Genomic DNA, 57,671 nt, shown 5'->3' with positions numbered 1-57,671 from the left:
GGTCGAACACTTGCGATCCTTGGCGACGATCATCACCGCCTGGTCATAAAGCGCATCGTCCCCGCCGTCGCCGCCCAGGCCCAGCACCGCGTCGATATCCGAGGCCACCTCGTCCTCGGGGCCCTCGACCACGCCCGACTTGTAGGACGGCGGGCCGAAGGATTTCAGGTGCGTCACGACCTCCTCGACCTCTTCGTCGGACACGAACGGCCCGTGGATGCGGGTGATGCGGGCGCCGTTGCCCATATACAGCATGTCGCCCTGGCCCAGCAGCTGCTCGGCCCCCTGTTCGCCCAGGATGGTGCGCGAGTCGATCTTGGACGTGACCTGGAAGGAAATCCGGGTCGGGAAGTTCGCCTTGATCGTGCCGGTGATAACGTCCACGGACGGGCGCTGCGTCGCCATGATGAGGTGGATGCCCGAGGCGCGGGCCATCTGCGCCAGACGCTGGATGCAGGCCTCGATCTCCTTCCCCGCGACCATCATCAGGTCGGCCATCTCATCGACGATGACGACGATATAGGGGAAGGTCTCGGGCTTGAACTCCTCGGTCTCGAAGATCGGCTCGCCGGTGTCCTCATCGAAGCCGGTCTGGACGGTGCGCTTGAACATCTCGTTCCGGGACAGCGCCTCGCGGACGCGGCCGTTATAGCCCTCGATGTTCCTGACGCCCATCTTGGACATCTTGCGGTAACGCTCCTCCATCTCGCTGACGACCCATTTCAGCGCGACGACGGCCTTTTTCGGATCGGTCACGACCGGGGACAGCAGATGCGGGATGCCGTCATAGACCGACAGTTCCAGCATCTTGGGGTCGATCATGATCAGCCGGCATTCGTCCGGTGTCAGTTTATACAGCAGCGACAGGATCATGGTGTTGATCGCCACCGACTTGCCCGACCCCGTGGTCCCGGCGATCAGCAGGTGGGGCATCTTGGCCAGGTTCGCCACGACCGGATCGCCGCCGATGTCCTTGCCAAGCGCCAAGGGCAGCGGCTGCGTGCCGTCGCCAAAGGCGCGGGAGGCCAGGATCTCGCGCAGCAGCACCTTTTCGCGGCGGGCATTGGGCAGTTCGATGCCGATGACGGTGCGGCCCGGCACGGTGCTGACGCGCGCCGACAGGGCAGACATGGACCGGGCGATGTCGTCGGACAATCCGATCACGCGGGATGCCTTCAGGCCCGGCGCGGGTTCCAGTTCATAAAGCGTCACGACAGGGCCAGGGCGGACCTCGGTGATCTGGCCCTTGACGCCGTAATCGTCCAGCACCGCCTCAAGCATCCGGGCGTTGTCCATCAACACCTCCTCGGACACGGTCTGCTGATCGCTAGCCGACGGCATGGTCAGCAGCGCCAGCGGCGGGCGTTCATAGGTGTTCAGCACCTCCTCGAACGGCAGGTCCGGTTCGGCCAAAGGCGCCGCGGGCCGCCGCGGGGCCGGCTTCTTCAGCGACGGCACGGTGGCGGGGACTGTCTCGGCAGCGGGCTCCTCGGGAAGCTCGCGGGCATTTTCGCGCGACAGGCGGGCGGCCACGGCTGCCAGGACCGAAGGCTTGCCCGACCGGGTGCGGATCGCGTCGCTGATGCGGCCCTGGACCTCCTCGGCGGAAGGGGCGTCGCCGTCATAGTCGGCGTCACGCTCGATCAGTTCGGGTTCGGGCAGGTCTTCCTCAAGCTCGAAGACGGGGGCTGCCGGCTTGCGCCGGGCCACGACGGGCGCGCGCGGGGCCGGTTCGCCGGCCCTGGCCTCGCGCCGTGCGGCCAGGCGGCCCTTCAGCCCCGCCGATGCGGCGGCACCCCGCCCGATGCCGCGCATCGCCAGATCAAAGGCCGTCAGCAGCCCGACCACGAAGCGGTGCCAGAAGACGCGCAGTTCCCTCCGCTCGAAGCCCAGGACGAAGGCCGCCATCGCCAGCGTTCCCAGCGCGACGACCAGCCCCGCCAGACGGATCCCGATCTGCGCCTTGACCGGCAGAAGGTTCAGCATCGCGCCCATGATCATGTCGCCGAAATGCCCGCCCAGGCCATAGGTCTGTTCCCAGGACTCGCCCGGCACCAGCGTGCTGCAATAGACCGAGGCAAGCGCCGCAGCGATGGGGGTGAACAGCGCACGCATGAAGCGTTCTTCGCCCCGGTGCAGCATGAAGCGCAGCCCCCAGACCAGCGCCGCGATGACAAGCATCCAGGACCCATGGCCCGCGATCATCATCAGAGGCGAGGCGACATAGGCGCCAAAGCTGCCCAGCATGTTCTGCGCAGGTTCGTCGGTGGCCGACAGGAAGCTGGGATCCTCGGGCGACCAGCTTGCCAGCATCACGGCGATCAGGATGCCGACGGTGACCAGGCCCGCGCCCAGCAGTTCCTTGCCGCGCCGTTCAAGCGCCGCCTGCGTGGACTGATCGAACAGCGGATCGCGGTGTTTTGCCTGCCAGCTTGCCATGGTCCCTAGCCTTCCCCGTCCGTCATTCCATCATACAGCACCGCACGCAGCCGTTGCAGCGCCGGTTCCGTTTGTTCCGCATCCGCGACCAGGGCCACCCGGATGAAGCCCTTGCCGGGATTGTGCCCGTCAACCTCGCGCGACAGATAGGCGCCTGGCAGCACCTGGATCCCCGCCTGCGCCCACAGGGTCTTGGCCGCGTCCTCGCCGTCCGCGACCGGCAGCCACAGGAAGAACCCGCCCTGGATGGGGCGGTATCCCGGCACGTTGCCCAGCACCCGGTCGGCGATCTCGTATTTCTGCCGGTAAAGGTCGCGGCTGACCGCGACATGCGCCTCGTCCCGCCAGGCGGCCTCGCTGACGGCCTGGGTGGGCAGCGACAGGGGCGCGCCCGCATAGGCGCGAAGGCGGCGGATCTGGGTGATATTGGCCGTGCTTCCGGCGACAAAGCCCGACCGCAGCCCCGGCAGGTTCGACCGTTTGGACAGCGAATTGAAGATCACCACCCGGTCGGCCAGACCCATGTCGGTCGCCACGGCCAGGGCACCGGGAGGCGGGGCGTCGCGCCAGATCTCGGAATAGCATTCGTCGGCGAAGACCAGGAAATCGTGCCGGTCGGCAAGCGCGATCAGTTGTTCCAGGTAATCCCGGTCGGCAATCGCCCCCTGCGGATTGGCGGGCGAGCACAGATAGGCGATGGCCGTGCGGTCCAGCACTTCAGGCGCAAGCGCGGCATAGTCGGGCAGGTTTCCGGTCTCGGGCGTGGCGGGGACGAAGACGGGTTCGGCCTGAACGGCGGCGGCTGCGACCGCATAGACCTGATAGAAGGGATTCGGGATCAGGATCGCCGGCCGCTGGCCGTTCTTTCGTTCCGGGCACAATGCCAGGGCCGCGTTGAACAGCCCTTCGCGCGTGCCGTTCAGCGCCATGATCCGGTCGGGCGCCACGTCCAGGCCGTAACGGCCGCCCAGCCAGTCGCCGATGGCCGACAACAGGCCGGGCACGCCCTCGTTTGGCGGATATTTCGCGAATCCCTCGATATTCGCGGCCATTATCCCGGCCACGAAATCGGGCATGGCATGGCGCGGCTCTCCGATGGTCAGGACCGTCGGGGATTCGCCGTGCTTCAAACCCGGCTCGATGCCGGACAACAGCGCCCGCAAACGCGGAAACGCATAGTCCGGCAGGTTCGAGAACCGCTCGGGTATCGCCATTCTGCCTCGCTTCCAGGGTCTTCGGCCCCGTTTATCACCGGAAAACATTAGCGTGATCGCGCCCTTGCGTCCAGCGAAAGCCGGCCCCCTCGCCGTGGCAAAATATCCTTGGGGTTGAACTGGCCCCGGGCCGGGAAAGGGGTGCAGGCGGCCCCTGCCCGCCCGGGTCAGGCCACGGCCAAGGCGGCCTCGACCCCCGCTGCCACATGCAGCAGATGTCCATCCCGGCCCGCATGGCCCATGACCGATATCCCGCAGGCGGGATGACCGGTCGGCAGGGTGCAGACCGGCAGGCCCAAAAGGTTGCCGATGCGGGTGTTGCGCAGGGTCAGAAGGTTGGCGCGCACGAACTCGGCCTCGTCTTCCATAAGCCGTGCCGTGTTCGGCGGCAGGATCGGCACGGTGGGCAGCAGGATCGCGTCATGGGCCGACGCCACTTCCTTGATCCACTTGCGGCGGATGCGGACCAGGCTTTCCCAGGCCGCGACGTAATCCGAGGCGCTGACGCCCGCACCGCTGCGGAACCGGTCCAGGATCGGCTTCCACATCAGTTCCGGCGCATCCTCGATCTGCGCGCGCCAGATGCCATAGGCTTCGGGCGCAAACAACGCCGCCGACAGGGGCATGGCCTTGGCGACCCAATCGCTCGACACGCGCTGGATCTGCGCGCCCGCGCGGGCCAGACGGTCCACCGCATCCTCGAAGGCGGCGACGGGGCCTTCCTCGGCATCGGCGAAGGGCACACCGTCCAGAACCATCAGCCGCCGCCCCGCGACATCGGCGCCCCGCAGGTCGGCCGCCCTGGTCCCGCACATCAGCGCGAACAGTTCGGCGCAATCCTCGACCGTGCGGGCGATGGGGCCGACGATGTCGAACTTGCGGCACAGAGGCACGACGCCCTTTTCGGGCAGCGAATCATGGCTGGGCTTGAAGCCCACCAGATTGTTCCAAGCCGCCGGCACGCGCAGCGATCCACCGGTATCGGACCCGATCGCCGCCGCCGCCAGCCCCAGCGCCACGGACACCGCAGCCCCGGACGACGATCCCCCCGGCGCAAGGTCGGGATCCAGCGCATTGGGCGGCGTCGCGGTGTTCGGGTTCAGCCCCAGGCCGGAAAAGGCCAGTTCCGTCATATGGGTCTTGCCCAGGCAGATCGTGCCCTGCCGCGATGCGCGGGCCAGCACGATGGCGTCCTTGCGGGGCACGCGGCCCTCCAGCAGCTTCGACCCGGCCTCGGTCACGGTGCCGCCGCTGTCGATATTGTCCTTCCAGCTGATCGCCACGCCGTCCAGAAGCCCGCGCCGCAATTCCAGCTTGGCGCGGTCATGGGCGGCGACCGATTCGGACCGGGCGCGCACATCCGTCACGCGGGCATAGATGCGCCGGGCGTCGGGATGGGCCTTGATCGCGGCCAGATAGGCTTCGGACTGGTCGATGGGATCCAGAAGACCCGCCATGATCGCACGGCCCTGCTGGGCGGCGGGCGCGCGCAGCCAGTCCATTCAGAAATCCACCGCGAGGCCGTTCTTTTCGTAATCGCCATAGCGCACGGGTTCGGGACCGTCGCGGCCGCCGTATTCCTTGGGCAGGGGCTGGGCCTCTGCGGCGGCCTTGCGGCGCTCGGCGGCCTCGGCCAAGGCGCGTTGCGCGGCGGGCGGCAGGTCGGCGCGGTCCATCGGAGGCTGTTCGCTCATGGAAAGATCTCCCATCCGGGGGTAAGGGGTCGGGGTCAGTCTTCCAACAAGATTTAGGTGAAGGAAAGCGATTTGGCAAAGCGGGGCATGGATATGGCACGGTCGGGCGCATTGCGCCTGCTGGCCGGGGTGCGGGACGGGCTGTCCCTGTCGGATCAGGCGGGCGCGCTGAAGGCCCTGGCGCCGCCCGACCAAGCCCGCGCCGCGTGCCTCGCGACCGAGGTGCTGCGCCACCAGTCCCGCGCCGATGCGGTCATTGCAGCTTATGTCAGCCGCAAGCCCAGCCCGCAGGTCGCCGACATCCTGCGCCTGGCCACGGTCGAACTGCTGGAGCTGGAGGGTGCGGCCCACGGGGTCGTCGACGCGGCCGTCACCCTGACGCGCGGGCTGGGCCAGAAGGGCCAGGCCGCGGCAGGCATGGTCAACGCCGTGCTGCGCAAGGTAGCGGCGCATGGGGGCTGGGCGGACCTGCCGCCGCAGCCGATGCCCGGCTGGCTGCGCGATCCCGTCGCCGCCGCCTATGGAGAGGAAGCCGCGCGCGCCATCGAGGCCGCCCACCAGGCCGGCGCGCCGCTGGATCTGACGCCAAAGCCCGGCGTCGCGGTCGAGGGGGCCGAACCGCTGCCCACCGGATCCCTGCGCATTCACGGACCGGCGCAGGTCTCTGCCCTGCCGGGTTTTGCCACGGGCGACTGGTGGGTGCAGGATGCCGCCGCCGCCCTGCCGGTGCGCCTGCTGGACCCGCAACCGGGCGAACGCATCGCGGATCTGTGCGCCGCGCCAGGCGGCAAGACGCTGCAACTGGCCGCAGCGGGGGCGCAAGTGACGGCGGTGGACATCAGCCCCGCCCGCCTGAAGCGCGTGGCCGAGAACCTGAACCGCTGCGCGCTGTCGGCCGATCTTGTCGCGGCGGATGCGCTTGACTGGCGGCCCGATGCGCCCCTGGACGCGGTCCTGCTGGATGCGCCCTGTTCCGCCACCGGCACCATTCGTCGCCACCCTGACCTGCCCTTCCTGCGCGACGGATCGGGAATTCCCGCCCTTGTCGATCTTCAGGCGCGGCTGATCGACCACGCGCTGTCGCTGATCGCGCCGGGCGGACGGCTGGTCTATGCCGTCTGCTCGCTGCTGCCGGACGAGGGCGAGGCGCAGGTCGCCGCCACCCTGGCCCGGCATCCGGGGCTGGCGGTCGAGACGCCCGATCTGCCTGGAACCGAACCGGACTGGATTACCCCGGAAGGCGGGTTGCGTACGCGGCCCGACCACTGGCCGAACCGGGGCGGGATGGACGGCTTCTTCATGGCCCGGCTGCGCAAGGCGGGGTAGGACAAGGGGCGCTGCCCCTCTTGGCCTGCGGCCAATTCACCCCGGGATACTTGGGCCAGAATGAAGACATTCCTTCACCCTGGTGCAAATATCCTCGGGGGGACCGGGGGGCGAAGCGCCCCCGGCAGCGACACTGGACCTTTGGCCCGCATGGGGCTAATGCACCGCAAACCAGATGCGAGGCCCCCATGTCCCGTCCCGTGCCGATCCGACGCGCGCTGATTTCCGTTTCCGACAAGACCGGGCTGATCGACTTCGCCCGCAAGCTGGACGCGCGGGGGATCGAAATCTTGTCCACCGGCGGCAGCGCAAAGTCGCTGCGCGAGGCGGGGCTGACGGTGATCGACGTGGCGGACGTGACCGGCTTCCCCGAGATGATGGACGGCCGCGTCAAGACGCTGCATCCCGCGGTCCATGGTGGGTTGCTGGCGCTGCGCGACAATGCCGAACATCTGGCCGCGATGGAGGCCCACGGCATCGGCCCCATCGACCTGCTGGTCGTGAACCTTTATCCCTTCGAGGAAACGGTGGCAAAGGGCGCAGGCTACGACGACTGCATCGAGAACATCGACATCGGCGGTCCGGCGATGATCCGCGCCGCGGCCAAGAACCACGGCTTTGTCACCGTGATCGTGGACGTGCAGGATTATGACGCACTGCTGGCGGAACTGGACGCCAACGACGACCGCACCACGCTGGCCTTCCGCCAGCGGCAGGCGCAGATTGCCTATGCCCGCACCGCCGCCTATGACGCCGCTGTTTCCACATGGCTGGCCAGCGCCATCGGTGAGGAAACGCCCCGCCGCCGCGCCTTTGCGGGCACCTTGGCCCAGCCGCTTCGCTATGGCGAGAACCCGCACCAGTCCGCGGCCTTCTATGTCACCGGGGAAAACCGCCCCGGCGTCGCCACCGCGAAGCAGTGGCAGGGCAAGGAACTGTCCTACAACAACATCAACGACACCGACGCGGCCTTCGAACTGGTCGCCGAATTCGACCCGGCCGAAGGCCCGGCCTGCGCGATCATCAAGCACGCCAACCCTTGCGGCGTGGCACGGGGCGCGACCGCCCTTGAGGCCTACAAGCGGGCCTTCGACTGCGACCGCACCTCGGCCTTTGGCGGCATCATCGCGCTGAACCAGGTACTCGACGGCCCCACCGCCGAGGAGATCGCCAGGATCTTCACCGAGGTCGTGATCGCCCCGGCTGCGGACGAGGACGCGAAACGCATCTTCGCCGCCAAGAAGAACCTCCGCCTGCTGACCACCGGCGGGTTGCCCGATCCGCAAGCGGGCGGGCTGTCCTTCCGCCAGGTCGCGGGCGGCTTTCTGGTACAGGGCCGCGACAACGGCCATGTAGGCCTGCCGGACCTGAAGGTCGTCAGCGACCGCCAGCCGGATGACGCCGAACTGCGCGACATGCTGTTCGCGTGGACCGTCGCCAAGCACGTGAAATCGAACGCCATCGTCTATGCGAAGGATATGGCGACCGTCGGCATCGGCGCGGGCCAGATGAGCCGCGTGGACAGCACCCGCATCGGTCGCCGCAAGTCCGAGGACATGGCCGAGGCGCTTGGCCTTGCCCAACCCCTGACCATCGGCGCGGTGGTGGCATCCGACGCCTTCTTCCCCTTCGCCGACGGGATCGAGGCCCTGGCGGAAGCCGGCGCCTGCGCCGTCATCCAGCCCGGCGGGTCCATGCGCGACGACGAGGTGATCGCGGCCGCTAACCGCCTTGGCCTGGCCATGGTCTTCACCAGCCAGCGGCATTTCCGGCACTGATGCAGCAGGAACTGCCCCTCGATCCGCCGGCCCCCGGGGCCGCACCGGCGCCCAAGGCGCGGCGTCCGCGCGCGCCCAAAAAGCCTGCGCCCCCTGCCCGCACGGACATGCGTCTGGTGGCCTGGGTGGCCGCGTTCATCTTCGTGATGGACCAGGCGCTGAAGTACTGGGTGGTCCATGTGATGCAACTGGACCGCGTGCGCGAAATCGACGTGATGCCGCCTTGGCTGAACCTGCGCATGGCCTGGAACCAAGGCATCAATTTCGGGCTGATGGCCTCGGACACGGATGTCACGAAATGGCTCCTGATCGCGGTTGCGCTGGCCATCGTGGCCTGGGTCTGGATCTGGATCTGGCGCGCCGATGCCGGGCGCTTTGCCCGCGTTGCGGCGGGGCTGCTGATCGGCGGCGCGGTGGGCAACGTGATCGATCGCCTGCTATACGGTGCAGTGGCGGATTTCCTGAACATGTCGCTGCCCGGATGGCAGAACCCCTACAGCTTCAACGTGGCCGACATCGCCATCTTCGCGGGTGCCATCGGGCTGGTCCTGGTGCCGCAGAAGAAGGAACCGGAAAAACCCGTTCGCAAGCCGCGTGCCAGAACTGCCGACAATCCCCGTGACGGGACGGGCAAATCCGGCTAGAACGGGGCGCAAGAAACGAAGGGACAGGTTTATGCAGGCTTTCGTCAGGGGCATCGCGGCAGCGGCCGTCATGGGGCTTTCGGCCTGCGGCAGCAACCAGCTGATGAATATCGAAACCGGCCAGAACAGCCCGGACGAATTCGCCATCCTGCCCACGCGTCCCCTGTCCATGCCGCCCGACCTGGCGCTGCTGCCCGCCCCCACGCCGGGCGGGGCCAACATCACCGATCCGAACCCCAACGCGGATGCGGTCGCGGCCTTGGGCGGCAATCCGGCGCGCCTGTCCGACCAAGGCATCGCCGCGGCGGACGGCGCCCTTGTCGCCCATGCCACGCGCCGCGGCACCGATCCCGCGATTCGCGAAAAGCTGGCGGAAGCGGACGCCGAATGGCGGTCCCGCAACAAGCGCCGCCCGCTGGAGGCGCTGTTCGGCACCACCGTCTATCAGCGCGCCTATCGTCCGCTGGCGCTTGATTCGCAGGCCGAACAGCAGCGCTGGCAGCGGGCTGGCGCCATCACCCAGACATCCCCCGCGCCTGCCGAGGAATGACGGCGGATTTCGATCCGGCGCAGCCGGGTTTCGGCGAAGATCCCTGGCCGCAGTATGCCCGCCTGCGTGCGACGCCTGGCCTGCCCGACTGGCAGGGCTTTCGCCTGGCGTCCCGTTTCGAGGACGTGCGCGCCATCGCATCGGACCGCCGGATGGTGCGGGGCACCGCCTTTCTTCCGCCCGAGGCAAGGCGGCAGATGCAGGTGGCCGAGAATTTCCACGACATGCCGTTCCACGAACGCTTCGTGCAGACCTCGATGCTGGAACTGGACGGGCCGGATCATGACCGGCTGCGGCGTGCGGTGTTTCCGTTCTTCACCAGGACGCGGCTGGACAGCTTGCGTCCCTTCGTCGCGCAATGGGTGGACAAGGCGCTTGATCGCCTGATCCCGCGGGGCCGCTTCGACTTCATCGCGGATCTGGCCGCCCATCTGCCCGGCCAGGTGATCGGCCATCTGATCGGCACCGATCCCGCACTTGCCCCGCAGATGACGCAGTGGTCCGAGGAAACCGTCAGCTATTTCGACGTGAGCCGCCGCACCCCCGACCGCAAGGCGCGGGCCGAGGACGCCGTGCGCCTGTTCCACGACGTGCTGCAAGACCTTCATGCCGCGCGCAAGGCCCGGCCCCGCGACGACCTGATGTCGGCGATGATCGGGGCCGAGGATGCGGGGCTTCTGACCCATGACGAACTGATCGCGACGGTCATGCAGATCCTGCATGCCGGGCACGGTTCGACCATCGACGTGATGGGCAGCGGGCTTCATGCGCTGCTGGCCCATCCCGACCAGATGGCCCGGCTGCGCGCCGATGCCGGCCTGATGCCCCTGGCCGTGCAGGAAATGTTCCGCTTTGCCCCGCCGTTGATCTTCTTCCATCGCCACGCGGCCGAGGATCTGACGATCTGCGGGCAGGACTGGCCCAGGGGAACGACCTTCGGATTGCTTTACGCCAGCGCCAACCGCGACCCCGGCGCCTTTCCTGATGCGGACCGCTTCGATGTCGGGCGCAGGCCGAACCTGCACCTTGCCTTCGGCGCCGGTCCCCATGTCTGCCTGGGCAACAACCTGGCGCGGCTGAACATGGAGGTGCTGTTCACGGCCCTTCTGGACCGCACGCGAAGCATCCGCATCGATGGTCCCGTCGCCTGGAAGTCCGGCCTTCAGGCGCATGGCCCCCTGTCCCTGCCCATCACTGTCGCCACACATTAGCGTCAGGCAGGTTGCGCAATCCCCCCTGTCGGGCCAGATTTGCCTCGACCAAGGAGGTTTCGCCCCCATGCTTCGACCGACCCTGCCCGCGCTGCTGGCCCTGACCCTGGGCGCGATGCCCGTCCTGGCCGAAACGGCCGCCCCTGAAGACAACGGCATCACCCATTTCACCCTTCCGAACGGCCTGGAAACCGTGGTGATCGAGGATCACCGCTCCCCAGTCGTGGTCCAGATGGTCTGGTACCGGATCGGATCGGCTGACGAGCCGCCCGGCAAATCGGGCATTGCGCATTACCTGGAACACCTGATGTTCAAGGGCACCGAAAAGCTGGAACCGGGCGAGCTGTCCAAGACCGTGACCGCCAATGGCGGCATGGACAATGCCTTCACCAGCTATGACTACACCGCCTATTTCCAGCGCATCGCGTCCGATCGCCTGCCCCTGGTGATGGAGATGGAGGCCGACCGCATGGCCAACTTGCGCATCGGCGAGGATGACTGGCAGGCCGAACGCCAGGTCGTGCTGGAGGAGCGGGCGCAGCGCGTGGACAGCGACCCCGCATCGCTGTTCGCCGAGGAACGCAACGCCACGCTTTACTACAACCACCCATATGGCCGCCCCGTGATCGGCTGGCGCACCGAGATGGAGGGGCTGACGCGCGAGGATGCGCTGGAATGGTATGACAACCACTATTCCCCGAACGAGGCGATCCTGATCCTGGCGGGCGACGTGACCCCGGAACGCGCCCGCGAACTGGCCGAGAAATACTATGGCCCGATCCCCGCCAAGGGCGAGGCCGAACCGCGCATCCGCCCGCAGGAACCCGATCACAGTGCCCCCCGCCGGATGGAGATGACCGACCCCCGCGTGCCCCAGCCGGTGATGACGCGCAGCTATCTGGCGCCCGAACGCAATCCCGGCGACCAGGCGGACGCCGCCGCGCTGACCGTTCTGGCGGAACTGCTGGGCGGGTCGATGCAGACGTCCATCCTGGGCCGCGAACTGGCCATGAAGGGCAAGGCGCTGTGGGTGAACGCGGGCTATGACGGCTTTTCCGTGGATCCGACTAGCTTCGGCATCTCTCTTGTTCCCGCAGACGGCATGACCCCCGAGGAAGCCGAGGCGGAACTGGACAAGGTTCTGGCCCGCTTCCTGGAAACCGGTCCCGACCCCGCCGATCTGGAACGCGTGAAGACGCAGATCGAGGCCGCGCGGGTCTACGAACTCGATTCGGCACATGGCCGGGCCTATGACTATGGACAGGGACTGGCGACCGGGCTGTCGGTCCAGGACGTGAACGACTGGCCCGACATCCTGGCGGCCGTCACGGCCGAGGACGTGATGACCGTTGCGCGCGAGGTTCTGGACAGCGAGGCCAGCGTCACCGGCTGGCTGCTGCCGGCCGAACCGGCGCAGACGACGACGCCTGCCGCCGCACCTGAAGCCCCCGCCCCGACCGACACCCCCAGCCCCGAGGTGCAAGGATGATCCGCGCTGCCATCGCCTTATTCTTCGCCGTCTTGGCGGTTCCTGCCCATGCCATCGACATCCAGGAGGTCACCTCGCCCGGCGGGATCAAGGCCTGGCTGGTCCAGGACGACAGCATTCCCTTTGTCGCGGTCGAATTCAACTTCAAGGGCGGCGCCAGCCTGGACGCTGAAGGAAAGCGCGGCGCCATCAACCTGATGACCGCCACGCTGGAGGAAGGCGCGGGCAACCGCGATTCGGTGGCCTTCGCCCAGGCGGTCGAGGGCCTGGGGGCGCAGTTTTCCTTTGACGTGGGCGACGACGCGCTGACCGTGGGGATGCGCGCCCTGAGCGAGAACCGCGACGAAGCCGCGGCCCTGCTGGCCGAGGCGCTGACCCAGCCCCGCTTCGACGACGCCGCCATCGAACGCGTCCGCGCGCAGGTCCAGTCGATCATCCGGTCCGAGGCGACCGATCCGCAATCCATCGCCGCCAAGGAAATGGCGCGCCAGGCTTGGGGCGATCATCCCTATGCCACCTCGATCAGCGGCACCATGGAATCCGTGGCGGCCCTGACGCGGCAGGATCTGGTCGCGGCCAAGAACCGCGTGCTGGCCCGCGACCGCGTGGTGGTCGGCGCGGCCGGTGATATCACGCCCGAAGAACTGGGCCAGCTTGTGGACACCGTGCTGGGAGGCCTGCCGGAACAGGGCACCGCGCCGCTGCCGGAACCGGCGGACCTGCAACTGACGGGCGGCGTCACGGTCATCGACTGGGACAGCCCGCAGACGGTCGTCAGCTTTGCCGGTCCGGGCCTTCCGATCGACGATCCCGATTACTTCGCGGCCTATGTCGCCAATCACATCCTGGGTGGCGGCGGCTTCAGTTCCCGCCTGATGGAGGAAATCCGCGAAAAGCGCGGCCTGACCTATGGCGTCGGCACGACGCTGGCCACCGGCATCTATGGCCAGACCTGGCAGGGCGGCATGGCGGGGTCGAACGCCACGACCGGCCAGGCCGTCGATCTGATCCGCCAGGAATGGGACCGCATGGCCGAAGGCGGCGTGACCGACCAGGAACTGACGGATGCCAAGACCTATCTGACGGGCGAATATCCGCTTCGCTTCGACGGCAACGGCAGCATCGCGGGCATCCTGGCCGGGATGCAGCTGATCGGCTTTCCCATCGACTATGTGAACACCCGCAATGAAAAGGTCGAGGCGGTGACGGCGGATGACGTCAAACGCGTCGCCAGCCGCCTGCTGGACGCCGACGACCTGCGCTTTGTGCTGGTCGGGCGCCCGGAAGGCATCGAGGGAACGGATCCCGCCCCCACCAATTAGAATCGCTGGCGAGGTGGGATAGCGGCTGCTAGATTTGGGGGCATGAACAGCCATGCCCCCCATATCCGGCCCGTCATTCGCCAACTGGACGAGGCAATCGCCAACCGCATCGCGGCGGGCGAGGTGGTCGAACGGCCTGCCTCGGCGGTCAAGGAGCTGGTGGAAAACGCGCTGGATGCGGGGGCCAGCCGCATCGACATCGCCATCCAGGACGGCGGCAAGCGGCTGATCCGGGTTTGCGACGACGGCTGCGGCATGGCGCCCGAAGACCTGCCCCTGGCCATGTCGCGCCACGCGACCAGCAAGATCGACGGCACCGACCTGCTGGCGATCCGCAGCTTCGGATTCCGGGGAGAGGCGCTGCCTTCCCTGGGAGCAGTCGGGCGGCTGACGATCACCTCGCGGATGCGGGGCGGGGACGGCGCCGTGATCGCGGTGGAAGGCGGGCGCGCCGCGCCGGTGCGTCCCGCCGCCGCCAATCCCGGCACGGTCGTCGAACTGCGCGATCTGTTCTTCGCCACTCCCGCGCGGCTGAAATTCCTGCGCGGCGAGCGGGCCGAGACGTTGGCCGTGGCCGAATGCGTCCGCCGCCTGGCCATGGCCGAACCCTTCGTGGGCTTCACCCTGAACGCCGACGGCAAGGAGATCTTTCGCGCCGATGCCGAACAGGGCGAATTGTTCGATGCCCTGACAATCCGCCTGTCGCGCGTCATGGGCCGGGATTTCATCGACAACGCCATTCCCCTTGATGCCGAACGCGACGGGCTGCGGCTTTCGGGCCTTGCGGCACTGCCCACCTATTCGCGCGGGGCGGCGGTGGCGCAGCATGTCTATGTGAACGGCAGGCCCGTGCGGGACAAGCTGCTGACCGGGGCGCTGCGGGCGGGCTATATGGATGTGCTGGCCTCGGGGCGGCATCCGGCGGCGGTCTTGTATCTGTCCTGCGATCCCCAGCTTGTCGATGTGAACGTCCACCCCGCCAAGGCCGAGGTGCGTTTCCGCGACCCGCAGGGCGCGCGCGGGCTGGTGGTCAGCGCGCTGCGGCATGGGCTGGCGAATGCGGGGCATCGTGCCTCGTCCACGGTGGGCGACGCGACACTGGCGGCCTTCCAGGCCGAACCCGCCGCCACCACTGCCCCTACCGCCCCGCGCGCCTATCATATGGATTACCGCCCATCGGCCACGGCGATCCGCGCCAGCCTGGATCTGCAAGCCCCCACGATGGGTTTCGCCGAGGCTCCCTCGGGCCGCGCCGAGGAGGAAACCGTGGCACCCGCCGACGCCCCCCTGGGTGCCGCACGGGCGCAGATCCACGAAAACTATATCATCGCGCAGACCGAAGACGGGCTGGTCATCGTTGATCAGCACGCCGCGCATGAACGGCTGGTCTATGAACGGCTGAAGGCCCAGGCCGCCGCGGCGGGGGTCGCCCGCCAAGCCCTGCTGATCCCGGAGATCGTGGAACTGCCCGAGGACGAGGCCGCGCGCATCCTGTCCATCGCAGGCGATCTTGCCGGTCTGGGGCTGGTCATCGAACCCTTCGGCGGGGGTGCGGTCGCGGTGCGGGAAACCCCTGCCATGCTGACCCGGCTGGACGCCCGCGCGCTGATCCGCGACATCCTGGACGATCTGGCCGATCAGGGCGCCTCCGACCGGCTGCGCGGGCGGCTTGACGCCGTGCTGTCCTCGATGGCCTGCCATGGATCGGTTCGGTCGGGACGGCGCATGACGGCGGACGAAATGAACGCCCTGCTGCGCGAAATGGAGCGGACGCCCAAATCCGGCCAGTGCAACCATGGCCGCCCCACTTGGGTCAAGCTGCGCCTGACAGATATCGAGCGGCTGTTCGGCCGCAAGGATTGACCGTTGACCGGAACGGCGCGACAGTCGCCGCAGTCAACGGAGCGTCGCCATGCTGCAAATCAGTCCCGACAAGATTGCCCATATCATCATCCGCGCCCGCGAATATGACAGCGGCGTAAACCCCTGGGCACATTCGGGCAGCAGGGCGCAGCACGGGGTGCAATCCGAACTGCGCGACTTCATCGCCAACCTGAACGAGGATGAGCAGGCCTCGCTGGTGGCCGTCATGTGGATCGGGCGGGAAAGCTTTGAACCCGAGGAGCTTGAGGAAGCCATCGAGACCGCCCGGATCGAACGGACGACGCCCACCCAGGACTACCTGATGGGCGAGCCGCGTCTGGCCGACCTTTTGGAATCGGGCCTGGAAGCGCTCGGCATCTCGCCCGGGGATGCCGAGGACGACGTGACGCGGCCCGTCTGAGGGGGCGGTCTAGCTGTCGCTCTGCGCAGGGGTGACGCGGATCAGGCGTCCGTTGTCTTCATCGGTCAGCAGCATGATCGCGCCGTCGCTGGCGACCTCGACTTCGCGGACGCGGCCGATGCCCTGCAGGTGGCGCGCTTCGCCACTCACCCGGTCGCCATCCAGTTCCAGGCGCACGAGGTCGTTCGATTTCAGGCCACCGATCAGCAGGTCGCCCTGCCATTCGGGGAACATCTCGCCGTCATAGAAGGTCATCTGGCCGGGCGCGATCACCGGGTCCCAGTAATAGACCGGCTGCTCGGTGCCCTCCATCTGGGTGACGCCCTGCCCGACCGGATCGCCGCTGTATTCCACGCCATAGGTCACGCGCGGCCAGCCATAGTTGCGGCCCGCCTGGGGAAGGTTCAACTCGTCCCCGCCTTTCGGGCCATGCTCGATGGTCCACAGCCTGCCCCGGTCGTCAAGCGCCGCGCCCTGGATGTTGCGGTGGCCCCAGGACCAGATCTCGGGCAGCGCCTCGGCCACGCCGGGATCGCCCATCGGCTCGCCGGTTTCGGGGTCGATGCGGACCACCTTGCCCAGCGTCGTGGTCACGTTCTGCGCATAAACGCGCGCATCGGGGACCGAGCGTTCGCCGGTGGTGACGAACAGCCCGCCCTGCCCGTCATGGATCAGGACCGATCCGTAATGTTTGGTCGAATCCCAGGCGGGCTGCTGCTGCCAGATGACCTCGGTCCCTTCCAGGGTGCTGTTGTCGGCCGACAGAGTGCCGGTCGCGACGGCGGTGGCGGTCTTGCCGTCTTCGCGCGGCTGGGCAAAGCTGATCCAGACGCGGCGCGTGTCGGCGAAGTCATCGGCCACGGTCACGTCCAGAAGCCCGCCCTGGTCGCGGGTGTCAAGCTCGGGCAATCCGCCGATCGGGTCGGACAGCGTTCCCTCCGCGCCAACCAGCCGCAGGTTTCCCGCGCGTTCCGTCACCAGCCAGGTTCCGTCCGGCAGTTCGGCCAAGCCCCAGGGATGATCCAGCCCGTCCGCGATGACGGTCTGGTTCAGCGCCATGTCGCCCGGCAGCACCGGGGCGCGGGTCTGGTTCTCGAAGGCGGGCTGCTGATCAGGGGCATTCGGCGGCGCGGCGTTGAAATCCTGGGCAAGCGCGCCCGTGGCCAGCAGGCTTGCCGAAGCGGCGAAAGTCGTCAGGCGGATGAACATGCGGTCCTCGTGCAGATGACAGGGATGCCCGTCCAACACGCGGCCCCTGCCCACGTTCCGCCCCAGGGCATCACGTCTGTGTCAGGCGGTTCCGATGGTCCCGGAACAATGCCCCGGCCCTGCCCCAGGGTCCTTCGTCGATCCGGTCAAGCTGCATCAACACCGGCAGCAGCTGCGCGGCGTAATCCTCGGAACTTTCGCGCGGCAGCATGGAGGGCAGGTTGTCGATGGCCATCACGTCCAGCGGCGGGTGTTCGGCCACCCGCAGCACGGGCCGGTCCCAGCTTGTCGTGCGGTCATAGACCTTGATCGGGGAAAAGTCGCTGGTCGGATCGCAGGCGACGTCGCCGATCACCGTCAGCCGCCGCCCGGGCGCCACCGCGCTTGCGGGGACGAAGACCGGCGCGCCGGGCTGGGCCAGGATCGCGTTGATGAACAAGTCATGGGCCAGCACTTCGGGAAAGGGGCCGCCATGCGCGGTTTCCGCCATGTCCCACCGGGTGACGGGCACCCCCAGGGCCACCAGCAGATCCGCCGCCCCCGTGCCGACGCGGCCCTTTGCGCCGATCACCAGGGACTGCGGGCGCGGGCGTCCCGTGGCGTCCAGTTGCGCGCGCAGTTCGTCCAGCAACAGGTCCTTGTCGGCATAGGCATGGATCGGGGCGCAGATGCCCCCGCCCTGCTGTGCCGCCCAGGCCTTCAGGCTGACGGCTGCCCCAGCATACCCCGCCCAGTAACCGAAGGCGGCCAGGCGGCTGCCCGTGTCGTCCGTCAGGTATTCCAGGTCATAAAGCGTTCCGCCCCCGTCCCGGAACCGGCGCAGCAGCACCTGTCCCGCGGGCTGGCCCTTGAAGGCATGGCCGAACATGATGTGACGGTGGCGCAGGGGTATTCCGTCCTCGGGCAGTTCCTTGAGGCCGAAGACGATGGCGTCGCCGGGCGCGGTGGGCCAACTTCCCTGCGGCGCGATGGCAGCGCCCGCGCGGGCATAGGCGTCGGTCGGAAACACCCGACGGGGGCTGTCCTCGACCGTGACGGTGAAGCCCTTGGCGATCAGCGCCGCCACGCCGTCCGGGGTGATGCCTGTCCGATCCTCGTTCGGGCGGCTTTCGGCCCGCAGCCACAGATGCGTCATCGTTTTCCCCTGTCCTGCCGCCCGGTCGTCATAACGTGCGACACGGGGCAAGGGGAACCCCGCCTGCACCATCCGTGTTCCACCCCGTTCCCATCACCCTTGTCTCGGAGAATCGTCATGATCCTCAGCCGCCGCGCCAGCCTGATGCTGGGTCTTGCCGCAGCAAGCGTTCCCCTCATGCCCCGCATCACCCTTGCCCAGACCGCCGCCGCGCCGACCTCTTTCGCCTATCCGGTCGAAGGCGGGCAGGTCGTGTTCCACCCGGTCGATCACGCCTCGATGGTGGTCGAGACGCCGGGCGGCGTCATCTATGTCGATCCGGTCGGCGGCGCGGATCTGTATGCCGGGATGCCGCAGCCCTCGCTGATCCTGATCACGCATGAACATGGCGACCACTACGACCTGCCGACCCTGCAGGCCCTGCCCGCCGTCGCCATCATCGCCAATCCGGCGGTCCACGCGATGCTGCCAGCCGACATGCAGTCCCGCGCCACGGCCATGGCCAACGGCGACCAGGCCCAGGCCATGGGCATCGGGATCGAGGCCGTGCCTGCCTATAACACCAGCCCCGACAGGCAGCAGTATCACCCCCAGGGGCGCGACAACGGCTATGTCCTGACCATCGGCGGCAAGCGGTTCTATATCGCCGGCGACACCGAGGACACGCCCGAGATGCGCGCCCTGGACAACATCGATGTCGCCTTCCTGCCGATGAACCTGCCCTATACGATGACTGTCCAGCAGGCGGCCGACGCGGTCGCCGACTTCCAGCCTGTAACGGTCTTTCCCTATCACCACCGGGGCAGCGACGTTCAGGAATTCGCCCGCCTGGTCGGGGCATCGGACGCGGGAAGCGAGGTTGTCATTGCCAACTGGTATCCGCGCGGCGAGGCGGGCTGACGCTTTACCGGCCCGGCAGGGCGGGTTAGCAAGGCCGCCATGCTGCGATACCTTCTGCGCCGGATGATCGTGATGGGGGCAAGCCTGCTTGCGGCCTCGGTCGTGATCTTTTCGGTGGTGGAGCTGGTGCCGGGCGATCCGGCCAGCTTCATGCTGGGCACCGGCGCTCAACCGGAAACGCTGGCGGCGCTGCGGCAGCAGATGGGCTTGGACGATCCCCTGCCGCTGCGATACGCGGGCTGGCTGGGCGCGATCCTGCAAGGGGATTTCGGCACCAGCTTCACCTACAAGACCCCGGTCGCGCCAATGATCGGGGAACGGTTGCAGGTGTCGCTGCCCCTGGCGGTCATGGCGCTTGTGCTGGCCGTGGTCCTGGCCCTGCCGGTCGGGCTTCATGCGGCGGCGCGACGAGGCCGCGCAGGCGACGGGCTGGCGATGGGGGCGGCGCATCTGGGCATCGCGCTGCCGAATTTCTGGCTGGCGATGCTGCTGGTCCTGGTCTTTGCCGTTCACCTGCGCTGGCTGCCCGCAGGCGGATTTCCCGGCTGGTCCGATCCCCTGGCCGCGCTGCGATCCCTGATCTTGCCCGCCATTGCACTGGCCCTGCCCCAGGCGGCGATCCTGGCCCGCGTCCTGCGGTCGTCCCTGATCGAGACAATGGGCCAGGACTACATCCGCACCGCCCGCGCCAAGGGGCTGTCACGCGGCCAGACCCTGCGCCGCCACGCCCTGCGCAATGCGCTGATCCCGGTGCTGACTATCTTGGGAATGCAGTTCAGCTTTCTTCTGGCAGGCGCCATCATCATCGAGAACGTGTTCTACCTGCCCGGACTGGGGCGGATGATCTTTCAGGCGATCACGCAGCGCGACCTGATCGTGGTGCAGTCGGCGGTGCTGGTGCTGGTGGCCGCCGTGATCGCCGTGACCTTCCTGGTCGATCTTGCCTATGCCGCCGTGGACCCCCGGCTGCGCCGCGCATGAGGGCGGGGCTGATCCTTGGCGCCTTGCTGGCGGGACTGGCGCTGGCGGCGGCGGTGCTGTCGGCCTTCTGGACGCCCCATGACATCGCCCGGCTTGCCATTGCCGAAAAGCTGCTGCCGCCATCGCCCGCGCATTGGTTCGGCACCGACCATCTGGGCCGGGACATCCTGTCGATGGCGATGCGAGGGGCGCAGACCTCGGTGGTCGTGGCGCTTGTGGCGGTCGCCATCGGCATGGGCCTGGGGGTGCCCCTTGGATTGCTGGCGGCGGCGCATCGGGATCGCTGGCCGGACGATCTGGTGATGCGCGGCAACGACCTGGTCTTTGCCTTTCCATCCCTGGTGATCGCGATCCTGATCACGGCGGTCTTCGGCCCGTCGGCAGTGAATGCGATCATCGCCATCGGCATCTTCAACATCCCGGTCTTTGCCCGCGTCGCGCGGGGCGCGGCGCTGCCCATCTGGACGCTGGATTACATCCGCGCGGCGCAGGTGGCGGGCAAGGGCCGGGCATTGATCAGCCTGCAACATGTCCTGCCCAACATCGCCAGCCTGCTAATCGTGCAGGCCACGATCCAGTTCAGCCTGGGGATTTTGGCCGAAGCCGGGCTGTCCTATGCGGGCCTTGGCGCGCAGCCCCCCACGCCAAGCTGGGGCCGGATGCTGGCCGAGGCGCAGACCATGGTGACGCTGGCCCCGCATGTGGCCGTCATTCCCGGACTGTGCATCGTGCTGACGGTTCTGGGCCTGAACCTGCTGGGCGACGGGTTGCGGGACGCCCTGGATCCCCGGATGCGGGTGCTGCGGTGATCCGCCTGAAGGATCTGTCGCTGTCCCTCGATGGGCGGCCTGTCCTGGAGGGGGTGTCGCTGGATCTGGAACCGGGCATCACCGGCCTGGTGGGCGAATCCGGCAGCGGCAAATCCATGACGGCCCTTGCGATCATGGGACTGCTGCCGGATCGGGCCGTTGCGTCGGGACGGGTGCTGCTGGACGGGACAGACCTGCTTGCGCTGTCCGAACCCAAGATGCGTCCTTTGCGCGGCAAACGCGTCGGAATGATTTTCCAGGAACCCATGACGGCGCTGAATCCGCTGATGACCATCGGCGACCAGGTGGCCGAGGTTCTGCGCATCCATGAAGGCCTGGATCGCCGTGCCGCCCTGGCCCGCGCACGCGAAGGGCTGGACCGGGTCGGCCTGCCCGCGCCCCGCTTTCCCTTGACGCTTTATCCCCACGAACTGTCGGGCGGACAGCGCCAGCGGGTCGCCATCGCCATGGCCATCGCCCTGCGTCCCGATCTGCTGATCGCGGACGAACCCACCACCGCCCTGGACGTGACCACCCAGGCGCGGATCCTGGATCTGCTGCGGGATCTGGTGCGCCAGGACGGCATGACGCTGCTGTTGATCACCCACGACCTGGCCGTGGTGGCGGGCATGGCCGACCGGGTTGCCGTGATGCAGGCGGGCCGGATCGTGGAAAGCGGCCCGACCGAAGCGGTTTTCCGCGCGCGCAGCCATCCCTATACGCGGCAACTGTTCACGGCCTCGGGCCACCGGCCCACCCGCCGGTCCCGGCCCCAGAAGGGGCCACTGCTTCAGGTGACAGGGGCTGTCCGGGAATACCGCACCGCCGATGGCGGGCTGCGCGCCCTGGATGGGGTCAACCTGACCATCGGGCGCGGAGAAAGCGTCGGCTTGGTGGGCGAGTCAGGCTGCGGGAAATCGACCCTGGCCCGCACGATCCTGGGCCTGGATCCCTTGCAAGCCGGGCAGATCCACCTGGAGGGACAGTCCGTCGGCCCCGGCCATCGGATGCCGCGCGACCTGCGCGCGCGGATGCAGGCGGTGTTCCAGGATCCCTTCGGCAGCTTCGATCCCCGCTGGCGGGTGGACCGGCTGCTGGCCGAACCGTTCCACCTGACCGGCAGCCCGCCCGACTGGCGCGACCGCATCGGCGCGGCCTTGGCCGAGGTCGGCCTGCACCCCACTGACGCCCGCAAATACATCCACGAATTCTCGGGCGGCCAGCGGCAACGCCTGGCCATCGCCCGCGCCCTGATCATACGCCCGTCCCTGATCGTCCTGGACGAGGCGGTCAGCGCCCTTGACATGCAGGTGCGCGCGCAGGTGCTGGACCTGCTGGCGCGGTTGCAGGCCGATCACGGGCTGGCCTATCTGTTCATCAGCCACGACCTGTCGGTGGTGCAAGGCATCACCGACCGCATCCTGGTCATGCAGGCCGGCCGCATCGTCGAGGAAGGCCCGCCCGACAGCGTCATCGACGCTCCCCGGCACGAACATACGCAGGCCCTGGCCCGCGCGATGCCAAGGATTCCAGATGGGATGGTTGCCGCCCTCCCCTGACGGCATCGCAGTGTGCCAAGGTCGTGGTGTTCAACGCCACGCAACGGAGAGGACGGCAAGATGAAGGATACGATGATCGGGGTTGACCTGGCAAAGCGTGTTTTCCAACTCCACGGCGCTTCGATGGTAGGGGATGTGAAGTTCCGCAAGAAGCTGACGCGGGATCAGTTCCGCGCGTTCATGGCGCAGCATCCGGCCTGCCTGGTGGTGTTCGAGGCCTGCGGCAGCGCCAGCTACTGGGCGCGGGAGATGGAGGCGCTCGGCCATGAAACGAAGCTGATCGCACCGCAGTATGTTCGGCCATTCGTCAAGCGGCAAAAGAATGATGCGAACGATGCGGAAGCGATCGTCATAGCCGCGCGTCAGCCAGAGATGCGCTTTGTGGTGCCGAAATCGGAGGATCAGCAGGCGCGGGCTGCCCTGTTTCGCGGACGCGAGCGGTTGGTCCGGCAGCGGACCGAAGATGTGAATGCCCTGCGCAGCCTGCTCTATGAACATGGTCATGTTTTTCCCATCGGCCTTGGTGCGCTTGGGCGCATGCAAGCCCTTGTGGCAGATGACCGCAACGGTCTTCCCGGGTTGCTGCGTGAGGAATGTGAGGAACTGCTAACTCAAATTGCGGAAAAGACGGCGCGGATCACCGCGCGAGACCAGAAACTGAAGGACCTCGCCGCCCGTTCGGAGACAGCGCGGCGACTGCGCACCATGCCCGGTGTCGGCCCGCTGACAGCTCTGGCCCTCGAGGCGTTCGGCCCCGACATGGCACAGTTCAGGCGCGGGCGCGACTTTGCGGCATGGCTCGGGTTGGTGCCGCGGCAACATTCCTCGGGCGGAAGGGATCGCCTGGGCCGCGTCTCGAAAGCTGGACAAGCCGATATTCGGCGGCTCCTGATCATCGGAGCCATGTCGCGGCTGGGCTGGCTGGGACGACGAAAGATCGTGGCGGGCTCGTGGTTGGCCCGGATGCTGGACCGCAAGCCGAAAATGCTGGTAGCGATTGCGCTGGCCAACAAGATGGCTCGACAAATCTGGGCGATGCTGACCCGGAATGAGGACTTCAAGGATCCGACGCTGGCTGCCGTGGCGTAACCTCAGCGGGCAACACGCAGTCAGCGGCGGAGCTAAGGGGGTGTGAGAAGCCGACGACCTGAATGGGCGCATGATCGAAAAGATCCGGGCCGGGGAAACCAGAAGGCTGCTGCGTGCGCAAAGCCCGCATTTCAGATTGGAACCCGCCCCGCTGATCACCATACCGGCCTGCGGCTTCTCAAAGCGCCGCACAATGAGGCCTGAAAGAAGACCGCACTCGATCACACGCTAACAAGGTCACAAGCCTCTTGCATTACGGGCGGCAACCAAAGAAGCGGCCTGTTAAGGGCTACGCGACAGTCGGCCATAATCCCCTGCGCCCCGCCGTCGCTGCGCGCCGGGTCCGGCCCGGTCTGGCCGATGGCAGCCAGTTGTTGCGCCAGATCGCCGACCAGCCCCTGCTTGTTACGCCATTCGGCGATACCCTCGATCATCCGGGTGACCGACGCGAGATCCGACAGCGGCGCGCGCACCGGCAGCCAGGGCGCGCAAAGCCGTGCCAGCCGCGGATCATACAGCATCCGATAGCCCAGAAAGGCCGATGCGGCGGCCAGCTTGCCGATCGCTGCCCGCCCAGTGACGCCAAAGCCGCGCGCATCGGCCGCGACCTGCACGACCAGCCGTTCGACCTCGGCGCGCCGGACATCCAGCATCCGCAGATGCCGCGGGATCGACCGCATCAGCCCGTCGGTGACCACCTGCACACAGGTCGTCTGCGCCGATGCCCGCACCGCGCGCAGCACCGCCGGCAGCGTCAGATCCGCGCGGCTGGCGGTGGCCGCTGCTGCCGGCGCCGCCATGCCGGCATCCCCGCCATTCCGGCGTGCTATGATGGCGAAATTGCCCTCGCCCAGATCGCGGGCCAGCGCGTCGATGCGCAGATCGCGGCCATCGAACAGCGCCCGCAGGATATCGGCAGAATCGCCCTGCAACCGCGCCAGTTCCGCGATCAGCCGCCTGTCCCAGAAGCGCAGATAATAGGCCTTGCCCGATGCGTCCTGCACCCGCAGCCGCCGCCGCAGATGGGCCCGCAGATCGCCCAGCCCGGCATCGGTCCGCAGATACAGGCCACCAAACCGCCCCCACATGCTGGCCGGCGACCGCCCGCGCGTCAGCAGCATCCGGGCAAAGCTGCTGCCGGGCTCCAGCCGCACCAGCCAGGGCGCGACCTCGCCCAGCTCATACAGGGCGGCGCCTTGATACAGACAGACATGGTCCAGCCCGGAGCCGTCCAGCAGCTCGGTCAGCCCGTCACCCTCGGCCGCATCGAGCAACACATAGCAATGCCGCCCGCGATCCGACGCGAAAAACGGGTCGAGCGCCGCCGGCCAGCCGCGCTTCGGGTCGATGCCAAGCTGATCGTCGAGCGGGGTGACAGCGTCGATCCGCGTCACCGCGAACCGGGTCTGCGGCGCAGCCGCCACCATCGGCAGGGGGCCGGAAACCGGGCGCGCGCCCTGCCCCGGTTCGGCATCAACCCTGCCGGGCGGTAGAATCCAGAAATCTGACTGCGACTCGTTCACGACAACACCATCCCTATGCACAGCATTCACGCCTTCCCGCGCGCGCAACCCTTTCTGGCCACGGGCTTTTGGCCCTTGGTCCGGCTTTCGCGCGATGCTGATGCGGGGCTAGCGGTCGCGGCCGCCGGACCGCGCCCCGACCGGCACGCGGTCGACTTTGGTCGCATTTATGAGCGGCGCGGCGGCGCTAGTCTGCCCCCATGCGCTGGCTGATGTTGCTGATCCTGTTCTGGGCCGCCCCCCTGCACGCCGAACCGCTGACGCGCGCGGCGCTTGGCGACATGATCGCGGCGCCCTATGCGCTGGGCGAGCCGTTGAACGACAAGGGCGTCTGGGGGCTGACGAATTCGGGCGGCGGCGATGCGGGCTATGTGTTTGAAACCGGCCCGCTGGCGCCCCTGCCCGGCTTTTCCGGACAGCCGATCAACATGCTGGTGCTGCTGGATCTTGAGGGCACGTTCATCGACGTGCGGCTGCTGGCCCATAACGAGCCGATCTTCGTGTCCGGTCTGGGCGAGGCACCGCTGCGCCAGTTCCTGTCGCAATATCGCGGCCATTCGATCAATCAGGCGCTGGTCGTCGGCAGCCCCTATGGCGATCAGGCGGGGGGCGATCTGGTCTACCTCGACGGCGTCACCAAGGCCACGGCCAGCGTCCGGATCGCGCATGAATCGATCCTCGCCTCCGCCCTAGCCGTGGCGCGCGAAAAGATGAAGGGGATCAGCGCCGGCCCCCCGCCGCGCCCCGATCCCGATCACGCCGAAGCGCTGGACTGGAATGCGATGCTGGCGCAGGGGCTGGCGCGGCACCTGCTGGTCAGCAATGCCGATGCCGATGCCGCCTTTGCCGGCACGCAATGGGCCGATGACGACCCGGATGCCGCGGCCGACCCGGACGGCGCCTATCTGGACCTGTTCGCCGTCGATATCGGCCCGCCGGCGATTGCCGCCGCCGTCCTTGCCCCCGCCACCCTGGCCGAGGTCCGGCGGCTGACCACGCTGGCCCCGGATGATGAGATGATCCTGCTGATCGAGGCCGGGCGGCACGGGCTGGTCGGCCCCGATTTCATCCGCAATACCGCCCCCGACCGGATCGGCGCGGTGCAGGACGGGCTGCCGCTGGCACTGCGCGATGCCGATATCCTGGCCGAGCTGCACCCGGACCTGCCTGATGCGTTGCAGGATGCGACGATCATGGTGGTGCGGCTGGACCGGCGACTGGGCTTTGACCCGAGCCGCGACTGGTCGCTGGTGCTGCATGCGCAGCGCGAACATGGCATGTTCCAACCCGAAACCGGCATCCGCGATTTCGATCTGGCCATGGGCCTGCCGGAACGCTTCTTTCTGGCGGCCGCCGCGCCGGTGCAGACCGCGCCCTGGGTCGATGCGCTGCGCAACCGGCGGCTGGACCTGATCCTGCTGGCGGCGGGGCTGCTGGGGCTGGGCGCCGCGCTGATGCGGCAAAGCTGGCTGGCGCGGCAGCGGCGTTTCACCGCCATCCGGCTGACAATCCTGGCGGCCGTGATCGGCTTTGTCGGGTTCTGGGGTCAGGGGCAATTGTCGATCGTCACGCCGCTTGCGGTGATCCGCGGGGTGACGCAGGGCGGCGGGCTGGCGGTGCTGCTCTATGATCCGTTCTCGCTGATGGTCTGGGCGGCGGCGATCATTGGTTTCGTCCTGTGGGGGCGCGGGCTGTTCTGCGGCTGGCTGTGCCCCTTTGGGGCGATGCAGGAATTCGCCCATCACGCCGGGCGGCGGCTGGGGCTGCCGGAATGGGAACCGCCGCGCAGCCTCGGCCGTGCCTTGCTGTGGACCGGGCCGGTGGCGCTGGCCGGTCTGATCGCGGTCGCCTTTATCGCCCCCGACCACGCCGAAACCGTGGCCGAGATCGAGCCGTTCAAGACCGCCATCACCATGCATTTCGACCGCCCCTGGCCCTATGTGCTGTGGGCGGGCGGCTGGCTGGCGGTGTCGATGGTCTGGTTCAAGGGGTTCTGCCGGTCGATCTGCCCGCTTGGCGCCCTGATGCGGATCGGCGGGGTGCTGCGCCTGCGCCGCTGGATCCCGCGCCGCGCGGCCTGCGGCAGCCCCTGCCAGCTGTGCCGCGTGCGCTGCAAATATGACGCCATCGCGCCCAAGGGCGAAATCCGCTATTCCGAATGTTTCCAGTGCCTTGACTGCGTCAAGATCCATGACGACCCGGGCCAGTGCGTGCCCTTGATCCTGAAGGCGCGCGGCCGGAGGATGGCGGCATGATCGGGCGCAGGCGCTTTCTGACGATCACCGCCGGGGCGCTGGTCGCCGGCCCGGCGGCGGCGACGGTGGCGGCGAAGGCGGCGGCGGCCGAATGGCGCGGCCAGGCGCTGGGCGCGGATGCGCGCATCGTGATCCGGGGCGGCGCCGCGCCGGACAGGGTGCTGGCCGATCTGCGCGCCATGATCGGGCGCATCGAGGCGGTGTTTTCGCTGTTCCGCGATTCCGAGGTGACGCGCCTGAACCGCAACGGCCGCGTCACCGCGTCGGATGATCTGCTGGATGCCGTGACGCTGGCCCGGCGGGTGCATGGCGCGACCGGCGGCGTCTTTGACCCCGGGGTCCAGGTCCTGTGGCAGGCGCTGGCCGGTGGCGCGGCGCCCGGGCCCCTGACGCCGCTTGGCGGGCTGGTGCGCGACGGGCGCGACCTGCGGCTGGCGCAGGGTCAGGCCGTGACGCTGAACGGCATCGCCCAGGGGATCGCGACCGACCGCGCCGCCGCGCTGCTGGCGGACCGCGGCCTTGGCGATATTCTGGTCGATCTGGGCGAAACCCGCGCCATTGGCGGCGATTTCGCGCTGGAACTGGCCGATCCCGACGCCGGGGTTCTGGGGCGGCTGACGCTGCGCGCGGGGCGGGCCATCGCGACATCATCGCCCGGCGCGCTGGTCTTTCCGGGCGGGCAGAGCCATATCATCGGCCCGGCAGGCCAGCGCCCGCGCTGGTCCACGGTGTCGGTCGAGGCAGGAACAGCCGCGCTGGCCGATGCGGCATCGACGGCCTTTGTGCTGATGGATCGCCCGGCCATCGCCGCCGCCGCCCGGCGGCTGGACACCGGCCCGGTGCGGCTGGTCGATTTCGATGGCAACCTGACGACGCTCTGACGCGCCCCGCCCCCGGCCTGCCCCCGTTTCAGCGCACCGCCGGCAGATAGGTCACGCCATGATCGGCAAAGATCCGTTCCATCCGCCCGTCGGCAATGGCCGCGCCGATGATGTCATCCACCGCATAGCCCAGCGGCCGGTGCTGGGTCGACAGGGCCAGCCCCAGCGTCCATTTCGACCGTTCCAGCCCCAGAAAGGGCGGCTCATGGATGCCGATGGCGTCCGTCGCGCCGGCTTCCAGCTGGGCGCGCGGGCCCATCACCGCCATCACGTCCCCCGCCACCAGGGCCGCCATCGCCTGCGCGACATTGGGATAGCGATGCACCTTGTCGCCCGCCGCCCCGACCAGCCCGGTCAGGAAGAAATCCGAGATGGAATCGTTTTCGACCCCCACCGTGTCGTAACGGAAAAAGGCCGGAACAGGCGGCTTTTCGGGGTATTCGGCGCGTGCATAGGCGATCGCCAGATGTTCCTCGGCATAGATGCCGGTGAAGACGACCTGATCGAAACGGCAGGCATAATCCACGTCATAGGGCGCATGCAGGAACAGGTTCGACACATGCCCGCCCACCGCCGCGCCCTTGTAGACATAGTTCAGCAGGTCCTGGTCCAGCGTCTCGCCCGCCTGGACCATGCGGATCCGGGTCTCGACGCCCAGATCGCCGCCGATCAGCCGCGCCAGATCGACATCGATCCCGGCCGGCTGGCCATTGGCCAGATAGGACCAGGGCGGGAAATCTTCATAGACCGCGATCTCAATCCAGCCCTCGTCGGTGATCCGGTCCAGCGTGCGGCCGATATCCTGCGGAAAGCTGTTCTGCTGGCGCTGATCGGGCGCCACGCCGGCGCAGGATGCAAAACCGGGCGCGGCCCCGGCCAGAAAGACCAGCAGGGCCGCGCCCGCAATCGGAAAACCTGATCCCATCACATCCCTCAGTTCGATGCGGAAAGCCCGATCGTCAGCAATTCGGCGGCATGTTTCCCGGATGCCGGATCATCGGTCAGCGCGGCAGCGGCGCGCGACACGGCGCTGTCGGCGACCGGGGCGCCCGATGCGGTGACCACGCCCGTTGCGATTTCCGTCAACTCGGTCTTCAGGGCGGCCGGATCGCCTTCGCCCTTGGTCAGAAGGTCCCGAATTTCATGCAGCCGGTCCGAGGCCGCGTCCAGCGCGCCATCTTCGGGGCGGGTTTCGATATAGGTGCGGATCGCCCAAGCGGCCTTTTGGCCCAGCACATCGCCAAAGGCCGGCATCTTGGTCGTGCCATCCTGAGTATAGCCGTGGCGGAACCGTTCGATGAACCATTCATCGCCATATTCCTCGGCCTCAAGGAAACGCAGGTCGGGCGCCAGCCCGCCCGACACGGCGCCAAGGCCATGGCAGCGCGCGCAGTTCTGGTTATAGCCGGAATCGCCGATTTTCACCGCGGTCAGCCAGACCTCGTCGCCCGCCGCCTCGGCCCGATAGGGGTTTTCGGTCAGCCATTCCTCGCCCACCTCGGGCAGCGCATCGGTGTTTATCGGCTGCGGCGCGACATCGCCATGGGCCATGATCTGAACCGGCACGGCGATGCACCCGGCGGCGATGGCGGCCAGCAGGGATTTGTGAAACTTGGTCGTCATGGGCGGTTCCTCCTGTCCCGTTCGCGGCGTGGTTCAGTGTCGATCCGTGCTGCATGCGCGGCAATTCGACCTTGGTCGATGCGACTTTTCAGTCGGTCGGCCGGGCCGAGGCGCCCCAGGGAAAACGCCCCACCTTGATCGTCTTGACCGGGGTCAGCGAAGCGACGTCGATCACCGTAACATCGCCCGATACGCCATTGGTCGTGAACAGTTTCGTGTTGTCGGGCGAAAACGCCAGATGCCAGACCCGGCGCCCGACGAGGATGTAATCCGTCACCGCGCGCGTCGCGACATCGACCACCGCGATATGGTCGGCCGGCCCCAGCGCGACAAAGACCCGCGCCCCGTCGGGCGAAAAGCGCATCCCCACGGGCTGCAGCTTTTCGGGGCGGATATTCGGCAGTGCAAAGCTGATCTTGGCCAGTTCGGCCTGGGTCGCGACATCAAAGATGCTGACCGTGCCGCCGACCTCGGCGCTGACCCATAATTCCTTGCCATCGGGGCTGAATTCCGCGTGGCGCGGCCGCGAATCGACCAGCGTATTGGCGATGATCTGCTGGGTTTCGGTGTCGATCCAATGCGCCATGTTCGTCGTCTCGGACGTGGTGATCTGGATCTTGCCATCGGGGGATATCCCCATCCCTTCGGGTTCGATCCCGACATCGATCTGGGCGACGACCTTGCGGCTTTCGGTATCGACGACGGTGGTGATCGCGTCGTCTTCATTCGCGATGTAAAGCAGCCGGTCATCGGGCGAGATGACGAATTGTTCGGGATCGGCGCCCGATGGCAGATCATGCAGGATCTCGCCGGTTTCCGGATCCATCACCTGCACCGCATTCGAATCCGACGCGCAGATATAGAGCCTGCTGAAATCGCGCGAAAAGGTGACGCCGCGCGGGCGCTGGCCGGTCGGATAGGTCGCGGTGACCGCCAGCGTGTCGACATCGATGACGCTGATCGTGTCGTCCAGTTCATTGGTGACCCAGATTTCATCGGCAAGGGCCGGGCCGGCCAGGGTCAGGGCCAGCGTCAGCGACGTGGACAGCGCAAGCAGGCAGCGGCGGGGCGTCATCGGGCAACTCCGAATTTGGTGCAGGTGGTGCTGGGCAGGTCGGTGCCCAGCGTGTCGAGTTCGGACCGCTGGTGCAGGAAACCTTCCAGCGGCGCGACATTGACGACGGCGCGTTCCGTGACCAGCGGGATCGGCTGGCGCATCTGGCCGTCCCATCCGCGGAACGACAGGGGCGTGCCGAGGAACCCGGCCAGCCGGAACTGATCCGACAGGATATAGTCGCGCAAGGCGCCAGGATCGGCGGTCCCGGCGCGGGTCACGGCCTCGCCAATCGCGGCGACGGCGGCCCAGGCGCCGAAATCCTGCACCAGCATGTCGCGATGCGCGGCGTCCCGGAACCGGCCTTGCAACTGCGCCGCGCCCCAGTTTTCGACCACCGGCGACCAGCCGCGCGGCATGATCCCTTCGGACCCGGCAAGGGGCCGCGCCTGCCAGGTGTTATAGGCGATATAGCGGCCGAAATCGCCGCGTTCATCGGCCACGATCAGCATGTCATGTTCGGGCAGGTCCTGGGTGAACAGCGGCACCTCGGCCGAGGCGACACGGCGCATGTCGGCATCGAATTTCCAGTCCGCCTCGCCCTTCAGCCCGATCCCGAATTTCGTCAGCGAGGCGCGGATCGCATCGGCAAAGGCGGCGTCTTCGGGGTTCGGTCCATGGACCATCGCCAGATCGGTCCATTGCTTTTTCAACGCGAATTGCGACAGCGCATCGGCCCGCATCGACAGGCTGGGCGTTGTGTGCAGGACATTCGCGCGGCAATCATCCCCGCGCAGGCTGTCATCGGGGGCCGCGGTGTTGAAGATCACCGCACCGGCGGCATCGGGCAGATCGGCCAGCGCCAGCAGATCGGCCGGCGGCGCCTTGACCACCATCAGCCGCGCCCCATCCGCCAGGGCGGCGCGTGCCGCCGCCAGAAAATCGTCATCCGGCGCGACGATGGTTTCGTTCAGCCGGTATTCATGGCCCAGAAAGCGGCCCGTCGTGGCGATATCGGACAGCGCGACACGGGCGCCGGCCACGCCCAGATCGGGCGGCGGCGCGATCAGGTTCGACAGGATCGGCGGCGGCGTCACCTGCCGCTCGATCAGGTCGATGCGCACCTGTTCGGCACTCGCCGCGTTGCCTGCGACGGCAATGCAGGCAAGCGGCGCGGACAGCCATCGAAACATGCAAAGTCCCCCTTTCGCCGAAGTCTGGGAAAATTGGCCGGCCGCGAAAATACGACCATGGTCCAAGCCCGGACCGCGGGGCGCGGTGCTATCTTCAGCCGTCTGGCAACCGGCGGAGGATGGGAAATGATTCGGATCATCTGCGGGGCTGCGCTTGCGGCCCTTTGCGCGCTGCCCGCCGCCGCGCAGGACGCCGATCAGCTTGGCGACCTGAACCCCGACGAGATGACCTGGCAGCGCGTCATGCGCGACATCGAACGCGGGCAAACCACGATGACGAATTGCGCCGCCGGCTATTACATCACCAAAAGCGGCCGCCACGGCCCGGCCCGGACCCTGTTCGAACGCTGCGCCGATGATGGCTGGACCGGGGCGATGACCTGGATGGGGCAGATGGATGAAAACGGGCTGGGCGGGCCGCAGGATTCGGCCCGCGCCGCCGAATGGGATCGCCGCGCGGCCGATGCCGGCGATCCGGTCGGGATGCTGAACCGGGGGCTGGACCTGCTGCGCGGCCACGGCGTCGCGCGCGATCCCGAGGCCGGCCGGCGCATGATCGACGGCGCGGCGCAGCAGGGCCTGACAACGGCGCGCGATCTGCAGGCCGCCGATTACGACCCCCGCGCGGTCACGCCCGACGCGGATGAATGGCGCTATCAGAACCTGTTCTGACGCCGCCCGCCCCCACCACGCCGACCCATTCGACCAATGGACAATATACGGCGCGGCGGGGCGATCCGCATACTCACCGCCAGACGCCTCGGGCCGGTTCGGCACAAAGAGAGGCCGACACCAAGCGGAGGAGAGAACATGAACAGATTCGTGCTGGCGACGGTCCTGGCAATGACCGGCATCGCCACGGCGGCCGGCGCCGCCGTCACCGAGGAAGACCTGGCCAATGACCAGGCATCGACGGGCGACGTGCTGACCAACGGCATGGGCCGCGACCTTCAGCGTTTCAGCCCGCTGACCACCCTGAACAAGGACAATGTCCAGAACCTCGTGCCCGCCTGGGCCTTTTCCTTTGGCGGCGAAAAGCAGCGCGGCCAGGAAAGCCAGCCGCTGATCCATGACGGGATGATGTATGTCACCGGGTCCTATTCCCGCGTCTATGCGGTCGACCTGAAGACCGGCAAGGAAGTCTGGCAATATGACGCCCGCCTGCCCGAAGGGATCCTGCCCTGCTGTGACGTGGTCAATCGCGGCGGCGCGATCTTTGGCGACAATTTCTATTTCGGCACGCTGGACGCGCGGATCGTCGCGCTGGACCTGAAGACCGGCGACGTGAAATGGAACAAGAAGATCGCCGATTACAAGGAAGGCTATTCCTATACCGCCGCACCGCTGATCGTGAACGGGCTGGTGATCACCGGCAATTCCGGCGGTGAATTCGGCGTCGTCGGCGAGGTTCAGGCCCGCGATGCCGAAACCGGCGAAACCGTCTGGACGCGCCCGGTGATCGAAGGGCACATGGGCACGCTGAACGGCGCGGAAAGCACCATGACCGGCGAATTGAACGCCACCTGGCCGGGCGACATGTGGAAGACCGGCGGCGGGGCGACCTGGCTGGGCGGGTCCTATGACAAGGACACCAACACGCTGGTCTTTGGCACCGGCAACCCGTCGCCCTGGAACAGCCACCTGCGCGGCGCCGGCGAACCCGTTGAAGGCAACAAGGGCGACAACCTCTATGCCGCGTCGCGTCTGGGGATCGACCCCGCCACTGGCGAGATCAAGTGGCATTTCCAGTCCACCCCGCGCGAAGGCTGGGATTTCGACGGCGTGAACGAGGTCGTGCCCTTTGTCGACAAGGACGGCAACCAGCGTTTCGCCACCGCCGACCGGAACGGCTATTTCTATGTCCTGAACCGTCAGGATGGCGCCTATGTCAACGCCTGGCCCTTTGTTCAGAACATCAGCTGGGCATCCGGCATCGATGACACGGGCCGGCCGATCTATAACGAAGACAACCGCCCCGGCGCCGCCAATGAGGCCGCCGAAGGCGGCAAGGGCCAGCAGGTCTTTGCGGTGCCGTCCTTCCTCGGCGGCAAGAACTGGATGCCGATGGCCTATAGCCAGTCGACCGAACTGTTCTATGTGCCCTCGAACGAATGGGGCATGGACATCTGGAACGAACCGATCAGCTTCAAGAAGGGCGCGGCCTATCTGGGCGCGGGCTTTACCATCAAGCCGATCTTCGACGACCATATCGGCAGCCTGAAGGCGATCGACCCCAATACCGGCGAAGTGAAATGGGAATACAAGAACGACGCACCCCTGTGGGGCGGCGTGATGACCACCGCCGGCGGCCTGGTCTTCATGGGCAACCCCGAGGGTGACTTCATGGCGCTGGATGACGCCACGGGCGAAATCCTGTGGTCGTTCCAGACCGGGTCGGGCATCGTCGGCCAGCCGATCACCTGGGAACAGGATGGCGAGCAATATGTCTCGATCGTCTCGGGCTGGGGCGGCGCCGTGCCGCTGTGGGGCGGCGAGGTCGCCAAGAAGGTCAACTATCTGAACCAGGGCGGCACCGTCTGGACCTTCAAGCTGCCCAAGCAGCTGGCGGCCAACTGACAGGCGCTTGCCAGTGGCATCGTCAGGGGCGCGGGCCGGCGGTTCGCGTCCCTTTCGTCATCGCGCCCCATCCCGAGGCCGCATGTTCGACCAATTTACGGCTCGGCGCAGCGCACGACACAACCTAGACAAAACGTCACCCATCCCTCCAACCCAAAGGGCCTGCCATGGCGACCAGCGCAATTCCGACACCCGAGGCCGATGCCGCCTTTCGCACCGCGCTGATCATCGAGGATCACCCGCTGTTCGGTGACGCGCTGGCCATGACGCTGCAATCGGTGTCGGGGATCGAAACCGTCCTGCATGCCGAGAACCTGACGCAGGCGGCCGGGATGCTGACCGATGGCGGCAGTTTCGATGTCGTGCTGCTGGACCTGAACCTGCCCGATGTCGACGGGCTGGAAGGATTGATCACGCTGCGCCGGATCGCGCCGCAGACGCCGATCCTGCTTGTCACATCGGTCAATGAAACGCGGGTCGTGCGGGCGTCGCTGGCCGCCGGGGCCGCGGGCTTCGTGCCGAAACATTCCCGCCGCGAGGTGTTCAAGGCCGCCTTTCAGGCGCTGGCGGCGGGGGAAATCTATGCCCCCGACCTGCCCACTGACGAAGAACTGGACGCGATGCCGCCATCCGGGCGCGACACCGCGATCCGCCGGCTGTCGCAACTGACCAATCAGCAGGCGCGGATTCTTGACCTGATCTGCGAGGGCAAGATGAACAAGCAGATTGCGCATGAGCTCGCCATAGCGGAAACAACCGTCAAGGCGCATGTCACCGCGATCATGCGCAAGATGGGCGTCACCTCGCGAACGCAGGCGGTGCTGATGGCGCGGGACGCGAAGATGACGGGGCTGTTGAATGATGCCGGAGGAAACACTTAACCCGCCACCCCCCGGCAGCGAGGGCGCGAAAGACGTGCTGGCCCCGTGCCGCGCATCCGTGCCGATGGATGATCCCGACCCGGTGGCGCGGCTGGCCGCCGCGCTTGGGCCCGGCCCCTTTGCGCTGATCATCCTGTTTGCCGCCCGCGCCGCTGACATGGACGCGATCCTGGCCCGCGCGACCGAGACCTTCCCGCGCAGCGAAATCGCCGGCTGCACCACGGCAGGCGAAATCTGCGAAACCGGCTATGCCGACGGGCATCTGGTCGCGGTCGGCTTTCCCGCCGCCGGCTTTGCCGCCGAAACCGTGCTGATCGACCCGGTCGATGCGGTCGACAGCCGCGACGTCATCGCCCGGCTGCGCCGTGCGCGGCAGGCGCTGCACCGCCGCCGCGGGGATTTCGCGCATGAGCTGGCGATCCTGATGGTTGACGGGCTGTCGGGCCATGAAGAACAGCTGATCGCCGCACTGGCCGGTGGGCTGGGGCCGATGCCGACGGTGGGCGGATCGGCCGGCGACGACCGCCAGCTGGTGCGCACCCATGTCTTTGCCGATGGCAAGATCCGCACCCGCGCGGCGGTCCTTTGCCTGCTGCGTGCGCGGGCGCCGTTCCGGGTGTTTTCCTTTGACGCGACCTGCCCGTCGCGCACCCAGATGGTGGTGACCAGCGCCGATCCGGTCAACCGCGCCGTGCTGCGCATCAATGACGAACCGGCGGCGCGCGAATATGCGCGGCTGCTGGACCGCCCGGTCGACAGCCTCGGGCCCGAAATCTTCGCCACCCGCCCGGTTCTGGTCCGCGCCGGCGGTCGCCACCATGTCCGCGCCATCCGCCATGTCGGGCCGGAAGATTCGCTGGTCTTCTTTGGCGCCGTGGCCGAGGGCATGGTCCTGACCCTGTCGGCCGAGAGCGATCTGGCCGCGCATCTGGGCGGCGTCATGCGTGATCTGCGGCGCGACCGCACGCCCCGGATGGTGCTGGGCTTTGACTGTATCTTTCGCCGGATCGCTGCCGAAAGCATGCAGCAGACGACCGAGGTCAGCCGCATCCTGGCCGAAAACCGCGTCACGGGCTTTTCCACCTATGGCGAACAGATCGGCACTATGCATGTCAACCAGACGCTGACCGGGATCGCCTTTTACGGGCCGGACGGCACCCCATGACCGGCGCGCGCACGGATCTGCCGACCGATGTCGAACGGATGATGGCGCCCGGCGACAGCCCGGATCGGCGCCATGAAAAGCTGGTGCGCATCACCCAGGCGCTGATCCGCCATGTCGAGGACCTGCCCGAGGACAGCGGCGCCGGCTATGCCCAGTTTCAACGCGCCGCCGTGCTGGAGGACGAGGTCCGCGCCCGCACCCGCGATCTGGAACGCGCGCTCGACCTGCTGAACGCGTCGAATGCGCAACTGGCCGATGCATTCCGCGAAAAGGAACTGGCGCGGCAGAACCTGTCGGCGGCGATCGAAACCATTCAGGAAGGCTTTGCCCTGTTCGATCCGCAGGACCGGCTGATCCTGTGCAATGCCCGTTTCAACGCGCTGCTGCCCGATATCGTCGACCGGCTGCGGCCGGGTCTTGGCTTTGACGACTATCTGCACCTCGTCGCCAGTTCGCGCCATCTCGTCATCCCGCCGGGCATGACGCGCGACGGCTGGATCGAGATGCGCAAGAAGCGCCACAGCGAACGCCATTTCATCCTGACCCAGGGCATGGCCGACGGCCGCTGGGTGCAGGTGTCCGAACAGCGCACCAGCGACGGCAGCACCGCGATCCTGCAAACCGACGTGACCGACCTGATCCTCAGCGAGCGGGCCGAGCGCGGACGGCTGCTGGATGACCAGACCGCCGTGTTGCAGGCAACGCTGGACCATGTGCCGCTGGGGGTGTGCATCTTTGACGCGCGGCTGCGGCTGATCGGCTGGAATGCCCGTCTGGGCGAGATGCTGGCGATCCCGCGTGCCCGGCTGCGCGCCGGTCTGCTGGTCGATGACCTGTTGCATCACTTGCGCGCGCAACTGTCATTCCCGACCCATCAGGGGGTCAACCGGCTGGTCGACTGGGTGCGCTCGGTCCGCCGCAAGGACAGTTTCAAGGTCGAGGTGACCCGCGATGGCGGCGGCCGCGCGCTGGCCATCTATGCGCAGGAAATTCCCGATGGTGGCTTCGTGATGTCGATCGACGACATCACCGAAGAACGCAATACGATGCTGGCCATCCGCCGCGCCAATGAAACGCTGGAAGCGCGGGTCATCGAACGCACGCTGGAACTGCAAGACGCGCTGGCCAGCGCCGAACGGGCCAATGCGTCCCGCATCCGTTTCGTCGCGGCGGTGGGCCATGACCTGATGCAGCCGCTGTCGGCGGCCACGCTCTATGTCGGGTCGCTGATCGAGGACGTGGCCCCGCCGCAGCAGCGGGCCAAGCTGGAAAACGTGCAGCGCTCGCTCGATTCGGTCAGCGGCCTGCTGGGCGCCCTGCTGGATATCTCGCGGCTCGAGGTCGGTCAGGCGGCGCTGACGATCGAGCCGATCTCGCTGCGGCCACTGTTCGACCAGTTGCGCGACGAATTCACCCCGGTCGCCGAGGCAAAGGGGATCGAGCTGATCATCCGCCCGGCCCATGCGACGGTGGTGTCCGACCGCATCTATCTGCGGCGGATTCTGGCGAACCTGATCTCGAATGCGATCCGCTATACCGATCGGGGCCGGGTTCTGGTCACCGCCCGCCGCCGGCCCGACCGCCAGCTGATCCAGGTGCGCGATACCGGGCGCGGCATCGCCGCCGGCGACCAGCAGGATATCTTCAAGGAATTCAAACGTCTGGATGCCAAGGCCAGCGCCGCCGAGGGGCTGGGGCTGGGGCTGGCCATCGTCGAACGCGCCGCATCGCTGCTGGGCCACCGGCTGGACCTGCGATCGGCGCCGGGCTGTGGCTCGACCTTTTCGGTCGAGCTGGCCTCGACCCGGCAGGGCGATCACCGGCTGCACCGCAGCGCCCCCGCCCCCGCAGCGCCCGACGAGATCATCGACATGACCGCGCTGATCGTCGAGAACGATGCCGAGGTCACGCTGGCCCTGTCGCAATTGCTGGAACAATGGGGCATCAACGTGCTGGACGTGCCCTCGGGCGAGGATGCGCTGGCGCTGTTGCGGGATACCGGGGTCGAACCCGATCTGTGCCTTGTCGATTACCGGCTGGGCGCGGGGATGGACGGGCTGGCCTGTCTGGCCGCGATGGAACCGCTGTTGCCGGGCCGGCCGGCGAAATGCCTGATGACGGCGGAACGATCCGTGGCGCTGGCCCAGCAGGCGGCGCGGCAATCCGTCGAATTGCTTTACAAGCCCATCACCCCCGAAACGCTGGCGCGGGTGGCCTATAAGTTTCTGAACATCTGAACGTCGGGCGACCGGCCATGGCCGGGCTCTGCCTCAATCTGTGTGGCGCACTATCCTGAGAACGGGAAGATTCAGGAGGGATAGTGATGATTTCAAGGAAGCACTGGTCGCCCGGTAGCGATGTTTCCGTTCAAAGCGTTGAGCGGCGCGATTCCGGCGGGTGGACTGTATCCGGCAGTCTGACACCAAACGGCATCTGCCCAGACTGTGGATTGCAATCGCGACGTCGTCACGGCTGGCGGCGTAGGCGGCTGCAGGATTATCCCGCCCATGGTGACGGGGTTACGGTAACCCTCTGGGTTTGCCGTTGGCGATGTTTGGCACCCGCCTGCCCGCGCCGGACTTTCTCGGACCAGATCGGCTCGATTGCGCGTCCTTTTGCGCGGCGCACTTCGCGTGTCGGGGAAATTGTCAGCCATCTTGGGCACGCGACCGGCGGGCGGCCTGCCGAGCGGCTCTTGCACCGCTTGGGCCTTGGGGTCAGTGATGACACGGTGCTTAGGCAGCTGAAGAACCGTGCTCAAGATACTGCCGAGCCGCCGACCGTCATCGGGATCCCTTTCGGACGCTATCGGGAAAGGACTCGAAGCGGTGAGCCGCGGGTCTAGAATATGTGTCGCTATGCGGACGAAGCCGCCGTTTGCTTCTTGGCTTCACGCGTAACTAGCAGCCCGCAAAACACGCGACTTTTCCAGGTCAGTGAAGGTGTGAATAGCTTTCGCTCAGGCGTAGTGAGGTCTTACAATCGCGAGCGCTCTGCATGCTTACCTCGCTTCTTAAACTGAGCGGAAAGTAGAATAGCGGTGAATCATCTCGCTTGCTAGAGTGAGAGGATATGAACGCCATTGGTAGCCGCCGAGGGACTTCATCGGCTTTTCGACTCAGAACTTTGAACCCAACGACTGTCGAGATGGAGGATCGGCTTGGTGGGAGGGTTGATTCCCTTTGAGGAATTGCCGGAGTGGGTTCCGGGAAAGGTGCTTCTGGCCAGCGATGGACAGAACTGGAAGAGGGTCGCGTTAAGATCCTATCACTACCAAGGCCAAGATGTCGTCGTACCCGCGATGCGCGACTTCATGCTCGTGAGCTACAGGACCGGCACGACCCCGATGCAGCGTCGTTTCGATGGCCGATGGAAGAAGGAAACTCTGGGACCGGGCGCGGCTTCGCTTTTGACGCGGGCGCAGCAGGCCTACTGGAACTGGCACGAGCCGATCGACGTGACCCACGTTTATCTCTCGGGCGAAATGGTCGCCGAGGTGGCGAGCGAGGTCATGGATTGCGCGGTCAGCGAGGTCACCCTCGACGATGTGCTTCGGGTGGACGACCCGGTCATGTCGAGTGCGGCTGATGCGATTGCCGGCGAAGCACGAAACCGCGCTTTGGGCGGTTCACTCTACGTCGACACCGTGGCACGCGGTCTCATCATTCATCTCCTGCGCCGCTACGCCTCCGTACGCCAGCTTGAGCCTGAGCGCACCGGCGTCCTGACCCCTCAGCAGGAAAAGCGTATCGTTGAGTTCATCGAGACGGAGATTGAAACGCCGCTCGACCTCAAGGTGATGGCCGACGCTCTCAATATGACTCCCTGCCTCTTCGCCCGGCAATTCCGCCGCAGCTTCAACATGCCGGCCTATGCCTTCGTGAAGGCTCGCCGGCTCGAAAGGGCCCGTCGCCTGCTGGCCACCACCGAACTGCCGATCAAGGCAATCGCGTCCGATTGCGGCTTCTGCGACCAGGCCCACCTTACGCGCATGTTTTCCTCGGAGTTTGGCATGCCGCCTGGCGAGTTCCGTCGCCGCGCGCACTGAGTGGGCGACAGAAACATACAAAGATTGGTTGCGGTTCGTTCAAGATCGGCGACCTGCAGCACTGCCAAGCTGACCGGGTGCCGCGACGAAGACCGATTGGGTCGACACTACGGCACAGCCCGTGACCGGCAGGAGGCGGTTGCGGCCAGCTCGGAGGAAATCATGCTAGATTCTAACCAAACCGCCACCGTGGCGGATCGCAGACCTGTGCCCGCCGAACTCGATGCATTGGTCATCGGAACTGGTTTCGCGGGTCTCTATCAGCTGCACCAGCTTCGCGACATGGGCCTCAAGGTCCACGCGTGCGACACCGCGAAGGACGTCGGCGGCACCTGGTACTGGAACCGTTACCCGGGTGCCAAGTTCGACAGCGAAGCCTACATATACCAGTATCTTTTCGACGAAAGCCTCTACAAGGACTGGACCTGGAGCGAACGGTTCCCCGGCCAGCGCGAGATCGAACGCTGGATGCACTACATCGCCGACCGGCTTGACCTCCGCCGTGACATTTCCTTCTCGACCACGATCACAAATGCCAGCTTCGACGAGACGACCGGCCTCTGGACCGTGGAAACCGACAAGGGCGATACCGTCCTCGCGCGCTACCTGATCGGCTGCACCGGGATGCTTTCCGCTCCGCTGGAGGACCGCTTCCCCGGGCAGGCCAGCTTCAAGGGCAAGATCGTCCACACCGGGCGCTACCCAAAGGGCGGTCTCGACCTCGAAGGCAAGCGCGTCGCCGTCATCGGCACCGGGGCGACCGGCATCCAGGTGATCCAGACCATTGCACCCGAGGTCGAGCACCTGACGGTCTTCGTACGCACGCCGCAATACGTACTGCCGATGAAGAACCCCAAATACGGGCCGGGTGAAGCGGCATGGTACAAGGATCGCTTCGACGAACTGAAGGCCAATATCCCGCACACGTTCACGGGCTTCGAGCACGACTTCGAGAACACGTGGGCCGACCTGACGCCCGAGCTGCGCCGCGAGGTGCTGGAGGAGATTCATGCGGACGGATCGCTGAAGCTCTGGCTGGCCTCCTTCGCCGAAATGTTCTTCGACGAAGAGGTCAGCGAGGAGATCTCCGAATTCGTGCGGGAAAAGATGCGGGCCCGCCTGAAGGATCCGAGGCTGATCGACATCCTCGTGCCGAAAAAGGGAGACTACGGCTTCGGCACACACCGCGTTCCGCTCGAGACACACTACCTCGAGGCCTACCTGCGCGACAATGTCGAGGCGGTCAGCGTCCGTGATAACCCGATCGCCGAGATCGTGCCCGAAGGCGTCAGGTTGGAGGACGGCACCGTCTACGAGGTGGACACGATCATCATGGCGGTGGGCTTCGATGCCGGCTCGGGGGCGCTTGCGCGGATCGACATCACCGGCCGCAATGGCATGAAGCTCGCCGAAGAATGGGGCAAGGACATCCGCACCACCATGGGGCTGATGAAGTTCGGGTTCCCCAACCTCTTCATGACCGGCGCGCCGCTCGCGCCTTCAGCCGCGCTCTGCAACATGCCCACCTGCCTGCAACAGCAGACCGAATGGATCACGGAGTGCATCGGAGCGATGCGGGCGAGCGGCCACGACGTGATCGAGCCGACGGAGGAAGGCGAGTCCGACTGGGTCAAGCACCATGACGAGACCGCGAATGCCACGCTGATCGCGAAGACGAACTCGTGGTACACTGGGTCCAACGTGCCGGGCAAACCGCGCCGCGTCCTGTCCTATACCGGCGGGGTCGGCACGTACCGCGACAAATGCGACGAGATGGCCCGGAACGGCTATCCGTCCTTCGCGATGACCAAAGCCGGCGTTCCCGCTGACGCCTGAAATCCAGCAAACGACAAGACCGCCCTGTCCCCGCGACGGGGCGTTCCCAAGACCGGCTTCAAAGAATGGGAGGAAACCATGGGCCACAAATTCAACGCTGATTCCGTCCTGAATGGTGTCGTGACGTCCGATCCACGCGTGCCCGGCGTCGTGGCGATGGTCACGGACCGCGAGAAGAACATCTACGAAGGTGCCGCGGGTGTCCGCCGGATCGACGGTGACACGGCGATGACCACCGACGACGTCTTCGCGATCTTCTCGACCACGAAGGCTATCACCGCGACGGCCGCGTTGCAGCTTGTCGAGGAGGGCAAGCTCGACCTAGACGCACCGGCGAGCGACTACGCGCCCGATATCGGAAAGCTCAAGGTGATCGACGGCTTCGACGACGCCGGCGAGCCGATCCTGCGCGACCCGAAACGCCCGATCACGACGAAGCACCTGCTGCTCCATACCGCCGGCTTTGGATACGACTTCTTCTCCGAAACCTACAACCGGCTTGCGCAGGAGAAGGGCCAGCCCAGCGTCATCACCGCATCGAAGGCCTCGTTGATGACGCCCTTGCAGTTCGACCCGGGCGACAAGTGGGAATACGGCACCAACATCGACTGGTGCGGGCAGGTGGTCGAGGGGATCACCGACAAGCGTCTGGGCGAAGTCTTCCAGAGTCGGATCTTCGAGCCGCTCGGGATTGAAGACATGACCTTCGAGTTGAACGACAGTCTCCGCAAGCGGCTTGCGGGCATGCATGCGCGCGGGGAAGACGGCTCGCTGACGCCGATGGACTTCGAGCTGCCCGATAGGCCCGAGATCCACATGGGCGGGCACGGCCTATACGGCACGGTCGGCGACTACATGAAGTTCATCCGCATGTGGCTGAACGACGGCATGGGGCCGAACGGGCGCGTCCTGAAGCCCGAGACGGTGGTGATGGCCGAGAAGAACCACCTTGGCGAGAAGAAGATCGGCATGTTGCCGGGGGTGATCCCGTCCCTGTCGAACGACGCCGAGTTCTTCCCGGGCCTTTTGAAGTCATGGTCCTATAGCTTCATGGTGAACGACGAGGCAGCCCCCACAGGTCGGCCGGCAGGGGCGTTGGGCTGGGCGGGGCTCGCGAACCTGTTTTACTGGATCGATCGGGCGAACGGGTTCGGAGGCTTCTGGGCGACACAGATTCTCCCATTCGGAGATCCCGTCTCCTTCGTCGGCTACATGGACTTCGAAAGCGCCTTCTACGCCTCGCTCAAGTCTGCAAAAGCTGCCTGAGTTAGACCGTGATCGCCGGCACCGCCGGCGATCGCCCTCCGTCGTTCAAGAGCCGTCTTAGGGCTGGAGAGCGATTGGACGGGGCACGGTCCGAGCTCTTGCTGAATCCAAAGCTTACGTCGTATTTGGGCTCCTCGCGTCGATCTCTTGGTTGCTGAATGTGGCATCTGCCATTGATCACGAATGCCATGTCAGGTTCTGCTCAATGGTGGAAACCCGCGAATAGCCGATCATCAAGACCGAGGGCGATTTCAGTAAGAAAAGTCATCATGAGGAGGAAGTAAGCTTCCCTAGTTTTCCTTACTGAGTAGATTTACTCGGAACTGCCGGGCTCACCAACAGCAACGATGGCCTGGAGCTCTGGGTAAGGAAATCTCCGTTTTTTTTACCTACCTCTCCAGAGCAGAAAGGGAGGGTCTGGCGTCCGTCTCAGCCGATGGAGTTCTTCCGCGACACGGCGCTTGAGCCCCTAACAGCCTCTCACGCCATGAGCGGGTAGCACGGGGCATCTGCGGCTTTCGGCGACCACTCGATCCATCGCCCGTGAAAGTCCACGCGACCAAGGTGCATCTGCTTTGGGCCACTGCCGGCCCACAGTGTTGCAGTCAGGCCTGCACCGGGCGTCCGGGCGTCCGCCTCCAGAGCCAGATGCAAGATCGGCGCGTCAGGTGTCGCCGAGAGGCCGGCCTTACCAAGGTAATCTGCGATTGCTGCTTGCGTTGCATTGGGGAAATACTGCGCTGCGATAGTAGAATACAATACATGCAGCATGCCCTGCCGTGGCTTGGCCAAGCGCTGAGCAAGCCAGGGCGCCGCATCATCTGCATCAGGTAACGTGGACGCGACTGCAATGGCCGCGCGAGTTAGCGTCAGGCGCTCTGGCTGATCAGGCCAAAGATAAGCAAGCAGCCGCAGCGCATCGTCCGGATCTGCCGCATCGAGCGGGGCCAGGTCGACACCACGGCGGTCCACGATGTTGAGGGGGCGAGGTTTCGGGCGTAAAGCTCCACGCCATTCGGGCACGAGCTGCACGATTGCATCCTCAGGCCCATGCGCCACACCGTCGATGGCGACAGAGAAGCGGTCGAGGGACAGGTTCAACCCTGCACTCGCGCCCAGCTCGGACAGCACGAGAGGCCGGTTGCCGATTTCCCCCAGAGACCACCAGATGCCGGCCACGATCGCTGCGGCCCGCCGCACCTCGTTGGTCTGTGGTGCGCGGCCAAGCCAGTCGAGGATGCGGGTTTCATGAACGCGGATGGTTCGTTCCACCTCTGCCCATAGCATATCGTCTGTGGTGACGTTAGGCGGATACACTCCAGCAAGCGTAGGTGTGCTGCCGTCCAGGACAAGGCCATGCAGTGCCCCGGCAAGGCGAAGTGGCACCGAGTTTCCCGATGGGCCAGGCTCGCCCTCCCAATCCAGGCATCGGGCGCCAACCGCATTCTCCTTGGTAAGCCTCTCCCCGATGAGCGGCATCAGTCGAGCCATGAAAGGTGATCCAAGCTGCTCGCAGGCACGACCCTGCACCATGAAAGCATCGCGAACCTTCTGAGCCATGAGGGGCTATTGTCCTTTCAGAACCGATTGCGTGATCTTGGCCTTCATGTGCATGGCTAACAATCTGCATCGTAAGCGAGAAAGTAGTAGCCATCGATAACCGCTTTGTCCGCATAGCTGACAGTTGGCATCGCCTCAAGGAGAGCTGAGGGAGTGTCCGCTGAACCATCCCCTTGCGTACGCCTTTTGGAAGCCTCCGTTTTCTTTATTCTCTCCTGACTATCGACAGTGAAGCATCTGGTGCGTGATCCACCAAGTAATGAAGTTCTTCGCGGCATAGCGCGATGAACCCTGATCAGGCCAAGGCCGAAAGTTCGTCAGTGATCGACAGTAAGACCTCGACCACGGCATCGCGCGAGGGATCGCGTACGTCGCGAGGCCAGACGACATGTAGTGGCAGCTTAGCACGGAAATTGTCTTGGCTTATGTCCAAGGCACAGACATGCGCCCCACGCGGCACAAGCCCAGACCACCACCGCGGCACAATCGCGGCCCCTATTCCTGCAGCCACCATGTTCAGCATGGTCTGCTTTTCATCGGCGTTCTGGATAATGTGCGGTTCGATACCTTCCTGCTCAAATAGCGCTAGGACCAGGTCATAGCTGTGCGGGCGCGACTGCCGGTCTGGGACGATCAGCGGAGTGTCTGCCAAATCTTGTATTTTGACGCTCTCCCGACCGGACAAGGCATGATCGGGCGGCAGGACCGCGACCGGGCTTTCGTGCAGCAGCAAATGTCCGCGCAAACGCCGATGAAATGGCTTCAACCCCGGCCTGACAAGGGCAAGGTCGAGACGGCCAGCCAGAAGCCGGGGGATGAGCTTGATCGACCGTTCTTCGATCAGTTGGATGCGCAGGTCTGGATGAACAGCATGGACGGCTTGTAGAAGCCGCGGCACCAGCACACTGGCGGCCGTGTCGATGGCACCAAGCCGCAGCACCTGACCGGCCTTCCGGCCCAGCTTGCGCCAACGGGTCTCTGCAGCGTCCGCTTGGTCCAGTAGGACACGGGCCTCTTTTAGAACCCGCAATCCTTCGGAGGTGATGATCACTGAACGCGTGGTGCGCTCGAAGATCTGCACACCCAAGCCGTCTTCAAGCTGTCTGACAGAACGCCCTAAAGCGGCGGGCATCATCTCCAATCGGGCAGCTGCACGGCCGAAATGCATCTCGTCGGCCACTGCAACGGCGCAACGCAACTGCTTCAAATCCATGATACCACCGAGTTATGTCCACGTGATGCCACCAGATTATATCATTTCAGTATACAGTTCTTGAACGATTGAGGGAAGACCGGCCGGTTTGGTATTTTCGAGAAGCGCTGAGGAGAGCGCTTTCCATATCCGGGAGGATCACATGAGCGATGCGCTCGAAAAGCGCGTCATGAGAAAAATCTCATGGCGTATTATTCCCTTCATCATGCTGCTCTACTTCATCGCGTTCCTTGATCGCGTGAATGTAGGCTTTGCCGCCATCCACATGAACGAGGACGTGGGCCTGTCGCCCTCGATCTTCGGCTTCGGGGCGGGCCTGTTCTTCATCGGCTACTTCCTGTTCGAAGTGCCCTCGAACCTGGCCTTGGAAAAGTTTGGTGCTCGACTGTGGATCGCACGGGTGATGATCACCTGGGGGCTGATCTCGGGGGCCATGGCTTTCGTCCAAGGGCCGACCAGCTTCTATATTCTGCGCTTTCTGCTGGGCGCCGCTGAGGCCGGGTTCTTCCCGGGGATCATCCTTTATCTCAGCTACTGGTTCCCGGCGAAGAGCCGCGCCCAGGTAACAGCACTCTTCATGGCTGCCGCGCCAATCTCAGTTGCGCTCGGTTCGCCAATCTCGGGCGCGCTGCTTGAGATGGACGGTCTTGCGGGCTGGCACGGCTGGCAGTGGATGTTCGTGCTGGAGGCAATCCCCGCACTTATTCTTGGTGTCGTCGTCCTGTTCTACATGACTGATCGCCCGGAAAAGGCCAAATGGCTGGAGCCTGAGGAGCGCGAATGGCTGTCCGGCACCATGAATGCCGAACGTGCGGCCAAGGACAAGGCCGGGGCCAGCCACTCGATCCTGAAGGGCATGACCGACCCCCGTGTGCTGGCGCTGTCGCTGGTCTACTTCGGGACGTCCGCTGGCCTCTACACGCTGGGGATCTGGGCACCGCAGATGCTGAATGCACTTGGCCTGACCTCGTTCCAGACCGGCCTTGTCAACGCCATCCCGCCGATCTTCGCCGTCATCGCCATGTATACCTGGTCGCGCCACTCCGACCGCACCGGCGAACGCACCTGGCATGTGACGCTCGCCTGCCTGGCTGCTGGCCTCGGGTTGTTCTTTGCAGGCTTTGCTGTGTCTCTGGTCGCGGTCGTGCTGGCTCTGGTGCTGGTGAATGCCGGCGTCAGTGCCGCCAAGCCGCCACTGTGGTCTATGCCCACCATGTTCCTGTCGGGATCGGCTGCCGCAACCGGCATTGCCACGATCAACTCGCTTGGGAACCTCGGTGGGTTTGTGGGTCCCTATGCTATCGGCCTGATCAAGGAAAGCACGGGAAGCTTCGAGTGGGGCCTCTACTTCGTCGCCAGCCTTCTCGTCCTGTCGGCCATCGTCACCCTGATCATTGCAGGCACGGCACGCAAAGACGTTCCTGCTCCTACCTCCACCGCCATTCAAAAAGGCTGAGCCATGACCATTGCACAGAAAGCCTCCAACATGTCCGCTGACACCCGCACCTACCGCATCGCCGCCATTCCTGCAGACGGGATCGGCCCGGAAGTGATCGCCGCAGGCCTGCAGGCTCTGGAAGCCCTGGCCAAGCGTGACGGCAAGTTCGCCTTCGATGTCACCCATTTCGACTGGGGCTCGGACCGCTACAAGAAGACCGGCGCGCTGATGCCAGAGGACGGACCCGAGCAACTGAAGGCTTTTGATGCCATCTTCTTCGGCGCCGTGGGTGCTCCTGATGTGCCCGATCATATCACCCTGTGGGGTCTGCGCCTGCCGATCTGCCAGGGCTTCGACCAGTATGCCAATGTTCGGCCCACGAAGATCCTGCCGGGCATCCAGTCACCGCTGGCGGATGTCGGACCCGGCGACCTGGACTGGGTGATCGTGCGCGAAAACTCGGAGGGCGAGTATTCCGGTCATGGCGGCCGCGCCCACAAGGGCTTCCCCGAAGAGGTCGGCACTGAGGTCGCGATCTTCACCCGCGTCGGCGTCACCCGGATCATGCGCTATGCCTTCACGCTGGCGCAGTCGCGGCCACGTAAGCTGCTGACGGTCGTGACCAAGTCCAATGCGCAGCGCCATGGCATGGTGATGTGGGACGAGATTGCAGCCGAGGTGTCGAAAGATTTTCCGGACGTCACCTGGGACAAGATGCTGGTCGATGCCATGACCGTGCGCATGGTCAAGAACCCGCAGAGCCTTGACACAATCGTTGCCACCAACCTGCACGCCGACATCCTGTCGGACCTGGCAGGCGCATTGGCAGGCTCCCTGGGCGTCGCGCCTACCGGCAACATCGACCCCGAGCGCCGCTTCCCCTCGATGTTCGAGCCGATCCATGGGTCTGCCTTCGACATCACCGGAAAGGGCATCGCCAACCCGGTCGCGACCTTCTGGACCGCCGCGCAGATGCTGGAGCACCTGGGCGAGGCTGACGCCGCCAAGCGCCTGATGACCGCGGTCGAGCAGGTCTGCGCCGATGGCGTCATGACCCCGGATGTGGGTGGCACGGCCAATACCCAGCAAGTCACGGACGCGGTCTGCAACGCGATCCGCGGCGCCAACATCTGAGGCTGACGATGGCGCACGACCCCCAAGAGCTGCTCAAGCGCCTGTTCGGCGCTGCGGTAGACAGCGCCGATCCGGCGAAGACGGTCGCGCGCCATCTCCCTGAACGTCCCCGTGGCCGGGTCGTCGTGGTGGGGGCGGGCAAGTCCGCCGCCGCCATGGCCCGCGCGGTCGAGGCGGAATGGTCTGATGTGACCGGCGTGGTTGTCACCCGCTACGGCCACGCGGTTCCAACGCGGAACATTGAGGTCATCGAGGCCTCCCATCCTGTCCCCGACCAGGCGGGGGCAGATGCCGCGCAACGGATCCTTGCGGCGGTGCGGGGGCTTGGTCCCGACGATCTGGTGTTGGCGCTGATCTCGGGTGGCGGCTCGGCGCTGATGACGGCGCCGGCACCGGGCCTCACGCTGGCAGACAAGATGCAGGTCAACAAGCTGCTCCTGGCCTCCGGGGCGCCGATCTCGATGATGAACCGGGTGCGGCGCAGGTTGTCCGCCATCAAGGGCGGGCGACTGGCCTTGGCGGCAGCACCGGCGAAACTGGTGACACTGGCGATTTCCGATGTGCCCGGCGACGACCCCTTGGCCATTGCTTCGGGACCGACGGTCCATGACCCCGAGGCCGACGCAGATCTGTCCGATGTGGCTCAAATGCTTGGTCCTGATTTGCCCGAGGCCGCACGGCGCTTGTTGCTGGAAGCGCCCGAGCCCTTGCCAGCGTTTGAGGCAGACTATCGTATGATCTCCACGCCGCTTTTGGCGCTCCAAGCGGCTGCGGAGATTGCAAAGGCGGCGGGTGTGACGCCCCTGATCCTGGGCGATGCCATCGAGGGTGAGGCCGCTGCCGCCGGTCAGGTCATGGCGGGCATCGCCCGCAGCGCCGCCCTGCATGGTCTTCCAGTCACAGGTCCGGCGGTGCTGCTGTCTGGAGGCGAGACCACCGTGTCCATCGGCGCGTCCAAGCCGGGCAAAGGCGGGCGGAACACCGAGTTCCTGCTTGCGCTCGCGGTCGCTTTGGACGGCCTGCCAGGCATCCATGCTCTGTCAGGTGACACCGACGGCATTGACGGCAGTGAAGATGCGGCGGGGGCGATCATTACTCCCGATACGCTGGCCCGCGCCCGTGCTGCCGGACTTGATCCGCGTGCCGTGCTGGCCGCGCATGACAGCTACAGCCTGTTCGACAGGATCGGCGATCTGGTGAAGACCGGGCCGACCCTGACCAATGTCAACGACTTCAGGGCGGTTCTTATCCCATGAACATCCAGACCCCATCCGCGCTGCGCCCGCGCCGCGCCAAGATCCTTGCGACCGTTGGTCCGGCAAGCCGCAGCCCCGAGATGCTGCGCCGCCTGTTTCTCGCCGGTGCCGACACCTTTCGGCTGAACTTCAGCCATGGCAGCCACGACGATCACCGGCAGGCCTTTGACGCGATCCGCGCCTTGGAGGCCGAGTTCGGTCAACCCATCGGCATCCTGCAGGACCTGCAAGGACCGAAGATCCGACTGGGGCAACTCTCCGGTGGCCCGCGTGAGGTCCTGGTGGGCGAGACACTGACCCTGACCCTTGGCGCCGGCGAGATCCCCTTACCGCATCCCGAGATCTTCGCGGCCGTTCGCCCCGGCGATCAACTGCTGATCGACGATGGCCGCATCCGGCTGGAGACGGTTGACCATGATGCCGAGACCATCACTGCACGCGTAGTGGCAGGCGGCCGTCTTCTTGACCGCAAGGGAGTGAACCTGCCCGACACGGTGGTTGACCTGCCCGCCCTAACCGAGAAGGACCGCGCGGACCTGCAGTTCGGTCTGTCGCTCGGCGTCGATTGGGTGGCGCTGTCCTTTGTCCAGAGGCCCGAGGATCTGGTCGAGGCTAAAGCTCTGATCCAGGGCCGCGCAGGCTTGGTCGCCAAGATCGAGAAGCCTTCGGCGCTCGACAGCCTGCCGCAGATCGTCTTCGAGGCGGATGCGGTGATGATCGCGCGCGGCGATCTCGGCGTCGAGATCCCGCCCGAGGACGTGCCGGGCCGGCAAAAGGAGATCATCCGCCTCTGCCGCCAGCTCGACCGGCCGGTGATCGTGGCTACCCAGATGCTGGAGTCGATGATTACCACGCCCACGCCCACGCGGGCCGAAGCCTCCGACGTGGCAACGGCCATCTATGACGGGGCGGATGCAGTGATGCTGTCGGCCGAAACCGCCTCGGGCCAATTCCCGGCAGAGGCCGTGACGATGATGGACCGCATCATCCGCCGGACCGAGACGCATCCCTTCTATGCGGCCTCACTGCAGGCCACGGCCCCCCAGGCAGATACCGCAAACCGCGCCATTGCGGCGGCAGCCGTGGACCTCGCGGGTGCCCTTGAAGCCCCAGCCATTGTGGCTTTCTCCTCGACCGGCGCGTCTGGACGGCGGATCGCCTCGCACCGCTCGCCGCGCCCGACGGTGCTGCTGACCGCCGACCCGGCGGTTGCGCGACGCATGGCCCTGGTTTGGGGCATCCGTTCGCTGGTCGATGATGAGGTGAGCGATCACGACACGGTTCCGATCATGGCCGAGGAAGCGGTCCTGCGCCTTGGTATTGGCGATGACCGGCACAGCATCGTTGTGGTCTGCGGCTTTCCCTTCGGCGTGCCTGGCACAACCAACAGCATTCGCGTCACACCCTTGGGGGCAGGCAAAGCATGACCGCCATCATCGACATCTTCGCGCGAGAGATCCTGGACAGCCGCGGCAACCCGACCGTCGAGGTCGATGTGACGCTGGAAGACGGCACGATGGGCCGGGCGGCCGTGCCCTCGGGCGCATCCACGGGCGCGCATGAGGCGGTCGAGAAGCGCGACGGCGACAAGGCCCGCTATATGGGCAAGGGCGTGCTGGAGGCCGTGGCCTCCGTCAACGGCGAGATCGCCGAGAACCTGATCGGCGAGGATGCGACCGAACAGCGCGCCATCGACGCGATGATGTGCGAACTGGACGGCACCCCGAACAAGGGCCGCCTGGGCGCGAACGCGATCCTGGGCGTGTCGCTTGCGGTGGCCAAGGCCGCGGCGGATGCGACGAACCAGCCGCTGTATCGTTATGTCGGCGGCACGGGTGCCCGGATCCTTCCGGTGCCGATGATGAACATCATCAATGGCGGCGAACATGCCGACAACCCCATCGACATCCAGGAATTTATGATCATGCCGGTCAGCGCGGACAACATCCGCGACGCCGTGCGCATGGGGTCCGAGGTGTTCCACACGCTGAAAAAGGAACTGTCGGCGGCAGGCCTTTCGACCGGGATCGGCGATGAGGGCGGCTTTGCGCCGAACCTGTCCTCGGCCCGCGACGCGCTGGACTTCATCCTGCGGGCGGTCGAGAAAGCCGGCTACAAGCCCGGCGACGACATCATGCTGGCGCTGGATTGCGCCTCGACCGAATATTTCAGGAACGGCAAGTACGAGATGAAGGGCGAGGGCAAGTCGCTGACCTCGGCCGAGAACGTGGATTATTTGGCCGCGCTGTGCGCCGATTATCCGATCCTGTCGATCGAGGACGGTTGCGCCGAGGACGACTGGGACGGCTGGAAGCTGCTGACTGACCGTCTGGGGGCATCGGTCCAGCTTGTGGGCGACGACCTGTTCGTGACCAATCCCGCGCGTCTGGCCGAAGGCATCGCTAAGGGCTGCGGCAATTCGCTGCTGGTCAAGGTCAACCAGATCGGCACCCTGTCGGAAACGCTGGACGCCGTGCGCCTGGCCGACCGCAACGGCTATACCAGCGTGATGTCCCACCGGTCAGGCGAGACCGAGGACGCGACCATTGCCGATCTGGCGGTCGCCACCAACTGCGGCCAGATCAAGACCGGCAGCCTGGCCCGGTCCGACCGGCTTGCGAAATACAACCAGCTGATCCGCATCGAGGAGATGCTGGGCGCCACGGCAGAATACGCCGGGAGAACCATCCTGCGCTGATCGCGGCAAGACACCATTCCACATCAACACGGAGGAGAGATTGATGAGGACGTTCAAGGTTACAACGAAAGTGGTTTTGGGCATCCTGCCCTTTATGGCCGGTGCGGCCATGGCGCAGGACTATCCGAGCCAGAACATCACCATTGTCGTGCCCGCGGCGGCCGGTGGGCCGAGCGACACGGTTGCCCGGCTGATTGCCGACAAGATGAGCGCCGAGTTCGGCCAGCAGGTGCTGATCGAGAACATGGGCGGTGCAGGGGGATCGCTGGGCGCGGCACGCGTCGCCAAGGCCGAGCCCGATGGCTATACGCTGCTGCTCTACCATGTGGGCGTGTCGACTTTCGGCGCGCTTTATCCCAACCTCCCTTACGACACCAACACAGCCTTTTCCTCGGTCGGCCTGGTGACGGACGTGCCGATGACCCTTGTCAGCCGCAAGGATCTGGAGGCGGCCGATGTGGCCGGTCTTCTAGACTGGCTCAAGGGCGAGGGAACCGGCGCGACCTTTGGGACGGCGGGTGTCGGCTCGGTGTCCGATCTGTGTGGACGGCAGTTGAGCGAGGCGACCGGGATCGAGTTCACCGTTGTTCCCTACAAGGGCACCGGCCCGGCCATGACCGATCTGCTGGGCGGACAGATCGACCTGATGTGCGACCAGACGACCAACACGGCCAATCAGATCAAGGCAGGTGAGATCAAGCCTTATGCGGTGACCACGCCGGAGCGGATCGCCCTGCTGCCGGACACGCCGACCCTGGCCGAAAGTGGCCTCGAAGGCTTCAACCTCTCGGCATGGCACGCCATCTGGGCACCGGCTGGCACGCCTGACGATGTGCGCAACCGGTTGTCCGAAGCTCTGCAGAAGGCCCTTGCCGATCCTGATGTGATTGACCGTCTCGCGACGCTGGGCACCACTCCGGTCGCGGCCGATCTGGCCACCCCTGCGGCCATGGACGAGCGCTTCACCTCCGAGATCGAACGCTGGTCCAAGCTGCTGGCAGACGCTCCGGCGAACTGATCCATGCGCCCGCCGCCCATCGAGGCGGCGGGTTTGTTGGCGGCATGCGGCGGGGAGGCACCATGTCCACGAAACCAAAAGACCAAACTGATATTGCTGCAGGCCTGTTCTTCATGACCTTGGGGGGCTTCTTCGGCTGGCAGGCCCTGCAAATGGAAATCGGCACATCGCTGCGGATGGGGCCGGGTTATTTTCCGATGGTCCTGTCGGGTCTGCTGTTCATCCTGGGCGCGGTGATCCTGTTCAAGGCCTTCGGGCGCGCCGATGACGAGCCCTTCGGGCGCATCGCCTGGAGGGGCATCCTGTTCATCCTGCCTGCGCCGATCTTCTTCGGCCTGACGGTGCGCGGCCTGGGCTTCGTGCCCGCCCTCTTCATCACCACGCTGATAGCCAGCCAGGCATCGGTGCGGATGCGACCGCTACCCGCGCTGATCCTGGCAATCATCGTCACCATCATGTCGACATTGATCTTCTCTTATGGCCTGGGGCTGCCGTTCCGGCGCTTCGGCCCCTGGCTGCCGGTCTGAGGGGGCACATATGGACCTGTTATCCAACCTTGCGCTTGGCTTCAGTGTCGCCTCGTCGCTGGCGAACCTAGCCTTCTGTTTGATCGGCGTGCTTTTGGGCACGCTGATCGGCGTGCTGCCGGGCATCGGCGCCACGGCAACCATCGCCATGCTGCTGCCCATCACCTTCCAGCTGGAACCCGTCTCGTCGCTGATCATGCTGGCGGGGATCTATTACGGGGCGCAATACGGCGGATCGACCACGGCGATCCTGATCAACATGCCGGGCGAAAGCTCCTCCGCCGTGACGGCCATTGATGGTTATCAGATGGCCAAGCGCGGGCGGGCCGGAACGGCACTTGCCACTGCCGCCTTGGGGTCATTCTTCGCGGGCAGCGTAGCGACCTTCCTGGTGGCGATCTTCGCGCCGCCCCTGACGACCATCGCGCTGAAATTCGGGGCGGCCGAATATTTCAGCCTGATGGTCATGGGCCTGGTGATGTCGGTGGCGCTTGCCCATGGATCGGTGCTGAAGGCGCTTGCCATGGTGGTGCTGGGCCTGCTGCTGGGCATGGTCGGCACCGACGTCTATACCGGCGCGCCGCGTTTCACGATGGGCATGAACCAGTTCGCGGACGGGCTGAACTTCGTGGCCGTGGCCGTGGGCGTCTTCGGCATCGCCGAGATCCTGCGCAACCTGGAAGACGAACACGACCGCCAAGTGATGACCAAGAACATCACCCGCCTGTTCCCCAACCGCGAGGAATTCCGCCAGATGGTCGGCCCCGTCCTGCGCGGCACCGGCATCGGGTCGGTCCTGGGGATCCTGCCCGGCGGCGGGGCGATCCTGGCCTCCTTCGCCAGCTATACGGTGGAAAAGAAGCTGTCGAAGAACCCCGGCGAATTCGGCAAGGGCGCCCTGGCCGGCGTCGCCGGTCCCGAATCGGCCAACAACGCGGGGGCGCAGACCAGCTTCATCCCGCTGCTGACGCTGGGCATCCCGGCGAACCCGGTGATGGCGCTGATGATCGGGGCGATGATCATCCAGGGGATCGTGCCGGGGCCGAATGTCGTGACCGAACAGCCCGCGCTGTTCTGGGGCATCATCGCGTCGATGTGGATCGGCAACCTGATGCTGGTGGTGCTGAACCTGCCCTTGATCGGGCTGTGGGTGAAGCTGCTGACCGTGCCCTATTACGTGCTGTTCCCGATCATCATGGCGATGTGTTCGATTGGGGTCTATTCGGTCAACTCGAACCCCTACGACCTGTTTGCGGTCGCGTTTTTCGGCCTGCTTGGCTATGTCCTGTCCAAGCTTCGCTGCGAGCCCGCGCCCCTGCTGCTGGGCTTTGTCCTTGGCCCGCTGCTGGAGGAGAACCTGCGCCGCGCCATGATCCTGTCGAAGGGCGACCCTACCACGTTCTTGACTCGTCCGATCAGCGCAACGCTGCTGCTGCTGTCGCTGGCGATTCTGGTGCTGGTCTTCCTGCCCCAGATCCGCAAGCGTCGGGAGGAAGTTTTTACCGAAAGCGATGCCTGAGAAAACCGCAGTACAGCGGCCCCATCGGCACACCTGGGTGCAAGCAGACTGATGCAGGTGTGCCGATGGCGATAAAGAGCTATCGCTTGCAACGCCCACTCAGCAAATGACCGGTAGGTCCGCATCCCTGCCGTTTGACAATACTCGGAAAGCGAATGGAGTGACCGTTAATCCATCCCCTTTCGTGACATGCAATTAGGCCTAGCAGATAGAATTCCTCTCTAACGAACTGCATTCTGCAGCGTATAGGTGATCACCAGCTCTTGAACCTGTTTGTAAGCGACATGCGATCGGCATTGACGTTGATGACAAGTATCTTGCCGTCTTCGTGGACCATGCGGACCTCAAAGATGTTGCTGTCCTTTGTCTCTTTAATTCGACCAAGCCGCCATGGCGGGCTCTCGAAAAGCCGAGAAACTTTGGTCTGAGAGTCAGTGAGGATGACGCGCTTCATGATCATGGCAGCGTTAGAATTTTGAGGCCCGGCGACAATAGATAATTCGCAAAAGGGGGATTACCACTGTTCAAACTGGACATTTGCTTTTTTGCGAGCCGCTGTCACTCGCCTTATGGTTCCTGAGAGCGGATGCCAGCGTCCTCGCAAGCACCTGCGGCTTGTCTGCGACATAGAGGCGGTGCTTGAGGCCTTTGTCGCTGACCATGGTCACCCGGGATCGTGCTGCTGTCGGCTGAAGATCAGCAACATACCAGGGCTGACAGGAAAACGCGACGCTCACTCCCGTCTTGACTTTCTTCAGGACGACTGTCTGCAAGATACCTTCCTGTTGATCACCCCGGTAGAGATCCGGGCAGGGTCAGTGTCGATCCAGATGCTGCCGGACACGGCGCATTGCCACTAAAGTTCGCGAATCTCGGTCTTGGTCAAGCCCGTGGCCTCCTCCACGCAGTCTGGCACGTCCGCCAGCTTTGTGCGCAGATTGCGGCCAGAGCTGGTCAGCGCAGTGCGCATAAGGCGCTCATCGGCGTCGTCGCAGGCGCGGGTGACCAGAGATGATGCAGCAAGGCGCTTCAGGACCGGTGTCAGGGTGATCGCAAGGGTTTCTGGGACAGTCTCAGCGACTTCTTCTTTCCCGACGAGGACCGCTGCACCTATGCCGAAAGGCTTTCGCGCGGCTACTTGGTGATCGTGAGTGGGGTGACCGGCGGCGAATATGAGACCCCCATGGACATCCTGGATGACGAGGGCAGCGTGAATCTCGACGAACGTGCCGAAAGCTGGTGTTCCGAAGGCTGGGGCGGTCACGAGGCCAGCTCCTATGCCTCGGGCAGCACGGCATCCGCCTATGGCGCCCGTGCGGGTGCAACGGGTGATCTGGACAGTCCCTATGTTGACGAGGACAGCACGGGCGCTG

Annotated in this window: 49 protein-coding genes (1 of these 49 running past the window's edge); 34 read left to right on the top strand and 15 right to left on the bottom strand. The window is 65.9% G+C overall.

Annotated features, from left to right (window positions below; genetic code table 11):
- The 4 genes from RAH32_RS10485 to RAH32_RS10470 all read right to left on the bottom strand — a co-directional run.
- A protein-coding gene (locus tag RAH32_RS10485; RefSeq protein ID WP_306607852.1) for a DNA translocase FtsK crosses the window boundary here: on the bottom strand, positions 1-2,439 show its 5' portion. 132 nt of this gene lie to the left of the window's left edge; only the first 2,439 of its 2,571 coding nucleotides appear in the window; the start codon lies at positions 2,437-2,439; its stop codon lies beyond the left edge, outside the window.
- Positions 2,440-2,444: 5 nt separating this feature from the next.
- Positions 2,445-3,653: an aminotransferase class I/II-fold pyridoxal phosphate-dependent enzyme gene (locus tag RAH32_RS10480; protein ID WP_306607850.1), complete on the bottom strand. Its 1,209-nt coding sequence runs from the start codon at positions 3,651-3,653 to the stop codon at positions 2,445-2,447.
- A gap of 167 nt (positions 3,654-3,820) precedes the next feature.
- Complete coding sequence (locus RAH32_RS10475; RefSeq protein WP_306607848.1) at positions 3,821-5,155, bottom strand: amidase; 1,335 nt, start codon at positions 5,153-5,155, stop codon at positions 3,821-3,823.
- Positions 5,156-5,347, bottom strand: a complete 192-nt coding sequence (locus RAH32_RS10470) for a DUF1674 domain-containing protein (protein WP_306607846.1) — start codon at positions 5,345-5,347, stop codon at positions 5,156-5,158.
- Between the two features lie 87 nt (positions 5,348-5,434).
- Between RAH32_RS10470 and RAH32_RS10465 the strand changes: the two genes are divergently transcribed.
- The 9 genes from RAH32_RS10465 (at position 5,435) to RAH32_RS10425 (ending at position 15,951) form a co-directional block, all read left to right on the top strand.
- Positions 5,435-6,673 carry an RsmB/NOP family class I SAM-dependent RNA methyltransferase gene (locus RAH32_RS10465; protein ID WP_306608196.1) on the top strand — a complete coding sequence of 413 codons (1,239 nt, stop codon included), beginning with the start codon at positions 5,435-5,437 and terminating at the stop codon, positions 6,671-6,673.
- A gap of 188 nt (positions 6,674-6,861) precedes the next feature.
- Positions 6,862-8,451 (top strand): bifunctional phosphoribosylaminoimidazolecarboxamide formyltransferase/IMP cyclohydrolase, encoded by a 1,590-nt coding sequence (gene purH, locus RAH32_RS10460; protein WP_306607844.1) that lies wholly within the window; start codon positions 6,862-6,864, stop codon positions 8,449-8,451.
- Positions 8,451-9,095 carry a signal peptidase II gene (lspA, locus tag RAH32_RS10455; RefSeq protein ID WP_306607842.1) on the top strand — a complete coding sequence of 215 codons (645 nt, stop codon included), beginning with the start codon at positions 8,451-8,453 and terminating at the stop codon, positions 9,093-9,095. Before purH ends, lspA begins: the two co-directional genes overlap by 1 nt.
- A gap of 31 nt (positions 9,096-9,126) precedes the next feature.
- A complete protein-coding gene (locus tag RAH32_RS10450; protein ID WP_306607840.1) occupies positions 9,127-9,645 on the top strand; it encodes a DUF3035 domain-containing protein in 519 nt (172 codons plus the stop codon).
- Positions 9,642-10,856, top strand: coding sequence for a cytochrome P450 (locus RAH32_RS10445; protein WP_306607838.1), 1,215 nt, complete (start codon positions 9,642-9,644; stop codon positions 10,854-10,856). Before RAH32_RS10450 ends, RAH32_RS10445 begins: the two co-directional genes overlap by 4 nt.
- Before the next feature lie 67 nt (positions 10,857-10,923).
- Complete coding sequence (locus RAH32_RS10440; RefSeq protein ID WP_306607836.1) at positions 10,924-12,345, top strand: M16 family metallopeptidase; 1,422 nt, start codon at positions 10,924-10,926, stop codon at positions 12,343-12,345.
- Positions 12,342-13,667: a M16 family metallopeptidase gene (locus RAH32_RS10435; protein ID WP_306607834.1), complete on the top strand. Its 1,326-nt coding sequence runs from the start codon at positions 12,342-12,344 to the stop codon at positions 13,665-13,667. Before RAH32_RS10440 ends, RAH32_RS10435 begins: the two co-directional genes overlap by 4 nt.
- Positions 13,668-13,709: 42 nt before the next feature.
- Positions 13,710-15,530, top strand: a complete 1,821-nt coding sequence (gene mutL / locus RAH32_RS10430; protein ID WP_306607832.1) for a DNA mismatch repair endonuclease MutL — start codon at positions 13,710-13,712, stop codon at positions 15,528-15,530.
- A gap of 49 nt (positions 15,531-15,579) precedes the next feature.
- Positions 15,580-15,951 (top strand): DUF3775 domain-containing protein, encoded by a 372-nt coding sequence (locus tag RAH32_RS10425; RefSeq protein ID WP_306607830.1) that lies wholly within the window; start codon positions 15,580-15,582, stop codon positions 15,949-15,951.
- Positions 15,952-15,960: 9 nt separating this feature from the next.
- Here RAH32_RS10425 and RAH32_RS10420 read toward each other — a convergent pair whose 3' ends face one another.
- Positions 15,961-17,160: a PQQ-dependent sugar dehydrogenase gene (locus RAH32_RS10420; RefSeq protein WP_306607828.1), complete on the bottom strand. Its 1,200-nt coding sequence runs from the start codon at positions 17,158-17,160 to the stop codon at positions 15,961-15,963.
- A gap of 70 nt (positions 17,161-17,230) precedes the next feature.
- Positions 17,231-18,295, bottom strand: a complete 1,065-nt coding sequence (locus RAH32_RS10415) for a saccharopine dehydrogenase (protein WP_306607826.1) — start codon at positions 18,293-18,295, stop codon at positions 17,231-17,233.
- Positions 18,296-18,412: 117 nt separating this feature from the next.
- Between RAH32_RS10415 and RAH32_RS10410 the strand changes: the two genes are divergently transcribed.
- The 5 genes from RAH32_RS10410 to RAH32_RS10390 are packed head-to-tail and all read left to right on the top strand — an operon-like array spanning position 18,413 to position 23,633.
- Entirely contained in the window at positions 18,413-19,195 is a 783-nt protein-coding gene (locus RAH32_RS10410) for an MBL fold metallo-hydrolase (protein WP_306607824.1), read from the top strand.
- Positions 19,196-19,234: 39 nt separating this feature from the next.
- Positions 19,235-20,176 (top strand): ABC transporter permease, encoded by a 942-nt coding sequence (locus tag RAH32_RS10405; RefSeq protein WP_306607822.1) that lies wholly within the window; start codon positions 19,235-19,237, stop codon positions 20,174-20,176.
- A complete protein-coding gene (locus tag RAH32_RS10400; protein WP_306607820.1) occupies positions 20,173-20,985 on the top strand; it encodes an ABC transporter permease in 813 nt (270 codons plus the stop codon). The genes RAH32_RS10405 and RAH32_RS10400 overlap by 4 nt, the downstream gene beginning before the upstream one ends.
- Positions 20,982-22,544 (top strand): ABC transporter ATP-binding protein, encoded by a 1,563-nt coding sequence (locus RAH32_RS10395; protein WP_306607818.1) that lies wholly within the window; start codon positions 20,982-20,984, stop codon positions 22,542-22,544. Before RAH32_RS10400 ends, RAH32_RS10395 begins: the two co-directional genes overlap by 4 nt.
- A gap of 60 nt (positions 22,545-22,604) precedes the next feature.
- A complete protein-coding gene (locus tag RAH32_RS10390; protein ID WP_306607816.1) occupies positions 22,605-23,633 on the top strand; it encodes an IS110 family RNA-guided transposase in 1,029 nt (342 codons plus the stop codon).
- A gap of 221 nt (positions 23,634-23,854) precedes the next feature.
- On the opposite strand, the gene RAH32_RS10385 is transcribed toward RAH32_RS10390, so the two are convergent.
- Positions 23,855-25,156 carry a DUF4123 domain-containing protein gene (locus RAH32_RS10385; protein WP_306607814.1) on the bottom strand — a complete coding sequence of 434 codons (1,302 nt, stop codon included), beginning with the start codon at positions 25,154-25,156 and terminating at the stop codon, positions 23,855-23,857.
- A gap of 200 nt (positions 25,157-25,356) precedes the next feature.
- Between RAH32_RS10385 and RAH32_RS10380 the strand changes: the two genes are divergently transcribed.
- Positions 25,357-27,411, top strand: coding sequence for a 4Fe-4S binding protein (locus RAH32_RS10380; protein ID WP_209057846.1), 2,055 nt, complete (start codon positions 25,357-25,359; stop codon positions 27,409-27,411).
- The gene (locus RAH32_RS10375) at positions 27,408-28,292 is read left to right on the top strand and encodes an FAD:protein FMN transferase (RefSeq protein WP_247740442.1); all 885 of its coding nucleotides are present in this window, start codon (positions 27,408-27,410) and stop codon (positions 28,290-28,292) included. The genes RAH32_RS10380 and RAH32_RS10375 overlap by 4 nt, the downstream gene beginning before the upstream one ends.
- A 28-nt stretch (positions 28,293-28,320) precedes the next feature.
- On the opposite strand, the gene RAH32_RS10370 is transcribed toward RAH32_RS10375, so the two are convergent.
- From RAH32_RS10370 to RAH32_RS10355, 4 genes are all read right to left on the bottom strand, one after another.
- Positions 28,321-29,217, bottom strand: a complete 897-nt coding sequence (locus RAH32_RS10370; protein WP_209057847.1) for a substrate-binding periplasmic protein — start codon at positions 29,215-29,217, stop codon at positions 28,321-28,323.
- Between the two features lie 8 nt (positions 29,218-29,225).
- Positions 29,226-29,915: a cytochrome c-550 PedF gene (gene pedF / locus RAH32_RS10365; protein ID WP_306607810.1), complete on the bottom strand. Its 690-nt coding sequence runs from the start codon at positions 29,913-29,915 to the stop codon at positions 29,226-29,228.
- Positions 29,916-30,003: 88 nt separating this feature from the next.
- The gene (locus RAH32_RS10360) at positions 30,004-30,990 is read right to left on the bottom strand and encodes a YVTN family beta-propeller repeat protein (protein WP_306607808.1); all 987 of its coding nucleotides are present in this window, start codon (positions 30,988-30,990) and stop codon (positions 30,004-30,006) included.
- Positions 30,987-32,162, bottom strand: a complete 1,176-nt coding sequence (locus RAH32_RS10355; protein ID WP_306607806.1) for an ABC transporter substrate-binding protein — start codon at positions 32,160-32,162, stop codon at positions 30,987-30,989. Before RAH32_RS10355 ends, RAH32_RS10360 begins: the two co-directional genes overlap by 4 nt.
- Before the next feature lie 126 nt (positions 32,163-32,288).
- On the opposite strand from RAH32_RS10355, the gene RAH32_RS10350 reads away from it, so the two are divergent.
- The 9 genes from RAH32_RS10350 to acmB all read left to right on the top strand — a co-directional run bounded on the left by RAH32_RS10350 (position 32,289) and on the right by acmB (position 43,935).
- Positions 32,289-32,834, top strand: coding sequence for a tetratricopeptide repeat protein (locus RAH32_RS10350; protein ID WP_252930551.1), 546 nt, complete (start codon positions 32,289-32,291; stop codon positions 32,832-32,834).
- Positions 32,835-32,972: 138 nt separating this feature from the next.
- Positions 32,973-34,739, top strand: coding sequence for a PQQ-dependent methanol/ethanol family dehydrogenase (locus RAH32_RS10345; protein ID WP_265502436.1), 1,767 nt, complete (start codon positions 32,973-32,975; stop codon positions 34,737-34,739).
- A 167-nt stretch (positions 34,740-34,906) separates the two neighbouring features.
- Positions 34,907-35,620: a response regulator gene (locus RAH32_RS10340; RefSeq protein WP_265502434.1), complete on the top strand. Its 714-nt coding sequence runs from the start codon at positions 34,907-34,909 to the stop codon at positions 35,618-35,620.
- Positions 35,598-36,785, top strand: coding sequence for an FIST N-terminal domain-containing protein (locus tag RAH32_RS10335; RefSeq protein ID WP_306607801.1), 1,188 nt, complete (start codon positions 35,598-35,600; stop codon positions 36,783-36,785). The genes RAH32_RS10340 and RAH32_RS10335 overlap by 23 nt, the downstream gene beginning before the upstream one ends.
- Positions 36,782-39,022 (top strand): hybrid sensor histidine kinase/response regulator, encoded by a 2,241-nt coding sequence (locus tag RAH32_RS10330; RefSeq protein ID WP_306607799.1) that lies wholly within the window; start codon positions 36,782-36,784, stop codon positions 39,020-39,022. Before RAH32_RS10335 ends, RAH32_RS10330 begins: the two co-directional genes overlap by 4 nt.
- An 86-nt stretch (positions 39,023-39,108) precedes the next feature.
- Positions 39,109-39,630 carry a transposase family protein gene (locus tag RAH32_RS21525; RefSeq protein ID WP_373429704.1) on the top strand — a complete coding sequence of 174 codons (522 nt, stop codon included), beginning with the start codon at positions 39,109-39,111 and terminating at the stop codon, positions 39,628-39,630.
- Positions 39,631-39,948: 318 nt separating this feature from the next.
- Complete coding sequence (locus RAH32_RS10320) at positions 39,949-40,833, top strand: helix-turn-helix domain-containing protein (protein ID WP_306608195.1); 885 nt, start codon at positions 39,949-39,951, stop codon at positions 40,831-40,833.
- 162 nt (positions 40,834-40,995) lie between these two features.
- Entirely contained in the window at positions 40,996-42,669 is a 1,674-nt protein-coding gene (locus tag RAH32_RS10315; protein ID WP_306607797.1) for a flavin-containing monooxygenase, read from the top strand.
- A 78-nt stretch (positions 42,670-42,747) separates the two neighbouring features.
- On the top strand, positions 42,748-43,935 hold the full coding sequence (gene acmB / locus RAH32_RS10310) for a methyl acetate hydrolase AcmB (RefSeq protein ID WP_101753547.1): 1,188 nt from the start codon (positions 42,748-42,750) through the stop codon (positions 43,933-43,935).
- Positions 43,936-44,415: 480 nt separating this feature from the next.
- Here acmB and RAH32_RS10305 read toward each other — a convergent pair whose 3' ends face one another.
- A complete protein-coding gene (locus RAH32_RS10305) occupies positions 44,416-45,495 on the bottom strand; it encodes a DUF2332 domain-containing protein (protein ID WP_306607793.1) in 1,080 nt (359 codons plus the stop codon).
- Between the two features lie 295 nt (positions 45,496-45,790).
- Complete coding sequence (locus RAH32_RS10300; RefSeq protein WP_306607792.1) at positions 45,791-46,708, bottom strand: LysR family transcriptional regulator; 918 nt, start codon at positions 46,706-46,708, stop codon at positions 45,791-45,793.
- Between the two features lie 142 nt (positions 46,709-46,850).
- Between RAH32_RS10300 and RAH32_RS10295 the strand changes: the two genes are divergently transcribed.
- Genes RAH32_RS10295 through RAH32_RS10260 form a run of 8 tightly spaced genes read left to right on the top strand, consistent with a single transcriptional unit; the run spans position 46,851 to position 56,298 of the window.
- Positions 46,851-48,164 (top strand): MFS transporter, encoded by a 1,314-nt coding sequence (locus RAH32_RS10295; RefSeq protein ID WP_306607790.1) that lies wholly within the window; start codon positions 46,851-46,853, stop codon positions 48,162-48,164.
- Between the two features lie 3 nt (positions 48,165-48,167).
- Positions 48,168-49,280, top strand: a complete 1,113-nt coding sequence (locus tag RAH32_RS10290; protein WP_268942659.1) for a tartrate dehydrogenase — start codon at positions 48,168-48,170, stop codon at positions 49,278-49,280.
- A gap of 8 nt (positions 49,281-49,288) precedes the next feature.
- Complete coding sequence (locus RAH32_RS10285; RefSeq protein ID WP_306607787.1) at positions 49,289-50,536, top strand: glycerate kinase type-2 family protein; 1,248 nt, start codon at positions 49,289-49,291, stop codon at positions 50,534-50,536.
- Complete coding sequence (gene pyk, locus RAH32_RS10280) at positions 50,533-51,963, top strand: pyruvate kinase (protein ID WP_306607785.1); 1,431 nt, start codon at positions 50,533-50,535, stop codon at positions 51,961-51,963. The genes RAH32_RS10285 and pyk overlap by 4 nt, the downstream gene beginning before the upstream one ends.
- Complete coding sequence (gene eno, locus RAH32_RS10275) at positions 51,960-53,234, top strand: phosphopyruvate hydratase (RefSeq protein WP_306607783.1); 1,275 nt, start codon at positions 51,960-51,962, stop codon at positions 53,232-53,234. Before pyk ends, eno begins: the two co-directional genes overlap by 4 nt.
- Before the next feature lie 43 nt (positions 53,235-53,277).
- Entirely contained in the window at positions 53,278-54,252 is a 975-nt protein-coding gene (locus RAH32_RS10270) for a tripartite tricarboxylate transporter substrate-binding protein (protein ID WP_306607781.1), read from the top strand.
- A gap of 44 nt (positions 54,253-54,296) precedes the next feature.
- Entirely contained in the window at positions 54,297-54,779 is a 483-nt protein-coding gene (locus RAH32_RS10265; RefSeq protein WP_306607779.1) for a tripartite tricarboxylate transporter TctB family protein, read from the top strand.
- Positions 54,780-54,789: 10 nt separating this feature from the next.
- A complete protein-coding gene (locus RAH32_RS10260; protein WP_306607778.1) occupies positions 54,790-56,298 on the top strand; it encodes a tripartite tricarboxylate transporter permease in 1,509 nt (502 codons plus the stop codon).
- 253 nt (positions 56,299-56,551) lie between these two features.
- On the opposite strand, the gene RAH32_RS10255 is transcribed toward RAH32_RS10260, so the two are convergent.
- Positions 56,552-56,752, bottom strand: coding sequence for a hypothetical protein (locus RAH32_RS10255; protein WP_306607776.1), 201 nt, complete (start codon positions 56,750-56,752; stop codon positions 56,552-56,554).
- A gap of 70 nt (positions 56,753-56,822) precedes the next feature.
- The gene (locus tag RAH32_RS10250; RefSeq protein WP_306607774.1) at positions 56,823-57,071 is read right to left on the bottom strand and encodes a hypothetical protein; all 249 of its coding nucleotides are present in this window, start codon (positions 57,069-57,071) and stop codon (positions 56,823-56,825) included.
- Between the two features lie 410 nt (positions 57,072-57,481).
- Between RAH32_RS10250 and RAH32_RS10245 the strand changes: the two genes are divergently transcribed.
- On the top strand, positions 57,482-57,671 hold a 190-nt coding region (locus RAH32_RS10245; protein ID WP_306607773.1), incomplete at its 3' end, for a hypothetical protein.

Origin of the sequence: Paracoccus yibinensis (assembly GCF_030846195.1) — a bacterium.
GTDB classification, from domain to species: Bacteria; Pseudomonadota; Alphaproteobacteria; order Rhodobacterales; family Rhodobacteraceae; genus Paracoccus; species Paracoccus yibinensis.
Note: the sequence above shows the minus strand (reverse complement) of the source record. Positions and strands in the feature narration are given on the sequence as shown.

What these genes read in the sequence shown, in the direction of transcription:
- RAH32_RS10355 (WP_306607806.1), bottom strand. Translation starts at nt 32,162, where the DNA reads ATGTTTCGATGGCTGTCCGCGCCGCTTGCCTGCATTGCCGTCGCAGGC.
- RAH32_RS10315 (WP_306607797.1), top strand. Translation starts at nt 40,996, where the DNA reads ATGCTAGATTCTAACCAAACCGCCACCGTGGCGGATCGCAGACCTGTG.
- RAH32_RS10350 (WP_252930551.1), top strand. Translation starts at nt 32,289, where the DNA reads ATGATTCGGATCATCTGCGGGGCTGCGCTTGCGGCCCTTTGCGCGCTG.
- RAH32_RS10390 (WP_306607816.1), top strand. Translation starts at nt 22,605, where the DNA reads ATGAAGGATACGATGATCGGGGTTGACCTGGCAAAGCGTGTTTTCCAA.
- mutL (WP_306607832.1), top strand. Translation starts at nt 13,710, where the DNA reads ATGAACAGCCATGCCCCCCATATCCGGCCCGTCATTCGCCAACTGGAC.
- RAH32_RS10300 (WP_306607792.1), bottom strand. Translation starts at nt 46,708, where the DNA reads ATGGATTTGAAGCAGTTGCGTTGCGCCGTTGCAGTGGCCGACGAGATG.
- lspA (WP_306607842.1), top strand. Translation starts at nt 8,451, where the DNA reads ATGCAGCAGGAACTGCCCCTCGATCCGCCGGCCCCCGGGGCCGCACCG.
- eno (WP_306607783.1), top strand. Translation starts at nt 51,960, where the DNA reads ATGACCGCCATCATCGACATCTTCGCGCGAGAGATCCTGGACAGCCGC.
- RAH32_RS10375 (WP_247740442.1), top strand. Translation starts at nt 27,408, where the DNA reads ATGATCGGGCGCAGGCGCTTTCTGACGATCACCGCCGGGGCGCTGGTC.
- RAH32_RS10435 (WP_306607834.1), top strand. Translation starts at nt 12,342, where the DNA reads ATGATCCGCGCTGCCATCGCCTTATTCTTCGCCGTCTTGGCGGTTCCT.
- RAH32_RS10425 (WP_306607830.1), top strand. Translation starts at nt 15,580, where the DNA reads ATGCTGCAAATCAGTCCCGACAAGATTGCCCATATCATCATCCGCGCC.
- pyk (WP_306607785.1), top strand. Translation starts at nt 50,533, where the DNA reads ATGAACATCCAGACCCCATCCGCGCTGCGCCCGCGCCGCGCCAAGATC.
- RAH32_RS10445 (WP_306607838.1), top strand. Translation starts at nt 9,642, where the DNA reads ATGACGGCGGATTTCGATCCGGCGCAGCCGGGTTTCGGCGAAGATCCC.
- RAH32_RS10465 (WP_306608196.1), top strand. Translation starts at nt 5,435, where the DNA reads ATGGATATGGCACGGTCGGGCGCATTGCGCCTGCTGGCCGGGGTGCGG.
- RAH32_RS10405 (WP_306607822.1), top strand. Translation starts at nt 19,235, where the DNA reads ATGCTGCGATACCTTCTGCGCCGGATGATCGTGATGGGGGCAAGCCTG.
- RAH32_RS10370 (WP_209057847.1), bottom strand. Translation starts at nt 29,217, where the DNA reads ATGGGATCAGGTTTTCCGATTGCGGGCGCGGCCCTGCTGGTCTTTCTG.
- RAH32_RS10285 (WP_306607787.1), top strand. Translation starts at nt 49,289, where the DNA reads ATGGCGCACGACCCCCAAGAGCTGCTCAAGCGCCTGTTCGGCGCTGCG.
- RAH32_RS10295 (WP_306607790.1), top strand. Translation starts at nt 46,851, where the DNA reads ATGAGCGATGCGCTCGAAAAGCGCGTCATGAGAAAAATCTCATGGCGT.
- RAH32_RS10340 (WP_265502434.1), top strand. Translation starts at nt 34,907, where the DNA reads ATGGCGACCAGCGCAATTCCGACACCCGAGGCCGATGCCGCCTTTCGC.
- RAH32_RS10400 (WP_306607820.1), top strand. Translation starts at nt 20,173, where the DNA reads ATGAGGGCGGGGCTGATCCTTGGCGCCTTGCTGGCGGGACTGGCGCTG.
- RAH32_RS10305 (WP_306607793.1), bottom strand. Translation starts at nt 45,495, where the DNA reads ATGGCTCAGAAGGTTCGCGATGCTTTCATGGTGCAGGGTCGTGCCTGC.
- RAH32_RS10330 (WP_306607799.1), top strand. Translation starts at nt 36,782, where the DNA reads ATGACCGGCGCGCGCACGGATCTGCCGACCGATGTCGAACGGATGATG.
- RAH32_RS10440 (WP_306607836.1), top strand. Translation starts at nt 10,924, where the DNA reads ATGCTTCGACCGACCCTGCCCGCGCTGCTGGCCCTGACCCTGGGCGCG.
- RAH32_RS10475 (WP_306607848.1), bottom strand. Translation starts at nt 5,155, where the DNA reads ATGGACTGGCTGCGCGCGCCCGCCGCCCAGCAGGGCCGTGCGATCATG.
- RAH32_RS10470 (WP_306607846.1), bottom strand. Translation starts at nt 5,347, where the DNA reads ATGAGCGAACAGCCTCCGATGGACCGCGCCGACCTGCCGCCCGCCGCG.
- RAH32_RS10260 (WP_306607778.1), top strand. Translation starts at nt 54,790, where the DNA reads ATGGACCTGTTATCCAACCTTGCGCTTGGCTTCAGTGTCGCCTCGTCG.
- RAH32_RS10380 (WP_209057846.1), top strand. Translation starts at nt 25,357, where the DNA reads ATGCGCTGGCTGATGTTGCTGATCCTGTTCTGGGCCGCCCCCCTGCAC.
- RAH32_RS10345 (WP_265502436.1), top strand. Translation starts at nt 32,973, where the DNA reads ATGAACAGATTCGTGCTGGCGACGGTCCTGGCAATGACCGGCATCGCC.
- RAH32_RS21525 (WP_373429704.1), top strand. Translation starts at nt 39,109, where the DNA reads ATGATTTCAAGGAAGCACTGGTCGCCCGGTAGCGATGTTTCCGTTCAA.
- RAH32_RS10265 (WP_306607779.1), top strand. Translation starts at nt 54,297, where the DNA reads ATGCGGCGGGGAGGCACCATGTCCACGAAACCAAAAGACCAAACTGAT.
- RAH32_RS10290 (WP_268942659.1), top strand. Translation starts at nt 48,168, where the DNA reads ATGACCATTGCACAGAAAGCCTCCAACATGTCCGCTGACACCCGCACC.
- acmB (WP_101753547.1), top strand. Translation starts at nt 42,748, where the DNA reads ATGGGCCACAAATTCAACGCTGATTCCGTCCTGAATGGTGTCGTGACG.
- RAH32_RS10480 (WP_306607850.1), bottom strand. Translation starts at nt 3,653, where the DNA reads ATGGCGATACCCGAGCGGTTCTCGAACCTGCCGGACTATGCGTTTCCG.
- RAH32_RS10335 (WP_306607801.1), top strand. Translation starts at nt 35,598, where the DNA reads ATGATGCCGGAGGAAACACTTAACCCGCCACCCCCCGGCAGCGAGGGC.
- RAH32_RS10410 (WP_306607824.1), top strand. Translation starts at nt 18,413, where the DNA reads ATGATCCTCAGCCGCCGCGCCAGCCTGATGCTGGGTCTTGCCGCAGCA.
- RAH32_RS10420 (WP_306607828.1), bottom strand. Translation starts at nt 17,160, where the DNA reads ATGTTCATCCGCCTGACGACTTTCGCCGCTTCGGCAAGCCTGCTGGCC.
- RAH32_RS10415 (WP_306607826.1), bottom strand. Translation starts at nt 18,295, where the DNA reads ATGACGCATCTGTGGCTGCGGGCCGAAAGCCGCCCGAACGAGGATCGG.
- purH (WP_306607844.1), top strand. Translation starts at nt 6,862, where the DNA reads ATGTCCCGTCCCGTGCCGATCCGACGCGCGCTGATTTCCGTTTCCGAC.
- RAH32_RS10360 (WP_306607808.1), bottom strand. Translation starts at nt 30,990, where the DNA reads ATGACGCCCCGCCGCTGCCTGCTTGCGCTGTCCACGTCGCTGACGCTG.
- RAH32_RS10270 (WP_306607781.1), top strand. Translation starts at nt 53,278, where the DNA reads ATGAGGACGTTCAAGGTTACAACGAAAGTGGTTTTGGGCATCCTGCCC.
- RAH32_RS10255 (WP_306607776.1), bottom strand. Translation starts at nt 56,752, where the DNA reads ATGAAGCGCGTCATCCTCACTGACTCTCAGACCAAAGTTTCTCGGCTT.
- pedF (WP_306607810.1), bottom strand. Translation starts at nt 29,915, where the DNA reads ATGACGACCAAGTTTCACAAATCCCTGCTGGCCGCCATCGCCGCCGGG.
- RAH32_RS10450 (WP_306607840.1), top strand. Translation starts at nt 9,127, where the DNA reads ATGCAGGCTTTCGTCAGGGGCATCGCGGCAGCGGCCGTCATGGGGCTT.